This is a genomic window from Paenibacillus sp. HB172176 (assembly GCF_011947265.1).
Classification (GTDB): Bacteria; Bacillota; Bacilli; order Paenibacillales; family Paenibacillaceae; genus Pristimantibacillus.
Genome location: NZ_JAATHD010000004.1, coordinates 115,343 through 173,013, shown reverse-complemented (window position 1 = coordinate 173,013; position 57,671 = coordinate 115,343). Strand labels below are relative to the sequence as shown.

General features: G+C 52.6%; 42 protein-coding genes (1 of these 42 cut by a window edge). 11 read left to right on the top strand and 31 right to left on the bottom strand.

Features of this window, described 5'->3' with window-relative positions; genetic code table 11:
• Positions 1-2,545: the 5' portion of a glycoside hydrolase family 66 protein gene (locus tag HFP08_RS08010; protein WP_168120066.1), read on the bottom strand. 359 nt of this gene lie to the left of the window's left edge; the window shows 2,545 of its 2,904 coding nt (coding positions 1-2,545); it begins with the start codon at positions 2,543-2,545; its stop codon lies beyond the left edge, outside the window.
• 517 nt (positions 2,546-3,062) lie between these two features.
• On the opposite strand from HFP08_RS08010, the gene HFP08_RS08005 reads away from it, so the two are divergent.
• Positions 3,063-3,800 (top strand): GNAT family N-acetyltransferase, encoded by a 738-nt coding sequence (locus HFP08_RS08005; RefSeq protein ID WP_168120065.1) that lies wholly within the window; start codon positions 3,063-3,065, stop codon positions 3,798-3,800.
• Between the two features lie 53 nt (positions 3,801-3,853).
• Here the strand turns inward: HFP08_RS08005 and HFP08_RS08000 are convergent, their stop codons facing one another.
• The 7 genes from HFP08_RS08000 to HFP08_RS07970 all read right to left on the bottom strand — a co-directional run bounded on the left by HFP08_RS08000 (position 3,854) and on the right by HFP08_RS07970 (position 9,876).
• A complete protein-coding gene (locus tag HFP08_RS08000; RefSeq protein WP_168120064.1) occupies positions 3,854-4,762 on the bottom strand; it encodes a phosphoribosyltransferase in 909 nt (302 codons plus the stop codon).
• Between the two features lie 201 nt (positions 4,763-4,963).
• On the bottom strand, positions 4,964-6,088 hold the full coding sequence (locus tag HFP08_RS07995) for an iron-siderophore ABC transporter substrate-binding protein (RefSeq protein WP_168120063.1): 1,125 nt from the start codon (positions 6,086-6,088) through the stop codon (positions 4,964-4,966).
• Positions 6,089-6,213: 125 nt separating this feature from the next.
• Positions 6,214-7,053 (bottom strand): alpha/beta hydrolase, encoded by an 840-nt coding sequence (locus HFP08_RS07990; RefSeq protein ID WP_346768724.1) that lies wholly within the window; start codon positions 7,051-7,053, stop codon positions 6,214-6,216.
• A 143-nt stretch (positions 7,054-7,196) separates the two neighbouring features.
• The gene (locus HFP08_RS07985; protein WP_168120061.1) at positions 7,197-8,054 is read right to left on the bottom strand and encodes a DUF4362 domain-containing protein; all 858 of its coding nucleotides are present in this window, start codon (positions 8,052-8,054) and stop codon (positions 7,197-7,199) included.
• A 172-nt stretch (positions 8,055-8,226) separates the two neighbouring features.
• Positions 8,227-8,655 (bottom strand): universal stress protein, encoded by a 429-nt coding sequence (locus HFP08_RS07980; RefSeq protein WP_168120060.1) that lies wholly within the window; start codon positions 8,653-8,655, stop codon positions 8,227-8,229.
• 212 nt (positions 8,656-8,867) lie between these two features.
• The gene (locus HFP08_RS07975; RefSeq protein WP_168120059.1) at positions 8,868-9,398 is read right to left on the bottom strand and encodes a hypothetical protein; all 531 of its coding nucleotides are present in this window, start codon (positions 9,396-9,398) and stop codon (positions 8,868-8,870) included.
• A 1-nt stretch (position 9,399) separates the two neighbouring features.
• On the bottom strand, positions 9,400-9,876 hold the full coding sequence (locus HFP08_RS07970) for an RNA polymerase sigma factor (RefSeq protein ID WP_168120058.1): 477 nt from the start codon (positions 9,874-9,876) through the stop codon (positions 9,400-9,402).
• 217 nt (positions 9,877-10,093) lie between these two features.
• On the opposite strand from HFP08_RS07970, the gene HFP08_RS07965 reads away from it, so the two are divergent.
• Positions 10,094-10,810: a DUF4396 domain-containing protein gene (locus tag HFP08_RS07965; RefSeq protein ID WP_168120057.1), complete on the top strand. Its 717-nt coding sequence runs from the start codon at positions 10,094-10,096 to the stop codon at positions 10,808-10,810.
• A 32-nt stretch (positions 10,811-10,842) separates the two neighbouring features.
• On the opposite strand, the gene HFP08_RS07960 is transcribed toward HFP08_RS07965, so the two are convergent.
• The 6 genes from HFP08_RS07960 to HFP08_RS07935 all read right to left on the bottom strand — a co-directional run bounded on the left by HFP08_RS07960 (position 10,843) and on the right by HFP08_RS07935 (position 16,661).
• Positions 10,843-12,528: a helix-turn-helix domain-containing protein gene (locus HFP08_RS07960; protein WP_168120056.1), complete on the bottom strand. Its 1,686-nt coding sequence runs from the start codon at positions 12,526-12,528 to the stop codon at positions 10,843-10,845.
• A 111-nt stretch (positions 12,529-12,639) separates the two neighbouring features.
• Complete coding sequence (locus HFP08_RS07955) at positions 12,640-13,653, bottom strand: ABC transporter substrate-binding protein (RefSeq protein ID WP_168120055.1); 1,014 nt, start codon at positions 13,651-13,653, stop codon at positions 12,640-12,642.
• Positions 13,654-13,831: 178 nt separating this feature from the next.
• A complete protein-coding gene (locus HFP08_RS07950; protein WP_168120054.1) occupies positions 13,832-14,689 on the bottom strand; it encodes an AraC family transcriptional regulator in 858 nt (285 codons plus the stop codon).
• 97 nt (positions 14,690-14,786) lie between these two features.
• Complete coding sequence (locus HFP08_RS07945) at positions 14,787-15,740, bottom strand: NAD(P)/FAD-dependent oxidoreductase (protein ID WP_168120053.1); 954 nt, start codon at positions 15,738-15,740, stop codon at positions 14,787-14,789.
• 67 nt (positions 15,741-15,807) lie between these two features.
• Complete coding sequence (locus tag HFP08_RS07940; protein ID WP_168120052.1) at positions 15,808-16,317, bottom strand: RrF2 family transcriptional regulator; 510 nt, start codon at positions 16,315-16,317, stop codon at positions 15,808-15,810.
• 92 nt (positions 16,318-16,409) lie between these two features.
• Complete coding sequence (locus HFP08_RS07935; protein ID WP_168120051.1) at positions 16,410-16,661, bottom strand: DUF6953 family protein; 252 nt, start codon at positions 16,659-16,661, stop codon at positions 16,410-16,412.
• 174 nt (positions 16,662-16,835) lie between these two features.
• Here HFP08_RS07935 and HFP08_RS07930 point away from each other — a divergent pair, with 174 nt between their 5' ends.
• A complete protein-coding gene (locus HFP08_RS07930) occupies positions 16,836-18,353 on the top strand; it encodes a DHA2 family efflux MFS transporter permease subunit (RefSeq protein WP_168120050.1) in 1,518 nt (505 codons plus the stop codon).
• A gap of 329 nt (positions 18,354-18,682) precedes the next feature.
• A complete protein-coding gene (locus tag HFP08_RS07925) occupies positions 18,683-20,203 on the top strand; it encodes a DHA2 family efflux MFS transporter permease subunit (RefSeq protein WP_168120049.1) in 1,521 nt (506 codons plus the stop codon).
• A gap of 303 nt (positions 20,204-20,506) precedes the next feature.
• Here HFP08_RS07925 and HFP08_RS07920 read toward each other — a convergent pair whose 3' ends face one another.
• The 9 genes from HFP08_RS07920 to HFP08_RS07880 form a co-directional block, all read right to left on the bottom strand.
• Positions 20,507-21,532, bottom strand: coding sequence for a glycoside hydrolase family 88/105 protein (locus tag HFP08_RS07920; RefSeq protein WP_168120048.1), 1,026 nt, complete (start codon positions 21,530-21,532; stop codon positions 20,507-20,509).
• 125 nt (positions 21,533-21,657) lie between these two features.
• On the bottom strand, positions 21,658-23,310 hold the full coding sequence (locus HFP08_RS07915; RefSeq protein ID WP_168120047.1) for a type 2 periplasmic-binding domain-containing protein: 1,653 nt from the start codon (positions 23,308-23,310) through the stop codon (positions 21,658-21,660).
• A 35-nt stretch (positions 23,311-23,345) separates the two neighbouring features.
• Positions 23,346-24,245: a carbohydrate ABC transporter permease gene (locus HFP08_RS07910; protein ID WP_168120046.1), complete on the bottom strand. Its 900-nt coding sequence runs from the start codon at positions 24,243-24,245 to the stop codon at positions 23,346-23,348.
• A gap of 14 nt (positions 24,246-24,259) precedes the next feature.
• On the bottom strand, positions 24,260-25,222 hold the full coding sequence (locus tag HFP08_RS07905; RefSeq protein WP_168120045.1) for an ABC transporter permease: 963 nt from the start codon (positions 25,220-25,222) through the stop codon (positions 24,260-24,262).
• A gap of 228 nt (positions 25,223-25,450) precedes the next feature.
• Entirely contained in the window at positions 25,451-27,718 is a 2,268-nt protein-coding gene (locus HFP08_RS07900) for an AraC family transcriptional regulator (protein ID WP_168120044.1), read from the bottom strand.
• A gap of 180 nt (positions 27,719-27,898) precedes the next feature.
• Positions 27,899-28,918, bottom strand: a complete 1,020-nt coding sequence (locus tag HFP08_RS07895; protein WP_168120252.1) for a glycoside hydrolase family 88/105 protein — start codon at positions 28,916-28,918, stop codon at positions 27,899-27,901.
• A gap of 266 nt (positions 28,919-29,184) precedes the next feature.
• Positions 29,185-31,749, bottom strand: coding sequence for a glycosylhydrolase-like jelly roll fold domain-containing protein (locus HFP08_RS07890; RefSeq protein WP_206109207.1), 2,565 nt, complete (start codon positions 31,747-31,749; stop codon positions 29,185-29,187).
• A 116-nt stretch (positions 31,750-31,865) separates the two neighbouring features.
• The gene (locus tag HFP08_RS07885; RefSeq protein ID WP_168120043.1) at positions 31,866-32,651 is read right to left on the bottom strand and encodes a hydroxypyruvate isomerase family protein; all 786 of its coding nucleotides are present in this window, start codon (positions 32,649-32,651) and stop codon (positions 31,866-31,868) included.
• Positions 32,652-32,758: 107 nt separating this feature from the next.
• Positions 32,759-35,065, bottom strand: a complete 2,307-nt coding sequence (locus tag HFP08_RS07880) for a glycoside hydrolase family 2 TIM barrel-domain containing protein (RefSeq protein WP_168120042.1) — start codon at positions 35,063-35,065, stop codon at positions 32,759-32,761.
• A gap of 151 nt (positions 35,066-35,216) precedes the next feature.
• Between HFP08_RS07880 and HFP08_RS07875 the strand changes: the two genes are divergently transcribed.
• The gene (locus HFP08_RS07875) at positions 35,217-36,038 is read left to right on the top strand and encodes an AraC family transcriptional regulator (RefSeq protein WP_168120041.1); all 822 of its coding nucleotides are present in this window, start codon (positions 35,217-35,219) and stop codon (positions 36,036-36,038) included.
• A gap of 312 nt (positions 36,039-36,350) precedes the next feature.
• Here HFP08_RS07875 and HFP08_RS07870 read toward each other — a convergent pair whose 3' ends face one another.
• From HFP08_RS07870 to HFP08_RS07835, 8 genes are all read right to left on the bottom strand, one after another.
• Positions 36,351-38,483, bottom strand: a complete 2,133-nt coding sequence (locus tag HFP08_RS07870) for an FAD-dependent oxidoreductase (RefSeq protein ID WP_168120040.1) — start codon at positions 38,481-38,483, stop codon at positions 36,351-36,353.
• A 116-nt stretch (positions 38,484-38,599) separates the two neighbouring features.
• Positions 38,600-40,201 carry a response regulator transcription factor gene (locus tag HFP08_RS07865; protein WP_168120039.1) on the bottom strand — a complete coding sequence of 534 codons (1,602 nt, stop codon included), beginning with the start codon at positions 40,199-40,201 and terminating at the stop codon, positions 38,600-38,602.
• Positions 40,202-40,204: 3 nt separating this feature from the next.
• Entirely contained in the window at positions 40,205-42,040 is a 1,836-nt protein-coding gene (locus HFP08_RS07860) for a cache domain-containing sensor histidine kinase (protein WP_168120038.1), read from the bottom strand.
• An 89-nt stretch (positions 42,041-42,129) separates the two neighbouring features.
• Positions 42,130-43,668 carry an extracellular solute-binding protein gene (locus HFP08_RS07855; RefSeq protein ID WP_168120037.1) on the bottom strand — a complete coding sequence of 513 codons (1,539 nt, stop codon included), beginning with the start codon at positions 43,666-43,668 and terminating at the stop codon, positions 42,130-42,132.
• Between the two features lie 23 nt (positions 43,669-43,691).
• Positions 43,692-44,564 (bottom strand): carbohydrate ABC transporter permease, encoded by an 873-nt coding sequence (locus HFP08_RS07850; protein ID WP_168120036.1) that lies wholly within the window; start codon positions 44,562-44,564, stop codon positions 43,692-43,694.
• Between the two features lie 12 nt (positions 44,565-44,576).
• Positions 44,577-45,539, bottom strand: coding sequence for an ABC transporter permease (locus HFP08_RS07845; RefSeq protein ID WP_168120035.1), 963 nt, complete (start codon positions 45,537-45,539; stop codon positions 44,577-44,579).
• A gap of 282 nt (positions 45,540-45,821) precedes the next feature.
• Positions 45,822-47,441: a response regulator gene (locus tag HFP08_RS07840; protein ID WP_168120034.1), complete on the bottom strand. Its 1,620-nt coding sequence runs from the start codon at positions 47,439-47,441 to the stop codon at positions 45,822-45,824.
• Positions 47,416-49,191, bottom strand: coding sequence for a cache domain-containing sensor histidine kinase (locus tag HFP08_RS07835; protein WP_168120033.1), 1,776 nt, complete (start codon positions 49,189-49,191; stop codon positions 47,416-47,418). Before HFP08_RS07835 ends, HFP08_RS07840 begins: the two co-directional genes overlap by 26 nt.
• A 229-nt stretch (positions 49,192-49,420) precedes the next feature.
• On the opposite strand from HFP08_RS07835, the gene HFP08_RS07830 reads away from it, so the two are divergent.
• The 6 genes from HFP08_RS07830 (at position 49,421) to HFP08_RS07805 (ending at position 57,580) form a co-directional block, all read left to right on the top strand.
• A complete protein-coding gene (locus HFP08_RS07830) occupies positions 49,421-51,487 on the top strand; it encodes a discoidin domain-containing protein (protein ID WP_168120032.1) in 2,067 nt (688 codons plus the stop codon).
• 98 nt (positions 51,488-51,585) lie between these two features.
• The gene (locus HFP08_RS07825) at positions 51,586-52,488 is read left to right on the top strand and encodes an ABC transporter permease (RefSeq protein WP_168120031.1); all 903 of its coding nucleotides are present in this window, start codon (positions 51,586-51,588) and stop codon (positions 52,486-52,488) included.
• Positions 52,489-52,503: 15 nt separating this feature from the next.
• Positions 52,504-53,391 (top strand): carbohydrate ABC transporter permease, encoded by an 888-nt coding sequence (locus HFP08_RS07820; RefSeq protein ID WP_168120030.1) that lies wholly within the window; start codon positions 52,504-52,506, stop codon positions 53,389-53,391.
• 88 nt (positions 53,392-53,479) lie between these two features.
• Entirely contained in the window at positions 53,480-55,165 is a 1,686-nt protein-coding gene (locus HFP08_RS07815) for an extracellular solute-binding protein (RefSeq protein ID WP_168120029.1), read from the top strand.
• A gap of 13 nt (positions 55,166-55,178) precedes the next feature.
• Positions 55,179-56,174, top strand: a complete 996-nt coding sequence (locus HFP08_RS07810) for a glycoside hydrolase family 43 protein (protein WP_206109206.1) — start codon at positions 55,179-55,181, stop codon at positions 56,172-56,174.
• Entirely contained in the window at positions 56,171-57,580 is a 1,410-nt protein-coding gene (locus HFP08_RS07805; RefSeq protein WP_206109205.1) for a sulfatase family protein, read from the top strand. The genes HFP08_RS07810 and HFP08_RS07805 overlap by 4 nt, the downstream gene beginning before the upstream one ends.
• Positions 57,581-57,671: the final 91 nt, after the last annotated feature.

The window sequence follows — 57,671 nt, the reverse complement described above, 5'->3', positions numbered from 1 at the left end:
AGATCGTAATCGTATGAATGCCTTCCTTCAACGTGACAGTCAGCTCTGACGTTGACCAGCTGCTCCAGCTGCCGGTCGCGGGGAACGGGATTGTTCCGGCATAATTGCCGTCGACGAAAATATCCCTCGTGGCGTCGGAGCCTCCGTTCGCATAGCGGAAGAGAAGCGCCTGATCATCATCCTGAGCTGCGGATACCGTGAATGTCACGCCGTCGTTGCTTGCGAAGTTATCGACGAAGCCGCTGCCCGAATAGCCGCTATGATTGTTATTGACGCCGACATCCACCTTGGTGCCGTCCTCCGCTTCGTATTTGTCATCCGTCGGCGTTGTGAATGTGCGGTCCATATAGATCATGTCCCAATATTGCAGAGACGGCACTGTGAAGGAGACATACTTGCCTTTGCTGTCCGTGCCCGTCGTGAAGGACAACGATTGCGACGCGCCAAGCGCGATATCCGGTGAAGCGATATATACGCCGGAGACCGACTCCTGATTGCCAATATACACCTTGGTCGCCAGATTCGTGAGCGTCGTAGGCGCGGAATCCGAATTGCGCCAATCCGTATCCGTGCTGTTTTTCATATTTATAAGGTGAACGATGCTGTAATCGTCGCTCTGCTTCATGAAGCTCCAGATCGAGCCGTCCTCCCCGTTGCCGGCAACCGGTTGACCCGAAATATCGACGAATTGACTGCCGGAATCCGTATTGAACACATCCTTGTCGAACAGGAGATTCTCATAGGCCGTTATGAAATTATATTGATTCTTCATCGCTTCCTTCAGACTGTTCCGCATCTGCTTGGCCCGGTTCGGGAAATACGGATGTCCCAGCATCTGATCGCCCTCGCCCATCTCGATGCGAGAAGCGCCGGAAGCCGCAATCGCCGCGCTCGTCAATCTGACCGACGGTTCATTGAACGTGCCGAGCGTCAGGCTGTCGAGATTGATAAAGCCGGAATCCCCCGCATCCCTGGCCAGCTTCACCGTATGCGTTCCCGCCGTCAACCATACCGTCTCCGAAGCGTCGAACTTCCACGTTCCCCAGCTGTCCTGGTCGAGGAAATTGTCCATTTGGGTAACAAAGCTGCTGTCGACGTACAGACTGCGCGAATTATTCGTGCCAGTATCATTCGCATAGCGGAATACAAGCCCATACCAGCCGTCCTCGGGAGCGGTAATCGTGAATTCCACATAATCGCCGCTGTCGCCAAAGCCGTCTACGAAGCCGCTGCCCGTATAGCCCGCATGATCATTGTTCGTGGATACGCCGCTTAACGTTGCCGATTCCGCTTCATATTTCGTGCCCGTATTCTCCTCGTAGTTCATATAGGCGGCAAGCACGACGGCCTTCTGTCCATTATTCCGTTTCGCTTTGTCGATGAGCGCCTTCAGCTCGATATAATCATTCGCGTTGCCCCAAATTTCGGTATACGTGAAGTCATAATCCGCATTCTTCGTCACATCGTTGAACGCCCAGCCGTTCTCCGCGCCGTCCACATTATTGAACGTGATAACCTTGTCGGATAGACTATTGGCATCGAGATTATCCCGCAGATTATTAATGAAGCCGGAGAAGCTGTTGTCGAGATCGATCACATTGCCGTCATAGTCGTAAGGGTCGGACCGCTCTCCCATCTGATCGAGATGGATGCCGTCGAAGCCCGCCGTGTTCATAATATCCCTGTACTGTGCGAAAATATGGCTCTGCCAGCCGCTATCGGCCGGATTGAACAGCCACAGCCATGTGCTTGGATCATTGTCGACGAAGTCGAAGCCAAGCGGATTCATATGCGCGCTGTCCTCGTACATCGCCCATTCCGGGTCCACCCCGGAGATGCTTTCGTAATCGTTCAGCGCCGCATAGGTCATCGTATACGGCATGGCCGCCGCGTTATAATCATGCATGGACGAGATCAGGTTCTGAATCGTCTGCCAGTACATCGTGTTATCGCCGCTCCAATCCGTCCACGAGCTGTCGATCACGCCTCCCGTCCGTTTAATGTAATTCTCGTGACGCCACATCCAATCATAGAGCTGGAATGCATTCGTGTGATAATCCTCGATCGTCTGCTTCACTCTCGCATCCGAGACGGTCGATGATTCCGAAGGGAATTCCGACATATAGCCGTATCTCGGGAATCTTGTCCAATCGCTGGACACGTCGATAGCCGTCGCGCCCGTCGAGCTTCCTGCCGTTACGCTGACGAAATAGCCTTTGAAGTCTGTGCCAGGAGTCGTCCAAGTGAAGGTTACTGTTGTTGAATTGCCGTTTGCGAGGGATATAGCCTGGGAAGTGGTGTACACTTGCGTTTCCAGATGATGAATCGATAGATTGACATTGCCGCTGTAGAGCGCGCCGGAATCATTCGTAAGCTCCACCTTGATGGTGGCGACATCGCTGGGATCATACCTTGCTTTGTCCGTGTAGACCCTCTTGATGATTCCCGTTCCGGACGCATGCGCCTCGGGCAGCGGGACCGTTCCCGACATGACAACCATGACCATGGCCAAGACAAGACTAAGCAGCATACCGGCTTTTCTCACTATTAATCTCTCCCTTCAAGCTTGTAATAGCTTACAATTCATTATAGGGACAGATTTTTCCAGAATGATATACCGAAAATTTCATATTGAAGTGCGGTTTTCATAGATTCATATGGGAGTGCGGAGCTTTTCTCCCCGCATAGATTCACATGCGCTTGCTCGAACCCCTGTGTTGACGGGAACCTCAGTTTAGACGCAGCTTTTGGACCACTATCCCCTTTACTCAGGCTATTATGTAACTCACCACTTCTACTCGCTATCCCCTTTGCTCAGGCTTTTATGCAACTCACTGCTTCTACTCGCTATCCCCTTTACTCAGGGCTATTATGCAGCTCGCCGCTTCTGGGTACTATCCCTTTTGCTCAGAAGCGCATTTGCGGACTGCCGTTCTTTTATTCCTGCGCTGAGGGGATAGCTTATAAGACCTCCCTACAATTGTCCTTCAAATTTATATTGAATAAAAATTCATATTTATGTATTATTATTCATATTCATATTGGTCGAAAGGAGCTTACTCATGGATCACAAAAGCATTGAAGAACTTACTTTGAACCATTGGCAGGCGCTGTCCACTGTCCTATACGATGGTTGGCTGCTTCGATTCGCTGATGGTTATACGAAACGCGCTAATTCAATTAACCCTATTCATTATTCGACGCATCAATTACTTGAGAAGATTGAATTTTGCGAGAGCTTATATAGCGCAAACCAACTGCCGACGATTTTCAAAATCACGCCGTTTGTTCATCCAATCGATTTGGACAGCAAATTAACTGAGCGAGGTTATTCACAAGTTGATCTCACAAGTATGCAGGTGATGAAGCTAGATGCTCTTCGTGAGCCAACGACGTCTTCAATTGTTATTACCGACGGTGCAACAGATGAATGGATCAATCACTTCTGCAGGTTCAATTCCATGAAGGAAGCGCATCGATCCGTTATGGAACGAATGTTATCCGGCATCACTTTCAGGAGCAGATTTATCCTATTTTATATCGGGGATCAAGCAGTAGCTTGCGGCTTTGGAGTTATCGAGAGGGAATGTATCGGGTTATATGATATCGTGACGGAGAAGAGTTATCGCAACAAAGGGTATGGAGAGCAGATGATTCTGCATCTGTTGCAGTGGGGAAAACTTCATGGAGCGAAGAATAGCTGTCTGGCTGTAGTTGCGAATAATGCTCCTGCTCGGCGATTGTATGAGAAGATTGGCTTCAAAGAAATCTATACCTATTGGTATAGGGTGAACCAATGAAAGAAGAGCTCCCTCAATAATTCCTGAAGAGAAGCTCTTCAGTCCATTGCGAATTACTTCTTCGAAAAATAATACGGAAGCTCACGCTTCAATTGGTACGGATCATTCTCCTTAAACATGGCTTCGCGATCCGTTCTAACAGAGCCTGCCAAGGACTTATTCTTCTCAAGAATATTCTCTTCGGAAAGGAATGCCCGCGTCCATTCTCTTGGTGAATCATAAAACTGTCTGATTTCACGGTGCGCAAAGCTATTAATAAGCCCAAGAGAATACGCCTCATCGAAGAGCTCTACATTCACAATAAGAGGAGATAAAACGTTTACCTGCTGCTGCTTAATTCGGTTTGTTCCTGCTTGATCACGCACTGCTACCGATAGTGTCTCTGTAAAATCGGCACCTGCCTTGCGCAGCATTGGAATCCATCTGTCCGTGTAACTGCTGCCTTGATTAATAATATCAGCGACATGCAGCACCTTCTGGTTGTCCAAATTCAGTGAGAGGGCGTTCCCATCCGAATCGGTTATAATATAATCACCCGATTTGTACAGCATCACATGTGGGAGATTTAGTCTTTGTGCAATAGGTATGGAGAAAAACCAGTCCCTACGTTCGCCACCCGATATCATTTCCGGCCTCAGCACTTGTTGTGCCAGGTAGTATTCTGCAATGACATCCAAAGAACAAGCATAGGCGGGGTCCTTCGTAACCGTTTCGTTAATGATCTCGAATAAGGCTTTTGCTTGAAGTTCTCTTGAATCATTCCTCTTTAAGAGTTTGTTGATTTGATCTAAGACAAGACTCGCTTCTTTCTCTCCGGCTAGATTTTCTGTATTGGTGTAGAAAGGTCCTGGAATTCCGGAGGTGTACCAAAACGCATCATCCTTTTCGTTTCTTCTTACTGCGAATCCATTTGTCTCGAATAATCTTCCCAATAATACCTGTGTCGTACTTTTATCTGACAACAACAACGCCCCCTGCAGCCTTTTTAGGCCTGATTGAACTCATTAGATCTTCCATATTCTAACATGAAACAAACTGGAAAAGAATGATCCATTCGCTGGAACTCAAACGATTTAATATTAGATTCGATCCAACAGGTAGCCGAAAAAGCAGTCCTCTCACTAAGAGAAGACTGCTTCTTCCGTTCTATCGATATCTTTCGTCTATTCGTTGGCAACCTTCTTGGCGGCATCGCCAATCAATCCCAAATACTCGTCAAGCGTGTAAGCGATCGACAGCGGATTCGGATTGCCTGCGGCAGCGAGCGGCGTGTTATCTTCAATGAACACGACTGAGCCTCTTTGAATGGCCGGAACCTTGCCAAGCAGCGGATCCGCTTGAAGCGCTTTGAGCAGCTTCTCGTCGCCATAGGCAACAATGATGTCCGTATCGTTAAGCGCATCGGTGTTCTCGGCGCTAAGCTGCAGATAGAAGCTGTCCGTGACCAGATTCGCCAGGCCGTCCGGGAACGGCATGCCGAGCTCGTTCAGAAAGTCGCCGCGAGGATCCCCAGGAGCATAGATTGAGAGCGAGGACAGATCCGCCGGGCTAATGTAAGCGAAGGCGGCCGTCTTGCCTTTCAGCTCCGGATAAGCGGCAAGCTTCTCTTGGATAAGATTTTCGGTATCCTTAATAAGCTGCTCGCCTTCCGCCTGCATGCCCATGCCCATGGCATCATACAGAACCTGCTCACGCCAGCTGGCTACCCATGGAGCCGTCTGATAAGCGACAACCGGAGCAATTTGGGTCAATATATCGTATTCCTCCTGAGTAATGCCCGAGTAGGCTGCCAGAATGACATCGGGATTCGCATCCGAAATCGCCTCGAAATCCAGGCCGTCCGTATCATGGAACAAATTAGGCTCTGTCGTTCCAAGCTCATCAAGCTTCGCCTTCGTCCAAGGCAACAGCCTTGAACCGTCGATAACGCCGTAATTGGCCTCCGAGAACCCGACCGGCACGACGCCAAGAGCAAGAACAATATCTTGATTCGCCCATGATATCGTCACAACTCGTTCCGGCTTCGATTCAATTACCGTTTCGCCCAGCGCGTGTTTAATCGTTATGGGATATTGCACATCCCCTTGCTCCTTAGCCGATTCTTCGCTCGTCGCAGATGTTGTCTCGGGAGCAGCAGAGGAGGATGCACCTGTGCCAGCGTTCGTGTTGGTACCAGAATTGCTGTTGGCATTGCTGTTGCCGTTATTTCCGCCGCAGCCTGCCAGCACAATCATAAGCGCAAATGAGGATAGCAGTATGGGCATTGTTAATTTCTTTCTGATTTTCATCGTTCACGGACCCTTCTTTACTGTAGGATATAATTGATAATGATTATCATATTCAATTATTATATATCCAAGGTCCTTCGTTGTCAATAGAAAACGTTGTCGGTCCGCAACCTCCGCTTCGGAGCTCATTCCCCTGGAAGCAAATAGCGATAAGCGTCCGCGAAGAGCGAGCTCCACGTCGACTCGTGATGCGTTCCGTCCGGCACAAAATCGAATCGAACCTGATTTTCGGACATCCCTGCCTCGATTAGCGTCTGACGGACCAGCGCTACATGCTCTTTGGCTATCCGATTGAATTCCGGATTATCGGTCTCCTGCCCTCCGATGCTTAGGTAAATGCGCAGATCCCGGGAAATAATCGAGCTCCGAATCAACTCGATGATTGCGCCGTTGTCCTGCCACATTACGAAGGAAATTCCGGCCACTCGGCCGAACCGATCCGGATAGCGAATCGCAGTGTAGAGCGACATATACGCGCCGAACGAGCTTCCGCCAATCATTGTGAACCGCGATTCGCGTCGTGTCCGGAACCGGCCGTCGATATAAGGCTTGAGCGTTTCCGCGAGGAATGCGACATGCGCCTCTCCTTTGCCTCCGAAGCCATACTCCTCGTTAATGACGAAGTTATACTCATGATTGCGCTGATCGCCCCCATGATCAACAGCGACCACAATCGTCTCAAGCGAGGGATCTTCCAACCCCATTTGCTCCAGCGTTTCGTCAATGCCCCACTCGCTGCCCCAGGACGTTGCTTGATCGAACATATTTTGCCCGTCATGCATAAAGAGGACGGGATAATGACGATTGCCTTCGTTATAGCTTCGAGGCAAGTAAATCCACACTCTGCGCTCCGTCTGCAGCTCTGGAATCGGGAACGCTTCAATCACTCTGACATCGCCGCTTATCGTGTGCATGGCGTCTGCCTCCAAAACTTCCTTCCATGGCAAAGCCGTCCTGTTATTCACCAAATCTACACTCCCCGTACAAGGCTGCTTGTCTCAATCAATATTGATAATCAATATCAATAATAAGGTTGATTGAATCCTATTTCAATAAAAATATTGAAATACCTTCGCAACATCGTCTATCACTTCCCCATCACCCCCCGCTACTCTTCCGGAATGACCAGCCGGAAAGGCACTTCATCATCATGCACGTCGACGCAACCGCTCAACGTGTAGGCTATGCTTTGCTCGATTTCCTCCTGATCAATCGCCTTGCATTGGTACCTGCTTATTCGCGATGCCCCATATGCGTCATGCGATGTGTCATGCTGATGAACGATCCATTCGCCGTCGAAGCTCAAATTATTGAAGATTGGATCGCCTTCGACTGTATAATGGACAACCTGAACCTCGTCCTTCACCCCGGATTTCGCATGCTCGACGAAAGCGTCCCATTTATGAAGATTATGGTAACCGTCGAAGATGCTGTTCACGACATCGCCATTCGCCGCCGCGGTCTCCGCGTTATACTCGGCGTTCCAGATGAGTGCATAGAGCTCGCGGGTCGCCTCGAGCGTCAAGGTATAGCCGGTATGCGTGTCCGCCGTATCCATAATCATGCCTTGCTTATCGCTGTCGCCTCCGTCTCCCAGCCATAAGTTATAAGCTTTAACCTCACCGTCGACGCTCAGCTTGAAGATGTATTGCGGCGACATGACATTCAGGATCCCCTTTATTCGTTCGGCGCTTTGAATCGCTGACCGGAAGCTCTCCAAGGCTTCCTCTTCGGTGAAAACAACATAAGGTTTCCCGCCGGCCGGTCTGAAATCGACCGCTCTATACACTGTCACTCTCTCTTCCGCATCACCGGTTTCTTGCAATTGTATTCCCGGCTGCATCGTCCCTTCCGGCGTGCCCGTAGTCACCCGCGTCTCTCCGTAATTTGAAGAATTATTCGTTGCGCAGCCCATGACGCTTCCTAGCAGAACGGCACTTAATACTAATACAGCTAACTTTCTCATTCCATATCCCCTCCTTCAACTTAGACGGAATATGAGAGCAAAAAGGTGCAATGTCAACCCTATTTTCATAGCGAAAAAAAGGATAGCGCCGGGCGAAATGTCCAAGAAGCCGAGACCTAAAGGTATCGGCTTCTTGACGACTCTAACGAAATTCTCACCCTGCTGCGGATCATTACTTAACTAGAAAAACCGGACAAGATACCTCCTTCACCACCTGATGGCTGACGCTTCCGAGCAGCAGCTCCGACATGATCCCCATTCCGCGGGTGCCCATGATGATGAGATCGATATTCGCGTCATAGGCCGCGCGGATGATGCCGCTCGCCGGGTCGCCGAATTCAGTGAAAATCTCGAACGGAATTTTCGCTTCCTTCAGCCGCGACATCGCAGGCCCCAGGATGAGCTCGGCTTCGAGATCGACCGATTGATTATCCTCTACCTCGGTAATGGGCTCATTCACGATTGAGGCGTGGCTGACATGCATAATCGTCAATTGCACGGGATAATTAACGGTGCTAATAATGCCGATGGCGTGATTGAGCGCCTTCTCCCCGGGCTGCGAGCCGTCCATGGGGACGAGAATCCGGTTATAGGTATACAAGTTGATCGACCTCCGTATGTATCGGTTTTACGATGTATATACCCATGGTTCCTGAGGCCCAAACGCAACGACCAAAAACAAACAATAAGCTGTGAGTCTTTCTCCCCGTTGCCAACCTTTATCCGCCGGAAAAACTCCCGCTTATTAACCGCGCTAATGACAATTTAGCGCATTCAAGGTCAATAAGCGGGAGAAATTCGGATGCGATATTCTTAGAAATTGTTGTAGATCGCGTTCGCCGTCACCTTGCCGCTGGCTACATCCTCGGAAGTAAAGCCCGACACGGTATTGCCCACTTTGAATTCTTTGCTCACAAGCTGCTCGGACGGATCTGGAGCCGTCGGCCCGGAGATGCCGTATGTGGTGTTCTCGTTCACGCTCACCCACAGGTCCCCGATACGGAAGCTCTTTCCATCCGCGCCTACTTCCTCAATAACGCCGTCGATATTGACCTGTTGCTTGGCTCCGATCGTTGGCGGCGACGTGACTTGCTCAGGCGTGCTGTTCTGATTGGAAGCATAGATGCCGAACGTAATAGCCGCGCATGCGGCAAGGCTGATAGCCCATACCGTAATTTTTTTCCCTTTTGTTGCTGTTGCTGTACTCATATATTGTGTTCCTCCTCTAATATAGGTATACGAAGTTCGATTCTGTTCCAGCTTCAATCGCAAAATCATTCGTTCTTGAAAATCCTCGCTGATTCTCAATTTGGAGAGAGCCGATTTGTATTGTTTTTCTTCCAACTCAAGCACCTCCTATCGCTTCTTTTAACTGTTTTCGGCCGCGCGCTAGCCAGGTGCCCACCGTGGCCGGCTTGGCCTGAAGGATATGGGCAATTTCCTCGATGGAATAGCCTTCGTAATAATGAAGATGAATCGGAAGCCGGTACTTCTTGTCGAGCGACAGTACCTCTTGCATAATCGACTGTTCCTCCCGCGGCAGATACGACAGATCGTCCGGGATCGGGCTGCGCTTCTTCAGCCATGCATTCTTCAGCATGTTCTTGCTTCTATTAATAACAGCCCGGATGAGCCATGCCTTCTGATGCTCCCTGCTCGCGAATACAGGGGATTTCTGCAGATAGGTCAAGAACACATCCTGCACGGCTTCTTCCGCGTCGGCAACCGATTTCAGATAAGTGAACGCAATTTTGATCAGACTGTCTGAATAATGGATTACGGCTTGTTGAATGGATTCATTGAGCTCAGATGAATCATGCACCTTGCGTCCCCCTTTCACTATGAATACAACTCAGAGGAGCGATATTTTTCAGTGTAGTCTATTATTTTTTAAAAAAAACGATGCGGCTGCTTCGAGCGCTTTAGCGCCGATTTCCAATATTGCTTGCCCTGATTGACGATTCATATACCGTGGTAACGTATATGAAGAGCTTGCCAGACTATGAGAATAGACGACAAATCTTCAAGGAGGGTTACATTTGCTCAATAATATCGCATATATCTGTGTCGGAATCGGCATTCTGTCTGCCATCTTCATCTTGATCGATATCATCCGTCATCCACAGCCCATGGCGATTATGAATATCGTGTGGCCGATCAATGGATTGTATCTGGGTCCGTTCGCAATCTGGTTGTATTCGATAATGGGGAGAGCGGGAAAAGAAGGGGGAGGCGGCCATGAGAGCCATAATCAGCATAAGCATCGCCAAGGGGAGAATCATGGACAACATAAAGACGCCTCCGCCAATCCGTCTTGGCAAAGCGTCTTCGTCTCCACCAGCCACTGCTCCAGCGGCTGCACGCTGGGCGATGTCATCGGCGCCCCGGCCGTGTTCGCGCTGGGACTCACCGTTGCGGGTTCCGTCCTGCTGGCCGATTACGCCGCGGAGTTTATACTGGCGTATCTGTTCGGGGTCTTCTTTCAGGTATTCGCGATTAAGCCTATGAATCCCGACATGAGCTGGGGCAAAGCCGTCTACGAAGCAGTAAAGGCCGACACCCTGTCGCTCGTCTCCTTCGAAATCGGCATGTTCGGCTGGATGGCCATTGTTCATTATGTGTTATTCGCATCCGCGCCAGAGCCCATTCAAATGGAATTCTGGTTTATGATGCAAATCGCGATGATACTTGGAGCCGCCACCAGCCTGCCCGCCAACTGGTATTTATTGAAGAAGGGCATCAAGCATGCGATGTAAGAACGGAACAGCCGGGCGACGGGCGGTTGCTCTCACAGCGGATTGCCTAGAATATCGGGGAGCTTCAGCAGAAGCCGATCCATCGTAATCGGATCATCGTAGTTCCACTGCGCACTGGTTCTATAGGCTCGTTTGCGGCGAACCGCTTCCAGACCGGTCCAGATCGGACCGCTTGTCAGCTCGAATGCCTTGCGCCTCGACGGCTCCTCCTCGTTCACAAGCAGGAACAGACGATCCCCGGCAAAGTCCGGTAACGCTTCCTCGGTAATAAGCTGGAAGGAAATCTGCTCGTTAATCAATCTCCGGATGCCGGGCGCAGGCAGAAAAGCCTGGGGCTGATACAAGGTCTGCGCCATTCCGCGGGCGCCCATTGCATATAATCTGCCGTCCACAACCGCAATAACGGCGGCCGTTTCACCTTGTCCGGCCATTCTATTCAACCGTTTCCATAGCATCTCCGAGCGCCGCATATGACTCGCAATCCATTTCTCCGCAGCCTTCTTCTTATTAAATAATGCCGCAACCTGCCGCAATCGCTCATAGGTCGGCTGATTTCTCTTTACGAAGAAGGTAGGCGCGATTTGAGACAATGCGCGCAGCGATTCATCCTCGAAGCTGCAATAGAGAATCGATTGCGGCTGCAAGGCCGCAATCATGACCGGGTCTCCCAGCAGCCCGACATCCTCAATGCCTTCCAGTTCGTTGCGGAAGACAACCTGCTTCCCGATAACGCTAAGATCGGCCCCGATAGGACGCAGGCCGAGAGCAAGCAAATCGCCCAGCGCATAGCCGATCGCGACGACCCGGCTGTCCGCGAGCGGAATCGCTTGCTCTCTGCCCAGGCAATCGACCGCTCCGCCGCTACGCTGATGCAGTCTGCCGAACTGCTTGGGCGAGATGCCCGTTACCTGACGAAAACGCCTGTTGAAGTAATATTCATCCTTGAAGCCGATGCTTCGCGCGATTTCGCGAAGCGGATCATTGGAGAGGGCAAGAAGCTCCTTCGCGCGGCGAATACGCACCTCCGTCAAGTAATCCAGAGGCTTGCGTCCCGTTGCGGCTTGGAAGAGCGCGCTGAATTGCGAGCGGCTCACCCCGGAAAGCTTCCACAGCTGTTCTACTGTAATCGGTTCGCGATAATTGCTTTCCAGATATACGACTGCCCGCTCTATCGCGGTTGACGCATTGGTTGCCGTCTCCTCTGAAGCCGCATTCTCGAGATAGAAAATGATCAGCTCCTGGAATCTGGTCCTCTTTCGCAACGCATTCAATTGAGCCGCAGCTCCGAAGGCCGTATCCGTTGTTTCCAGAGCCTTAAGCAAGCCGGCAAGCCGGGAGAGCGAAGCGATCTGAATAAACTCAGCGAACAGTCCATTCGCTGCCGCCTCTTCCCATGCCCCTTCCTTCCCCCTCTTATATAAGTCAAAACAAATAGAAGCCCCGATCACAGCTTCGTTGGAGTAACCTTCATATTCGAATTCTTCTCCGGGGGGGATGATTAAGCAGGCGCCGGAACGGAACCATCTGTCCGTTCCCCGCGAGCGGAGCCAGCCGCTTCCCTCCAGAAATGCAACGAAGGTATAATGATTCGTTTGCGAGCCGGCTCGCAAACCAGACTGCGTGTTCATTCTCCGAATATGCTTGAAATCGAACCAGAATTCGCCCATATCCATTCCCGGAGCAGCTTCAATTGCCGTCGTTTTCTCTTTTTCATTCATCGTATTTCATTCCGATCATCCTCTTAATTGAGAATCAATATCATTTACTATTCTTATTCTACACAAATAAGAAGGAACCATCAACCTGTCGTTGACGGCTCCCGTTCTTCCTTATTTTTGAAAAATCGTTTGAAGCATATCGAGCAGTCTTTCCTTCGTAATCGGATCGTCGAAGTTCCACATCGTAGCCACATAATGCACATGCCCTGCTTGAACGGCAGGTATGGCATTCCAGGTTCCCGTGGAGAAGATGGAATCGGAGGCCGCGCGGCCCGCTTCATCCTGATCGGTAAGCACGAACACCTCATCCCCGGCAAATTCGGCCAGCAGCTCCTTCGATACGTTAATAAATGCCTCGCCCTTGTCAATCAGCTCCTTCTTCACTTGGGGAGCAGGCTCGTAGCCCAGCGTTTCGTAGAGCAGCGTGCCGAAGCCCTTGTTCCCCATCACATAGAGATCTGTACCCAATTGAAGAAACACCGTCGCAGTGTCTCCTCCCTGCAGCCCCATCTTCTCTATGGTCTCGGCCGCTTCCCCTTCAAAATCGCTTATCCATTGCTCCGCTTCCTGCCTTTTGCCGATAATGTCCGCCAGACCCAGAAGCCTCTCGCTTGTCGCAAGCCGCTCGTAGGTAACGGTCGGCGCGATCTTGTTCAACGTTTCATAAGCGCTCTCTTCGTAATACGTGCCGCCGCCATCAAGCAGAATAAGATCGGGATTCAGCGAAAGCACCTTCTCGGCGTCGCCGAGCAAGTCCCCGACATCCTCGATGCCGTCAATCAGATCCGAATAAGCAATTTGGTCGCCGATGACGCCAAGGGCGGCGCCCACCGGTTTCACGCCTAGTGCCAGCATATCGCCCAAGTCGCTGCCCGTGTATACGATTCGCTGCGGATTCGTTGGAATCTCTACCGTATGACCCTTCGAATCCGTATAGGAACGGGTAGCCGATTCCTCAGACGGCGTCGGCGTTTCCTCTTGTCCGCTCGGATTGACGGTCGCTCCGGCCGTCTCCGAGGGCGCGCTCTCCGAATTATTCGAATTGCCGCATGCGGCAAGGCATATTGCCGAGAACAAGACCATTACGCAAATCCACACAACCACCCGCAAATTTCTGTTCTTCATGTTGAAAATCGATCCCTCCATCTAATATAGATAATGATTATCATTATTAATATTATCTATAGTAAGGGCAATCCATTTACCCCGCAATGGAGAAATCGATGATTTTTCTTTGTATAAAATGCATGCCGGAGGACCACAATATTCGACTTTTTAAGCTTTTGTCGCCCTCCCGCTCCTTTTATCTCGCCACTCTCTTCCGATAAGCCGTAGGCGCTTCGCCTGTCCATGCGTGAAAGTTCTTCGAGAAGTAGAGAGAATCGCTGAAGCCGACGGAAGCCGCAATCTGATCGACGGACAGTGCCGTTGATCGAAGCAGCAGCATCGCTTGCTCCATGCGAATGTGCTGCAGATATTGCTTCGGCGACTTACCCGTGTGCTGCTTGAACAGGCTGGAAAAATAAGTACGGTGATAGCCCAGCCTCCCCGCCAGTCCTTCAATCGAAATCGACTGGCCAAACTGCGTATTCATGTAGCTCTCGGCGTACCGGATTCGTTGCTCCGTATCCGAGATTTGCGAATCCTCATGTTGCACGTACTCCTTATTGCAAACGCCAAGATGATAGAGCAGCAACCGCAGATGGCCCGTGCAAGACACATCCGTCAGCGCCGGAATCTCCTTATTCTCCAGATCCTTCAGAATCTGCCGATAAGCGGCATACACCTTCCTGCTTGCGCCAGGTATAATCGGACGCTCCGGGGACACGCCAATCAGATGCAACAGATCCTCAGCCATGCTGCCCGCGCCCAATGCAACCCAAGTATATACCCACGGCTCCTTGGCGTCGGCCGTATAACTGAACATCTCGCCGGGGAAAATGAAGAACGTATCGCCCGCCTTGCATGTATAGCGGACATCATTTATTCGATATTCGCCAACTCCGGAAATAACCGTGTGAATCAAATAATAATCGTATACCGTAGGACCAATCTGATGATTCTCCATCGGCTTGCCGAAACCGCTGAACAAGAGCGACAGCTCGCTCGGACGACGGTTCATATTGAATCGGAAATCATGCTCGTAATGCTCGGAAGCCATGCTCGCACCGCCTTTCACCAAGAGCATAGCGCAGATGGAATCGCTATGTCCACTGCAATAAGAAGCTATTCAGAGATAGCTTCTTGGGATATTCGCGTTACGCGCGTTCCCATGCTTCCATACATAGCTCGTTATTGATTGCCGCCGCCGTGAAGCTTCCCGACGCCGCTGCCGCAACTGCTTGATACAGCCTCGACGACGCGTCGCCGCTGCTGTACACGCCAGGCACATTGGTTTTGCCGAAGTCGTCGATAACGACAGCTCCCGTTTCGGTCATTTCACAGCCGAGAGACTGCGGCAGCGATGATCCGGGCGCCAGCTTCGGAGCAAAGAAAATTCCCGTGCACATAATCTGCGTCTCATTCTCCAGAACAATTCGTTCCACCATTCCAGCATTGGATTCGATCATGCGGATCGGCGTCTCGTATACGGAAACGTCATGGCGCTCAAGCTCCTCACGCTGTTCGGAGGTCATAGGTCCGTCTTCGCCCGTTCCGTCCGTGCAGACGACGATGCGGGAAGTCCAGCCCTTGAGCAGCTTGGCAAGATGCAAAGCGCCTTCGCCCTTCGCAATAATGGCGAGCTTCTGATCCCTGTGCTCCCAGCCGTCGCAATAAGGACAGACGAACGCGCTGCGACCATACACCTCGGACAAACCGCGAGTCTCGATCGGCAAATCCTTCATCCCTGTGGCGAACAGCAGCTTCTTGCTGAGGAATGTCTCTCCTCGGCCTGTCGTAATCCGGAACGCTCCGTCTTCACCCTCGACCGATTCCGCGGTGTCCGTTACAAATTGGACGGTCGGATAAACGCCAATCTCTTCTTTGGCTATGCGTCGAAACTCGCTTGGCGTGATGCGATCTCTCGTCAAATAACCATGCACCTCATGCGTAACCCGATTTCGAGGCGCCGCCGCATCGATAACAATGACCTTCTTCCTCGCTCTCCCCAGCACCAGAGCCGCGCTCAAGCCGGACGGCCCTCCGCCGATAATGGCAACATCAACTTTCTTATTCGCTTCTAATTCCGATTCATGATGTTCATGATTCATCTTCATCACTCACCTCTCATTATAGTAGATCTTTAATATCCATAATATAAGCGCAAAAAGCAGCCATTTATTCGACTGCCTGCCTGGGCACGCCACACGCCGCGTCCACGACCGATTGTATCGTATGCTCGCGCAAATAGTCATTCATTCGTTGTTCGGCCCCGTCCATCACTTTCTTCACCAGACAATCCTTGCCGAAAGGATCATGCTTCCCTTCTTCGGAGCATTCATTCTCGCCAACGCTGCCGCAATCCTGCGAAGCTTCGAAGAACAATCGATGCTGCTCTTCATTCAAATTCGCGCATTCATACAACTGCTGTCGCCCTTCAATAACTTGAATGACATCCAGGAATGTAATCTGATCAGCCCGGCGGGCAAGCTCATAGCCTCCGTTCAGCCCCGTAACCGCCCGCACAATGCCGTCCTGACGCAGCTTGGACATCACCTTGCTAAGATAGCTCTCCGACACGCCGAGCTTTGCCGCAAGCTCCTTGATTCCGATATTATGCCCGCGATCGGACAGCGCCATGTGCATCAAAGCATGCAAGGCATAGCCGGTGCTCTTGGCGAATTGCATGCGATACCTCCTCCTTTCGTCATAATATTAATTATAGATACACATCATCCATTATAGATGGATAGAGTCTATAATACAACTTCTTTTTCAAATTAACCTTTAATCGCAGAGGTCCAGCCCCAGAAAAATGCATCCCGATCCCATGCGGCTTTGCCGCCATGAAGCTTCTTGAACGCTTTCTTCACCTCCTTGTCGATCGAGATCTTCCCGTTCTCGTTCTCATATAGATACTCATTGCCATATTCGGCTCTGATATGCGCAACCGCCGCTTCCTGATACAGCATGCCGGCGCTTCGCAGCTCGTTGAACATCCAATCGGCTATTTCATTCGTCTTTTCCTTCATTATTATTTTCCTCCTCCACATTTGCAGCTTCAAGTTGCAAACGATGCTCTTGCTTACTTCGCTTCATCAAGCTTATCACAACCTGCTCCGAACTACGATTAATGGAATGTGATTCAAACGGACAAACTAGCCTAAACCTGTAAAATTCGAATAGAAAGAAGGAATTTGTCCGCCATGAGTGAACAATCCAAAGTGATGCACAGGGGGCAGATTGTCGCTTCCTTAATCCTTGGCGCGTTCGTCGCGCTTCTCGCCCAAACCTTGCTGAATGTGGCATTGCCTCATATGATGCTCGATCTCAACGTCAGCACGAATACGATTCAATGGCTCGCGAACGGCTATCTGCTGACCAACGGCATCCTGATTCCGCTAAGCGCTTTTCTCGTCGAACGATTCTCCACCCGCAAGCTTTTCCTGTCTGCGGTGGGCTTATTCGCCATCGGAACAATCGTGTGCGCGGTTGCGCCGCATTTCAACATACTGCTAACAGGTCGCATTATTCAAGCGATCGGTGCAGGAATCCTGATGCCGCTAATGATGGTCGTATTCCTAACCATCTTTCCTGTGGAGGAACGCGGGAAAGCGATGGGCATGATGGGCCTTGCGATGATTTTCGCTCCTGCAATCGGCCCGACCTTGTCCGGTTGGGTTATCGAGCATTATACATGGCGCGTTCTGTTCTACATTGTGCTTCCGTTGTCTATCATCAGCTTCATCTTCGGCTTCTTCTCCATGAAGAATGTGACGGAAACCGGCAAGCCGAAGCTCGATTTGTTCGGCGTGATTCTGTCTACGCTCGGCTTCGGGGGTCTGCTTTACGGCTTCAGCGACGCCGGCAACGACGGCTGGGGGAGCAAAGCCGTCATCGCCACGCTGGTCATCGGAGGCATTGCGCTGATTGGCTTCGTTTGGCGAGAAATCGTCGTCGACAAGCCGATTCTGGATATGCGCGTATTTCAGTTCAGCATGTTTTCCTTAACCTCGTTTATAAACGCCATCATCACGATGGCTTTGTATTCAGGGATGATTCTGCTCCCGATCTATCTGCAGACCCTGCGCGGCTTCACGCCGCTCGAATCAGGCCTGCTCCTGCTGCCCGGCGCGATTCTGATGGGCATTATGTCTCCGATAACAGGCATTATATTCGATAAGGTAGGAGCAAGATGGCTTGCCGTCGTCGGTTTGCTTATTACCGTCCTTACCACCTTCGAGTTTAGCAGACTTACGCTTGAGACAACCTATTTCCATATCATTCTCATGTATACCGCCCGCATGTTCGGAATGTCGATGCTCATGATGCCGATTCAGACCGCCGGCATTAATCAGCTTCCGCGCAGGTTGAATTCACACGGCTCGGCCATGTCGCAGACGATTCGAAATGTAGCGGGAGCGCTTGGCACGGCCTTGCTCGTCACCGTTATGACCCAACAGGCCAGAGCAAGGGGCGCCGATCTTGTACGCGCGGCGAAGATCGATCCGTCCGATGCAGCTAATGCGGCGCAGATGCAGGACATCACCTCGCTTGCGACAGTTCACGGCATTAATTACTCCTTCGAGGTGGCTACCTGGATGACCGTCGCGGCGCTCATTCTCGCCTTTTTCATCCGAAGAGTCGCTCCGGCGGACGAGGCACGGATCGAGTCGGCGAACCGCTCCTCCCGGGACCGGAATCAGCCGGCGTTCAGCAAATAAGCCTATAAGAGGTTCCCTCGGAAATCGCAAAATCCTCCCTTCCGCTGCCGTCGCAAATCCGCGTCGGCAGCATTTCATTTTCGGACCCGTATTAGTTTCATGATGAAAGCATCTTCTTGTAACAGAGCCCTTTTCCAGACATTTTTTACTAATTGTATCATGCAACTTGTAACAAAAAGTTCTAAATTTCCATAGATATTTGCCTCTAATTTTAGTACAATTAAGAATACGACCATTCTTACCTTGCCCATTGGGCAAAATGGAACATGCAGCGGACGATCTAACTATGACATCTGCATAATTTTAAGACAAAGTGAGGAAAAAGGATCATGAGTGAAGCCACACAAAATCTGCGGAGGGTCCCCATCGTTGCTGCTTTGATTATGGGCGCGTTCGTTGCCCTTCTCGCGCAAACCCTGCTCAATGTCGCTCTGCCTAAAATGATGGAGGATCTTGAGGTCTCCACGAATACGATTCAATGGTTAACCAACGGCTATCTGTTAACGAACGGAATTTTAATTCCGCTAAGCGCGTTTCTTATTTCACGATTTTCGACCCGGAAGCTGTTCCTGACGGCGGTAGGATTATTCGCGATTGGCACAATTGTCTGCGCCTTCGCGCCCGAATTCAGCTTCCTGCTGACCGGACGCATCATTCAGGCAGCCGGCGCCGGCATACTGATGCCGCTTATGATGGTCGTGTTCCTGACGATCTTCCCTGTCGAGGAACGGGGAAAGGCGATGGGCATGATGGGGCTTGCGATGATCTTCGCCCCGGCAATCGGACCTACCTTGTCCGGCTGGGTGGTTGAGCATTATTCCTGGCGCGTCCTCTTCTACATCGTGCTGCCGCTATCCATTATCAGCTTTATCTTCGGCTTCTTCTCCATGAAGAACGTAACGCAGACCGGCAAGTCGAAGCTCGATTTGCTTGGGGTTATCTTGTCCACGCTCGGATTCGGCGGCTTGCTGTACGGCTTCAGCGATGCGGGCAACGACGGCTGGGACAGCGCCACCGTTATTGTATCCTTGGCAGTCGGAGCCGTTTCGCTCATTCTGTTCGTATGGCGCGAGGCTGTTGTCGAGAAGCCTATTCTTGATGTGCGCGTATTCAAATACAGTATGTTTTCGCTAACCGCATTCATTAACTCCATCATTACAATGGCGATGTTCTCCGGCATGATTTTGCTGCCGATCTACCTGCAAACGTTGCGCGGCTTCACGCCGCTCGAATCCGGCTTGCTGCTGTTGCCAGGCGCGATTCTCATGGGAATTATGTCGCCGATTACGGGCATTATATTCGATAAGATCGGGGCTAGATGGCTGGCTGTTGTCGGATTGCTTATCACAACGATAACAACGTACGAGTTCAGCACGCTTACCATGGAAACTTCCTATTCGCATATTATCATTATGTATACGGCGCGGATGTTCGGCATGTCCATGCTCATGATGCCGATTCAAACAGCGGGGATTAATCAATTACCGAGGCGTCTGAATTCACATGGCTCCGCCATGTCGCAGACGATTCGGAACGTAGCCGGAGCTCTCGGTACGGCACTGCTTGTCACGATCATGACGCAAGCGGCCGAATCCCGCGGCGCCGAGCTCGTGAAAGCGGCGAAGATCGATCCGAAGGATGCGGCGAACGCTGCGCAAATGCAAGAAATCACAACGCTTGCTACTGTTCACGGCATTAACTTTTCCTTCGTCGTCGCAACCTGGATGACGTTGGCCGCCCTCGTGCTTGCTTTCTTCATCCGCAGAGTGGCTCCGGCGGAGGACGCGAAGGTTGTCGCTTCGTCAGGCGCTGGCTCGGCCGATTCGAAGAGCCCGGCTTTCAGCAAGTAGAACCTATTATTCGCAGAAAAGGATGAAGCTACCGAGGCTTCATCCTTTTCTGCTTAGTTAATGTCTATTCGGGATGGCTGATTGCTCTAACGGACATGACAGACCTTATTGGGTGGGATACACTCTTTTTTTCCTCGATTTGTTACAAATAAGAGCGCTGGTGTCCGTTAAAACGACTAATGATGATTTTTGATGTAGATAAGCGCATCTGTGTCCGTCAGCATGTCAAGCGGCGCTTAGCCTCGAAAATGTCCGTTACAGTTGCAAGCGGTCATTGATTCCTTCATGAAGCTAGGCCGACTCCTATCCTTCATTCTCGATGACCGACGCGAGCAAAGCGAGCGCCAGCCCCTGCCCCCAACCCTGCGCCCACTTACGGTCAATGCCGAGATACCCTTCGATATCGTTCATGACGGCGGTGCCGCCGGACACGTTCAATACTCGTCCGTTCTCCGCAATATTCGCCAGCACGCCGTCCAGCGCTCTCTGCGTATACTTGCTGTGCAGCGGATTGTTCTGCGTCATCATCGCCGCGGCGATGCCCGCCGTCGCCGACACCTCGCCGTAGGCTTCCCCGTAATCGAGCACCGTGCCCCAGAGGCCGTCAGCCTTCTGCAGCTTCTTCAGCGCTGCGAGTTGATCGCGCAGCGAGCTCCAGATATGCATCATCGGAGGATAGAGATATGCCTCCGGCAATATCTTCGCAGCGCGAGACATCGTATACGCCGCCCAAGCATTGGCGCGCGCCCAGTACATGCCGGACATATGATCTTTGCCGAGATGATTATAGCCGTGATACCACAGGCCGCTGTTCTCGTCCTGCAAGTAGTTGATATGCCAGAAGAATTGATGCAGCGCGTCATCGACGAGCCGCTTCTCCTTCAGCATCACGCCAACGCGAAGCAGGAAGTAAGCCGCCATGAACAGCGTATCCGCCCAGCATTGCTCGGGAAAATCATTGTTGGCCGACACCGTATGCTGCAGCACCCGATCGCCGAACCGCAGCGCCTTATGCTCCAGATAGTCCACCTTGCTCAGGATGAGATCGAGATACTTCTGCTCGCCCGTCTGCTCGTACAACGTAATCAGCATATGCCCCATTGCGCAGGCATTGACCGTCCAGCCCGGAAGGCCAACCTCCATATATTCCTCGCAAAATGCTGCCATGCGATCCAGATAGCTCTGCTCGCCAGTCACCTCGAAGGCGCGGCTGACGCCGTAATAAGCGACCCCGCAGGGCCAGTCCCAGGTGAGATCCATCTCCAGCGTATAGTCAGCCACTTGCTTCATTACAGGCAACAATTCCTCAGAGGTCGTCCGCAACTTCATTTGTCTCCGCCCTTTCACGACCAAAGCCCCAGCTTGCTGGAAGCGGGGGCTTTGATCGATTCCTATTTTACCCTGCTGAATACATCCATCTTATACTTGCCGTCAGCGCGTTCCCTTGGAGCGCGTTAGCTATATTGACCGGCGTCGATCGCCTTCTGCTTCTCGTCCAGAATCTCTTGATAGCCTGCGTCGAGGTATTCCTTCTTCGCCGCTTCATACGTTTTATCGAAATCCGCTTCGGGAGCCAGCACGCATTTCACGTACAGCTCCTGGAACAAGGAGTTCAGATCCGCCTTGTATTCATTCACCTTATCCAGCACTACGGAGTAGAGAGCATCCGGCGTGCGGTATTCCGCGTATTTGTCATAGTAGCTGAGCAGATCCTCCGCCAAATATTCATAACCGGCCGGAGCCCAGTTGCGGATATAGGCCTTGCGCGTTACCGCCGGATCCGGGTACTGCGCCATCTCGGTCACAAGACCCCAGTAGTCCTTGTTATTGTTCGCCGACAGAACGGATTCGCCGCTGAAGCCTTCCTTCTTCACCGCAATGCCGTCCGCATCGAGGGTATAGTTGTCGCCTTCGACGCCGTTCTGGAACTTGAACAGATTATCCGGCTGGCTCATCCACTCGAGATACATCCACACCGCCGCTCGTTCCATGTCCGTCGATTCGTAGTTGATGCCCATGATCAAGCCGAACGGCCAGTAAGCTCTTGCCTGCGGCTTGTAGCCTTCCGGAACGCCCGCCATATTGTCAAGCACGGCGAATTCGGCTCCGGGGTTGTTCTTAAGCGTAGCTTCCAGAACATCGGTATTGCTCGACAGGTAGAACGCATAGGTTCCGGTCTTGCCGGATACGAACTCTGACTTAATTTTGTTGTCATCCTCGCGAAGATAGAATTCCTTGTCAATCAGCCCGTTATTGTATTGGAAATTCAGGTTGCGGAGATAGCGCTCCGTGTCTTCCGTCGTAAGGTCCGCGACGCTCAGATCGGAATACAATGCGCGATACTCGGGATCAACCGGCCATTCCCGGAAAACGTAGTTGTAGGTATAATTGTTCTTTCTCAAGTTTTCGCTGCCGACGCCAAGGCCCGCGTCCTTCCATTTCTGCAGCATCTCGTTATACTTCTCCAGAGAAGTGAGATCCTCCATCTTCATGCCGACCTTCTCTACCCAGTCTTTGCGAATGAGCGTCGTGAAGTTGTCGGCTGCCGGACGGGCGGCGAAGAAGAAGGTGTTCTTGTCGTCAACCTTGCCGTATTGCTCGATCGTATCGCCCATGTTCTTCCAATAGGTCGGCGCATAGTTCGCGATTTCATCGTAATCCAGCTCTTGCATCACATCCTCGCCATAATAGGCAAGCGCTTGCGGCATATCGTAATGGAAGATGATGTCCGGCGCTTTATGCGCCGCGAGCAGTTGCTCGTAATCCGTAACCTCGTTGCTGCGCGTAATGGGGATGAACTTGACATCCACATTGTATTTGTCCCCGAATTCCTTCTGGACCCACTTGGTATAATAATTATCCGATACATTCCAGCCTTCGAAAGCGCGTTCATAAACCGGAATTTCAAGCGTTACCTTCTCCGGGAAGCCTTGCGAATAATCCGGATATCCGCCTTCGGAGGCTGCGCTCGTCGCAGTCGGATTGTCGGTTGCCTTGCCATTGTTCGATGTCGCTGCAGGCTCGTTGTTGTTGTTCGTGCAGGCTGTCATCATGCTTGCGACAAGAGCGATCGAGAATACGGTGGTCATGGTTTTCTTCATACGCATTGTTTTTCCCCCAATTTCGAATTTTTATGGATACATTATCCTTTGACGCCGCCGAGCATGACGCCTTGGACAAAGTATTTCTGAATGAACGGGTAAACCAGAAGAATCGGAATCGTGGCGAACACCACGCATGACGCCTTCAGTACTTCGGGATTCGTAAGCGATACCTGGGTTGCCTCGAGCTGAAAGCTTTCGCTCGACTGAATGATGAGATAATACAATTTCAACTGCAGCGGTCTTAGATCGACATTTTGCTTAATATAGAACAGGGCGTCCTGATAAGCATTCCAACGTCCTACCGCATAGAAGAGCGACAAGGTCGCGATAATCGGCTTCGACAGCGGCAGCACGACACTCCAGAGAATTCGGAAATGTCCCGCTCCGTCAATTCTCGCCGCCTCCTCCAGACTGTCCGGAATGCTGCCCGTGATCGACGTCTTCATAATGAGCAGATTGAACGCGCTGAACGCGGGAGGCAGAATGAGCGCCCATAACGTATCCAGCATGCCCAGATTATTAACGAGCATATAATCGGGAATAATGCCGCCGCTGAAGAACAGCGTGAACATGAACAGGAACGTAAGGATGCCCCGGCCTTTCAAGTTTTTGCGCGACAGCGGATAGGCGGCGCAGATCGTAATGATCATCCCGAGAATCGTGAAGGATACCGTCATGACGATCGATACGTACAAGGAACGCAGAATGCTTGCATCCGCAAAAATCTTCTTATACGCCTCGAAGGTCAGCCCCTCCGGCCATAGAATAACCTTGTTCGCGATGACAAACGCGTCTTCGCTGAGCGACTTCGCAACCACATGCACGAATGGCAGGAAGCATGCGAGCGAGACGAGGATCAGAGAAAGGTGGATCAGCACATCCCATGTGTCGAAACGCTTTTTCCGAAGCCTGGATTGAATGGTACTGGTTGATTTCATCGTCATCCTCCTTTCTAGAACAAGCCCTCTTCGCCTAGTCGCTTCGCAATGCGGTCAGCCATGATGACCAGCAGCAGGCCGATGAGCGACTGGAACAGCCCAAGCGCGGTCGCTTCGCTGAAATCGCCCTTCTCGATGCCCCATCGATAGACAAGAACGGGAATCGTCGTAGTGAATTCCGTCGTCGCCTTGTTCTGCAACGCGAATATTCGCTCGAACGAGCCCTCCATCACCCTGCCCAGATTCAGAATCAACAAGGTAATGATCGTCATGCGAATCGAAGGCAGCGTCACATTCCACATCTTGCGCAGGCGGCCGGAGCCGTCCATCGTCGCAGCCTCGTACAATTCAGGGTTAATGCCGCTTATCGCCGCCAGATAGATGATCGTTCCCCAGCCCATGCTCTGCCAGACGCCAATGGCGAGATAACTGACAAGCCAGTGATTATCCTCCTGCAGGAACGGAATCCGCGTCCCTCCCAGCATTTCAATCATGTTGTTGATTACGCCGTTGCCTTCGCTGAGCAGCTGATAAGCGAGAGCGCCGATAATGATCCATGAGAGGAAATGCGGCAGATAAAGCAGCGTTTGATTCACGCGTTTGAAGAATACGTTCTTCACTTCATTGAGCAACAGCGCGAGAAGGATCGGCGCCGTGAAGCTGAAGAGCAGATCGAGCACATTCAGCAGCACGGTGTTGCGCAGCGCCTTGGCAAAATTCCGATTCGTGAAAATATCCTGGAATACCTGGAAGCCGACCCAGTCGCTGCCCCAGAAGCCTCTTGCGATCTTATAGTCCTTGAAGGCCAGAATCAAACCCGACATGGGAGCGAATTTGAATAGGAGCACAAAGGCCAGCGGAATGAGCAGCAGAACGTATAACGGCCAATTATGCCTGTAATAATGCAGGAGTCTCTTGCCCGCTCCTCCCTTCACCATAAGATTGTTCTCCGGAATGGTTGCGCTTTCAACTTTCATATTCTCACCCCCGTTCATGATGTTCCCCCATCGATTGCTTCTGTCAATGTCGAGGTCGTGGCTCTATCATAGCCGTGAGTTTCTCTCGGAGTAAATCGTGAATATTGATTAACGCAGTCACTTTTGACCCCATAATCAAATCTGATGCACCGTATCAAATATGCGTCATGAAGGCTGAGAAGCCTTGTGTTTACGCCATTTCTCCGCTACCCCGCTGCAAGGCAAGTCCTAAGCTCCTGCCCGCGAAGCCTTGTAGCTGCTTGGCGGCATGCCTTCGTATTTGCGGAAAAAACGGTTGAAGCTTTGCACGTTGAAGTATCCCACCTGGGATGCGATTTGCGTCATATTCAGCTTCGTCTCGAGCAGGAGCTGCTTCGCCCGTTCGATTCGCAGCGAATTCGTATAATCGATCAGGCTCTTTCCGGTCGCTTCGCATACAATCTTGCGCATATAGGAATAACTGATTCCGATTTCCTTCGCCATCTCCTCGAATACGATATCCTCGCGGTAATGCTCTTCGAGATAGGCAATAATTCGTTCGACATAATTGGTTTCGCCCGAGTCGCGAGTCAGGTACTCCACAATCTCCCCGTAAAATTCATGCAGATATTCATTCAACTCGTCAAGCGTGTCGAGCGAAGCAATGGCGGAATACATATTGCCCCATCCCGCGAAGATGCGCGCTGTGCTGATCTTATTTTCCCGGAGATGCTTGATGGTCACGCCTGCAAGTTGATTGTAGATGAAGAGAATGTTGTCGTACGTAATATGCCGGGCGGCATGAATGTCTTCGCGGATCGCCTCCAGCTCTTGAATTATGCTCTCGAGATCTCCGCTGTCCAGGAAATTCAGAATGCGCCGCTCGCTGTTCGCGGGATACAGGTATTTCTCATTGCGATCCTCTTCCTTGCGCCAGAACATAATGCCTCCGCCGCCTTCAATCATGCGATACTTGATCATCTCCGCAGCTTCCGCCGCTTGCCCGGATACCTCAGCCGCCCGATCTCCGCAGCTGCTGATGCCGATTGTGACGGAATGGCCGAACAACTCGGCGGCTTGCGCGCTAATCACTCCGATTGCTTCCTTCACCGCCGCAAGCTCATCTTCATGCTCCTCTTGTCCATAATTGATAACGATGGCGAAGCAGCCCCCGCCTTGATAGACGATTCTGGCATAAATATTCCCGGAGAACATCCCTTCGCAATACGAGATGAAATGATAACGGTGATAGCTGCGCGTCTCCGGGTTAGTCTGGCTCACATATCTTCTATATTGGTCGATGGAAACCACGGCTGTCGCAAAATAAGACTCGGGAAACAGCTCGTCGACCTGCTTATCCAGCTCGCCTCGCAGCAGATTGTGAACCGCCAGGCTCCGGGTATCCTGCTCGCGCTCCTGCAGCATTTTGTAGAGCCCCTCTTCCTCTTCTTGCATGCGCTTAAATGCCGAATCGAGGAAAGCGAATTCGTTCCGTTTATGAGTCATGCCCAGATTGCGCTCGGATCGAATGCTCCGAACCAGCTTGCGAACCGGTCTCGACAACCATGTAGCGAGGAGTACAGTCAGAACGGTTCCCGCGAACAGGATAATGACGGTAAGGAGGATCATGCTGCGCTGCACCTGGTTCGTCTTCGTCATCAGCTCATCCATGGAATAGATGTTGACATTGACCCAATCGTAGATCTCCGAGCGCGACCATGTATACAGCCGCCTCTCCCCATCGACTTCATGGAAAGCGTATCCCTCCTCCCCCTCTTGGTTCAGAATGTCTCGCATAAAGGGTAATTCGGCTCCGTCTGAAAGCAGCAAGCTCTTGTCGTTGTTCGAAATAATGGTTCCGTTCGCATTCATCAACATATAGCCTTGCTCGCCCGGCTCCGAGGAACGCAAATATTCGCCGATTTGACTCTCTCGCATATTGACGATGATGGTTCCCCTTGTCGTAGTGGAGAGATAATTAAGAGGCAGCACGTAGGATACCACGTTGATTCCGGAATCCAGCTTGCGGGGATACCAGACGCCCGCGATTCCTCGACGTCCGGCTACCGCCTCCTTCATCCAATTCAAAGATTCATATCGTTCCAGCGGCGTAATGCCTTCATCCGTCGAGATGACATAATTCGAATCCGCCAGATAGAAGGCGGAGGAATATACGCCGTCTACCCGTTTGCTCAGATTCCGCAATTCCCTCAGCACCGCCTGTGCGTCGCTGACGTTATTGTAATTGGAGTTCACTTCATCATAGGTTTCGAAGTAACGGATGCGATCGAAAATATTGGTCGCGGTCAGCCGCACGGCGTCTTGCGCGAGGTTGTTCAGCGCGTTCTCATTGAGTCTGCGGCTCGCATTCAGTCCCGATAAAGAGGATTCCGCGATCGCGTCCTCCGAATTGCCCAATATTTGATTGCCGCTGTACCAGGTCAAGAGCGCGGTCGGCGCCGCCATGACGATGAACAGTATAAATGCCCATTGCAGCATAATCGGAATTCGTTTCATCCTAACCCCTCCATTGTCGGAACTTGGCTCGATCCTCTTCGTAACGAGAAAGAAGAGACACTGGACGTGAAATCGTCAGTGCCTCTTCTTAAATTATCGCAATATGCCTGTGAATCCCATTCAAAAAACAGACATTCTTGTATAGAATTCCGACTTGTTTGGGGCAAAGGCGACAGGAAATCATTCTGGCTGTTGATTCTCCAGCACCGACGCGAGCAAGGCGAGCGCCAAGCCCTGTCCCCAGCCCTGAGCCCACTTGCGATCGATGCCGAGATAACCTTCGATATCGTTCATCACGGCAGTGCCGCCGGACACGTTCAACACGCGCCCGTTATCCGCGATATTCGCCAGCACGCCGTCCAGCGCTCTCTGCGCATACTTGCTGTGCAGCGGATTGTTCTGAGTCATCATCGCTGCGGCAATGCCCGCCGTCGCCGACACCTCGCCATAGGCTTCACCGTAATCCAGCACCGTGCCCCAGAGGCCGTCCGCTTTCTGCAGCTTCTTCAGCGCTGCGAGTTGATCGCGCAGCGAGCTCCAGATATGCATCATCGGAGGATAGAGATAAGCCTCCGGCAATATCTTCGCGGCGCGGGACATCGTATACGCTCCCCATGCATTGGCGCGCGCCCAATAGATGCCCGACATATGGTCTTTGCCGAGATGATTGTAGCCGTGGAACCACAGACTGCTGTCCTCGTCCTGCAAGTAGTTGATATGCCAGAAGTATTGGTGCAGCGCGTCGTCGACGAGCCGCTTCTCCTTCAGCATGATGCCTGCCCGCAATAGGAAATAAGCCGCCATGAAGAGCGTGTCCGCCCAGCATTGCTCGGGAAAATCATTGTTGGCCGACACCGTATGCTGAAGAACCCGATCGCCGAACCGCAGCGCCTTATGCTCCAGATAGTCCACCTTGCTCAGGATGAGATCGAGATATTTCTGCTCGCCCGTCTGCTCGTACAACGTAATCAGCATATGCCCCATCGCGCAGGCATTGACCGTCCAGCCCGGGAGACCAACCTCGATGTATTCGTCGCAGAATGCCGCCATTCGGTCGAGATAGCTCTGCTCGCCGGTCACCTCGAAGGCGCGGCTGACGCCGTAATACGCAACCCCGCAGGGCCAGTCCCAGGTGAGATCCATCTCCAGCGTATAATCCGCAACTTGCGCGATTATCTGCCTTAGTTCCGTTTCATTCATATTCAACTTCAAGTTGTCAGCTCCTTTGCTTTATTGAATAATAGAGCGCTCAAGTTAGCTCCGGGTACAATCTAACGAAGACTCCTAACGTTAATCTCCTCCTGTCACCCGCTGCATGTTTTTAACGAAGATTCATACCGCTATTGCAACAAGAGATGGCCTTTTTCCACTGAAAACCAATAAATAAGCATATAGATATTCGTTAGATTTCTAATCATACAGAAAAGTAGCTTTTAACGTTATAAAGATTCGTTAGAGTTCCACTCCTATATAATTGACTCCGATACCGTTTCATGCCGCATCCCAAGCAAGCGTACCGGGCCGATCAACCCGGACGGCCAAGATTTGCCGTCATACTGATTCGTCAAGCTGTTCGTGACCGCAACCCGCAGAACGTTCATGCCTTGCTGCAGCTCCTGCCCAATCGCAAACATATAAGGACTCCACATCTGAACGCCAACTTCTCTGCCGTTCACCCATACGCGGGCAAGCTCATGCACAATTCCGAGATCGAGCTTGATGCTTGTCCATTCCGCAGCGGGACTCCACTCAAAGGATGTCTCATATACAACCGTGCCCGAAAAATGCTCCAAGCCCGCCCATTCGGTCCACGAGGCAAGCGCCTTGAGTTCTCCTGTCCAAGGCCCCTCCACGACGCGCCAGCCTGCCGACAAATCTTTAAACTCGATTGCCGCCTCAAACGCACCAGTCGAGCCCTCTTCTAGCTCATGCCCGCGCTCAATTCGCTTCCAATCATCGTGCTCTTGCTCAGACCAGTCATTCGGCTGAACCGCAATCACAAGGCTCGCTCTGCGCTCCAGACTTAGAATTACGTTCTGACCGTCAATGGTGCCGATTGCGCTTGCCGCATCGCAGCTTCCCGTCCAAGGATTCCAAACCTCCGTCAGCCCGGTATGCTTCATGCGCAGAGCTCCTGAGTAGCCTTCCTCGCCCTCATTCACAATAACGTAGAACAGCATCCCGTTCTTCTCCACGCGGCTAATACGGATATCCGCACATGAGGGATTGAGCGAATAATCCCGATCCAGCCTGCGTTCCAACTCCTCGGCAGCTTGCTGCTCCTGTTGAACACAGATCTGGCCAATGTCACGAATCTGCCCAATGCTATTGGCTGACCCGTCTTCGTCTCTCCCATTCCACTCAATGATCAAGCCTCCCTGCCGGACGAACGCTTCAAGCGTTTCCCAACTGCCCGGAGCAAAGCGACTTCCTTCCTGGATCAGAACGGCGCTGTAACGGTAGCCGGCAATTTCGATCAACCCATCCTTCACTTGGCAGGCATGCTGCAACAGTGACTCCTCAAGATAATTGAATTCGATCTGCCGCTCGTACAGCGGCTTGACGATTCTCCAAGGCAGATAGTCTCCCCCCGCCAAAACAGCAACTTTGGCGCTGTTCACGCTGCCAGTCATCAGCCAGCTCATTCGCTTGATATATCTCGAGATCGTCTTGTACTCCGGCCACCAAATATTGTTCGGACCGACATCCGGCGGCCGCTCATCTCTGCGCTCTCCCCGAATAGAGTAATAGAAGGCATGCGGGCTAATGAGATTGACGCCTCGGACGAACAGCCAGTCGAGATACCACTTCATATTGTCCGCCGTCAGCGTCCAGCCGCCCTCGATGCCGCATACGCCGAAAGCCTCGTTCAGATTTCTGCGTTTTCCCCGGTGGCGGGCGGAATCGGACGAGCACTTGCCCATCGTGCTGTGCGCGCCCGTCAGCCCTTTGCCGTCCTCCGGCGCAATATAGCGCCACACCACGTCCTGTCCGGGAATATGGAACGGGGTGAGAAGACCAATGTCGTCGCTGGCGGCCGGATGCCCTGTCAAGCCGATGCCATGCGCCTCGCACCAATCGGCAAGCGGCTGATAGTAGGTGCGCGCCAGACGTTGCCGTACGACGGCGGCAAAGCGCTCGCGAACCTCCGCTTCCGCTTGTCCCTCCTCGAACCAGAGCAACGCCAGATCTTGCTCGCGTCCGCCCGCCGCAACGAATTCATCCAGCAGTCCGCTCGTCCAAGGCTTCAATCCCTTGACATGACCGCGGCCGAGCAGATCCGGCTCGTCCGTGAACATTGCGAACACCGTCTTGCCGAAGTAGCGGCTCAGCTTGGCGTAGTACCGTTCATGCGTTAACGCGATGAACGCTTGTACCGCCGCCGGATTCAGCAGATCCGCCGCCGCGGGAACATCGGGCTCGCCGTCATCCTGGCCGGGATGAACGCCGCGGATCGTTCCCTTCGAGTACGTGTCGACGAAGAGGAGCAGAGACCAGTCGCCCTCCTTCGGCGGGGCGAACGAGATCGCTCCGTCCGCGACATCGAGCAGGATCGCTCCGCCTGCGTCTACCTCCCGCTCCGACCGCTTGCGGACGGCTTGCGCCGATACGAGCGTCTCGCCGGGCTGCAGCGACAATGCGATAGAGCCGCCCCCCGGCGGACAAGCGATTTCTCGAAGCTGGAGCCCCCGGCTAGCGTAGTCTGGATTCCGCTTTACGACCATGCCGTTGGCCGATCCGGACGGATACATCCCCTCATCGTAGAGAATAACCCTCATGCCTAAGCGTTCGGCTTCGGCAACCGCCGCCTCGACCAGCTCCATATAGCCATCGGACAGATAAGGCATCGAGCGGGGCAAGCCCATGCGCGGATGCAGCACGAAGCCGTCGACTTCCTTCTCATGGAATTCGTTTATTTGTCTTATAATCTCCTCTTCGGTCAACTCATCGTTCCAGAACCAGAACGGAATCGGGCTGAATTCGGCAGGGGGATTCAGGAATTGCTTCTTCAATGCTTCCATGTGACTCATACCTACACCTCATTCATTTATTCCTAACGTTACCTTAACGGTTCATGCGATGGCCTGCAATCCTACTTTTTTGTTTGACGCCAATAGAGCGGTAGCACTTTTTTGGAGAAGTAGAACTATTTTGCCCGAGCGCACTCGTCGATCCCCGTCTCGAACAGCTTCTTCGCGCTTTTCAATCCTTCAAGAGCATGAAGAGTCGGCACGTATTCCAGTCCAAAATAGTGCTGGTACCCCGCCTCGCTCAAAGCACTGATCAGATTCCCATAATGAATTTCTCCGAATTGCAGCTCATGCCGCCCCGGGCAGCCCGCAGCGTGTATATGACCAATGCTCGCAATATGCTCGGTCATGGCGGAGATCAGATTTCCTTCCGTCACCTGTTGATGATACGCATCGAACAAGACCTTCACATAACGGTTCCCGACTTGATCGATAATATCGAAGGCCTCGCTCGAACGAGACAAAAGTTGTCCAGGATGATCGACAGCCGTGTTCAGAGGTTCTAATAGAAGGGTAATCCCCGCCTCCTCGACAATCCCAGCGGCGGACCGCAGCCCACTTGCCACATCCTCAAGTTGTTTTGCCCGCGGCATATCCTCGCTTTCATTGCCTGCCGTCGTGATCAGCCTCTTGCAGCCAAGACGCTTGGCCACAGCGACCGCATCCCGGAGACCTTCCAAATATTCGCCATGCGAATCCCGGTTAGCGAGCGCGCCGCCCACCGTGCAGAAGGCCGACAGCGTCAAACCCAGCCTGTCCATCTCGCGCTCCATTCGGTCCAAGTCCTTGTTCTTCCAGTTCCAAAATTCAAAGGCGCCTATTCCGCTCTTCTTGACCAGCTCCAGCGCCTCTGTCAAATCCCAGCCCCGACAAATCGAATCTATACATACAGACAGCTTCACAGATTATTCCTCCTTGAAATCTCCTATTCGGCAAAAGAGCGCTGCAACGCTAAAAACCAGCGTTGCAGCGCAGCATCATGTGGATTTCACCACCTAATCCAACGTTCTTATTCAACGACGTTAACGCTTACCCTTGCAGGATACATGCCCTCCGCATAGGCCGTCAACACCACGCGCCCCTGCTCTCCGGTCAATCGAATGACCGTACTGACGCTTCCCCGGTACATATGCATCCAGTTCCGATCATACGGCTCGCTGGAGCTGAGATCGCCATTATCGACGCGTACAATCTCCGCAGGTCCTTCCACCTGGAATGTGACCTTGGCGCTTTCGCGGAATACGGAAGTTCCTTCCGCATCCTCCGCTCTCACCGTAAACAATTGATGATAGCCTTCCCTGACAGCAAGCCTGACCTCCTCCTCGTCGAACCGAAGCTTCACCGCAGCTCCTGCCGTTTTCAGCGTATAGCTGCAAGCTTCTTCCCCGTCCTTGAAGCCCCTCACGGTTACAGTGCCGGGCAAATAAGGAAGAAAACCTGTAATCATGCGGTTAGGGAAGGAAGCAGGCTGCTTCACATAGAACTGCTTGCCGTTCACGTCCAGCGTTACTTCCTCGCAATTCGTCGCGATCATGTAGGGAATGACGGTTTTGTTAAACTGCGGGAAATCCCAGTGGCTGGCGTATCTTGGCGCATCCCAATGCTCCTTGACGACCTCGTCCTGCAAGGAATAATCCATCACAGCCATATAGACCATCGGCTTCTCTGACCAATAGCTCTCATATAGATAGGAGAGCGGCTTGCGTTCCATCGTGGTCCAGAACAGCGAGCCGGCCCAGCCTTTGGCCGGATAGCCCATTGATTCGCCAAGATAGTCGATGCCCGTCCACAGCATGCCGCCGATCACATAATCATGCTTTTCCACATCCAGCCAAGGGCATTCCTCGCTAAAATTCTGCATTTGATCCGGATGCCCGCGGAAATATTGATACGTCTCCGTTCCGAGAATCAGCTTGTCCGGCATCGCCTTGTGAATATCCGGATACCATTGCTCCTGATAATTGCAGGAGATGACATCCACGATATCGGCGATTCGGCGGATACGCTCGATTCTCTCGTCCCTGTCGTAGATCTCCGTATCGCTCACCGTATCGACGAATTGCTGAATATCCTCCACTTTGGACAGATCCACGTTGCTCTCGTATTTGAAATGGGGATTCATCGCATAGGAGACAGGTCTCGTATCGTCGAGCGTACGCAGATGATCTCTCAGCATCCTAAGAATGCCAAGCATCGACTCCTGCGCCTGATTCTCCACTTCGTTCCCGACGCCCCACATGAAGATGCATGGATGATTGCGGTCTCTTCGCACCATGCACTCCAGATCGCGCTGCCACTCCGTCTCGAAATATCTCCTGTACGAACCGCCGACCCACTTGTCGAACGGCTCCTCGTAGACCAAGAGGCCAAACTCGTCGCATAGATCCAGCAGCTCCGAGGCCGGAATATGATGCGAGACGCGAATCGCGTTGCAGCCGATTTCCTTCAGCTTCAAGAATCTCTCTCTCCAGATCTCCGGCGTGACCGCTGTCCCAAGCGAACCCCCATCCTGATGCACGCATATGCCTTTGATCTTGACCCTTTGACCGTTCAGGAACATGCCTTGGCCTGGAATCATCTCAATCGATCGAACGCCGATGCGCATATCGTACACATCCGAAACTTCATCGCCGTCATAGAGCGACAATTCCAGCTTATAGAGATTCGGTTCCTCGGGACTCCACAGCTTTGCATTCGCTATGTCAATATGGATCACTCCATTGTCCGATTCTCCAACGAACTCAGCATCACTATTCGTCAAGCGCGCCTTCACCAAGGAAGCGGACCCGGTCCGGATCGTTACGTTCGCCGTGCTGCCATTCATCTCCGAAGTAACCTGAATATTCCCTGGATCAAGATGCTTCTCCTTTAATTCCAACAGCTTGACCGTGCGGTAGATGCCCGCTCCCGAATACCATCTGTCGGCGGGGAAAGCCGTATTGTCCACCTTGACCTGAATCAGATTGTCTCCCTCTTGGATGCTGTGCGTAATATCCAGCGTAAAGCGGGAATAACCATATTTTCTTCCTCCAACTTCCATGCCGTTCACCCATACCGTGCTGTTCTCGTATACGCCGTCGAACTGCAATTGATACACATAACCGTCCTTCTTTTCGGCCAAAACCAGCTTTTTGCGATACCAGCCGATCCCCCATCTCTCGCGAAAACCCTGGGCTGTTCCTTGCTTCATATCCCGATTGACCGGGGCGGTTATCGCCCAGTCATGCGGCAAATGCACAGGTTTGAAGTTCTGATCCTGAGGTTCTCCCAGCGCAAACTCCCAATTATTCATTATCGGCGTCTCGATTCTGCACATGCTGATCAACATCCTTTCGAGGTTCATTTCATTGACGTTGCAACGCAACATTCTTTGTTATATTGTTAATTGTAAACCGCTGCATGATAGCCAACAATCTAATCATATTAAGAATAATAGCAATATATTAAACATATTGAGGGTGATTGCCATGAGAAGATATATCCCTGTTATAACGGAGTCCGACAAGGAGCTCCCCTACTATCTGGTTAACGCAGGACAGCAGTGGGATCAGGAGCATGTCATTCGTCCGAACGGCTATCTCTATCAATGGATTCAGTGTGTGGAGGGAGAAGGAGAGCTAAGACTTGACGGGAAAACCTATCGTGTGAAGCCCGGCATGGGCATGCTGCTCTTCAAAGGAGCCGAGCATGAATACTATGCCCTGGCTTCATCCTGGATCGTAGATTGGGTGGTCTTCGACGGTCATCAAGTCGATGCGTTCTTGAAGCGGAACGCCGGTATTGCATCATCCGGCGTCTATTACGTGTCTAGGCCCGATATCCTCCTGGACACCATTCGCCAGGTTCTGGATATCGGGCAAACGGATACCGCGCTCAAGGGAATTCAGTGCTCGGGCGTCATGTATACCTTACTCACACAGATCGTGCAATACACATCCCTGCTTCCGAACAACAGTGCCACCAGCCTGAACTTCAAGCTTAAGCCGTTATTCGATTATATTGAGCAGAACTACAATCGTCCGCTCACGCTCGAAGGCATGGCGGACGTGATTGGGGTAACGCCCCAGCATCTGTGCAACGTATTCAAGAAGACGACCCATCTTCGCCTCTTCCAGTATATTCAATCCGTGAGAATCAAGAAAAGCAAGGAACTCCTGCTGCTGCATCCCCACCTGCAAGTGCAGGAGATCGCCGCTCTAACCGGCTTTGAAGATCCCAACTACTTCTGCTCCGTCTTCAAGAAACACGAGCAGCTTAGTCCGAATCAGTACAGGAAGATTTATAATTGAATCTTATTTCCGGCTCAGCTCTCTAAACTCGCTAGGCGCAATTCCCTCTTCCTTCTTGAAGATCCGATTGAAATAACTATGCTGATCCATGAGATTCTTGAAGCCCGATAACCGGACAAATACCATGACATACTTCTTGTCATAACACTCTTTTAAATGGGCAAAAAGCAGCCTTGCACTTTCTTTATGAAGTAGTATTATTTTGAAAAACCGTTGCGGCGCTTGAAGTTATATCCATAAAAAGGAAGAAACCGACAAAGCGAATGCTTCGTCGGTGTCTCTTATTTCTTTGATTATGCGGCTGTCATACCTTTATCCACAGAGGTTATCAAAGGCGCGATACAGCATATCGCAGAACTGCTCGCGCGTCACATAGGACAACGGCTCGAGACAGCCGGTCTCGTTCCAGGCCTTGGGCAGAATCCCATGCCGCTTCAACAGGCTGAAGCAGACGAAATTCGGATCCTCGAGCGGCAGATCGCTCCATGGAGAGAATGCGTTCCCCTCCTGCTCCCGATCCGCAGGGAATCCACACAGGCGGACCAACCAGCGGGCCGCGTCGGCCCACGACAAAGCCGCCGTCGGATAAAAGCCGTTCGTACCCAGCCAGCCGTCGACAATCGTCTTCAGCCGCGCCACATAAGGATAATCCGGATGCTCGGGGCCGACATCGACGTAATCGCGGACGGCTTCCGTTGCGCCCGCGCCGTCCATTCCTTCCTTGATGCGGCCTCCCGCCAAATCCCCGAAAGAGCATAGCCAACGAACGGCTTCCGTTCGCGTCAACGCATCGTGCGGGCGGGCATAGTAGCTGGGGAAGAAGCCCTTGGTTCCGAAGAACTGGATGCCTTTCCCTTCCCCGAAGAGGGGCGCCGTCTCAATCGTGGCATCCTGCCTCGTGCGCTCTCCCGGCACGTTCAGCAGCTCCCAGACATGATCCTGTCCGCCGGTGTCGTAGAAGAACGTAATCACTTGGCCGGCGTCGAGCAGCATTCGCTGCAGCTCGGCAACATCGATCCGGGAAGGCGACTTCTCCCGAGTCAGGGCAAGATGCGCCGCGGTGCCCGCCGCCTGGCCGAGCGCGCTCCATGGCGGCTCCATGCGGAGCACGCTGAAGCCGAGATGCGTGGCCGACATCGCGCCGGGCACGAGCAGATTGTCAAGGTCGCGCGGCAGCATGACGCCATAGGGAATCTGCGCAGGCTTGGAAATTGCCCGCAGGTAGACATGCCCTTCCATCTGCGGCCACTCCTCCTTCTTGCGCTGGACGATATGCGAATCGACATGATAATCGCCGACCGCGACGGAGTCGGCGTGAATCGGCGCACGCTCGCCGCCGGGCGCCAGGAAGGCGTCATGCGAAGTGAAGGTCGCTCGGCCCGCGATCCGCCTCGCCTCACGGACATAGAACTCATAGGGAATATGTCCGTTATCCGCGAATTCATCCTTCGGGAAGCCCCATGTGCCGCATTCCTCTCTGAACGCAAGCGGCAGCTCTTCGTCATGCTGGACGAACCAGAGCAGCCCCGTCATATAAGACCGGTACGTCGCGATAATCTCTCTTCTCTCTTCTTCGCTTCCCTCCGGATACCCGGTGTTCGCTTCCGGCAGATCGAGACTGACGCCTATCGGACGGTTATTCCCGTTGAACTTGCCGTTCGGAATCGGCGCAAGCCGTATCACGTCGTTCAAGCCTTTGATCCGGCCCTCCTTCGCCAGCTCGACAAGCGGCGCGTACAAATCGCGATTATAATCGGCGGGACGCTCGATCCTCACCCGCAGCTCGGCCCGGTTCGTCAGACAAAGGCGGTAATTATACGCTTGAATGCGCTCGTCTCCTTCGCCTGTGCTGCCTTCGAGCACCTGGAGTCCCGGATTGCGCAGAAAGATGAAGCCGGCATACGGCTCATCGTATTCCTCGCGCCCTTCCCTGCCGACGCGATAGGCCGCCCCGGCCAAGGCGGCCAGATCGCCTTCATAGGAGCCGTCGATCCATAGCTCGGCTGCATGCTCGACTCTGTTGCCGCTCACGCGGTCCTCGCAGACGATACCAGAAATCCTCCCCTCCGCCGCGCGCGCTTCGATTAATCGAACATTCCTGACCAGAGTAAGCTCGGGCAGCTCCGCGACCATCTCCTCGAAGACGGCCTCCGCGACATGCGGCTCGAACCAGATGCCGCCGTTGCAAAGCTTCGCTTCCTCCGAGTCGGAGCCATAGGTTTCCGTATAATAGCGAAGCACTCTATCCGTGAACTGCTTGAAGATGCCTCCGAATGCCCACGGAAATCGCAGATCGGTAATGCTCAGCCCGCTCGACATCATGCCTCCAATATGCTGTCCATGCGCAAGCAGCGTCACCTGCCGGCCGTACCGCGCTGCGGCGATCGCCGCAGACAAGCCGCATGGCGTGGCTCCGTAGACTACGATTTGAGATTGCTTGTTCAATGTTTTCACCCTCCATCCCGTGACTATCCCCATCATAGAGGCTGCAAGGCACGGGCTGTTAGGGAAAAGCATGACTTCCATCCTGAAACATTTGATGAATTGCAGCGTCTCTCCAATCAGCCCTTCTTGATCTCGCCCGGCGTAACGCCCCAATGCTTGTGAAAGACGCGGATGAAATAGCTGATGTCGGCGTAGCCGAGCAGATTCGCCACATCGTATACCTTCATGCCTTCGGACAAATTGCGGCGGGCGTACTCCATCTTCTTGTCGAAGATATAGACGGAGAACGAGATTCCCATCTCCTTCTTGAACACGCGGCTGAGATAGGAAGCGTTGATAAAAAACTTCTGGGCGATTCCATGCAGGCTAATATCGCTCGTTATTTCCCGCTCCACATAGGCAACGATGTCCCGAATCAGCTTCTGGGTGCCGGATAGCCGCGTTTGATTGGCATAATGAATAATCTTCGCGACCATGCGCTCGAACAGCTCTCCGACCTGCTCCTTCGTCTGCAAGCTCTCCAGCCGGTGAAATCGCTCGTAATCGCTGCCGGCGACCTCCTGAACCGACCAGCCTCGAAGATGAATCATTCGTATGAACACGCCCGCGAGATACAGGATCTGCTCCTTGACCGCCTCCGCGCTCCCCATCTTGTGCAGCCCCTCTTCCAGCAGCTCCCGGCATGTCGCGAGCGCCTTCTCTTCGTCTCCGACATCGATTGCCGACTTCATCGTCCGAATGAGGCTGTTGTCGGCCTGCACCTCGTTGCGAGCCTGGTCCTGATCGCGGTGGGGAATGACGAGGTCGTTGCCGTATAGAATTCTTTTGTTCAGAGCCTGCACGGCCTGAAGCCAGGATTGCGACACATTCACCGGCTGAGCGACCGCCCCTCCGACGCCGGCGCTGGCCGTCAGCTTCAGGCATTCTTTGATTGCTTCCAGCAGCTTGGACGCCCAAATGTTGACCCGATTGTACAGCTGCTCCTCCTGCTCGCCTTCCTCGCCGTAGAACAGCAGAACGGCTCTCTCCCCCGCATCCTGGAATACCCACAGCGACTGATCCTGCAGCAATTCGACGGCGATGCCGTGAAGGGAGAAGCGAATCAGCGACTGATCGCGCTCGGTGAAGCGCGTTTCGCCGCTCTGCAAGGGGTCCATATCAAGAACGGCGGCAATGTACGTCCCATTCGCAGGAAGACGAATATGCAGCTCCTCGCTCTTGCTCTCCAGCTCCCAATTCGCATAGCGGCCCATGATCCAATTCTGGAAAAACATCAATTGCAGCCGGGGGAGATGCTCCTGCCAACGCTTCAGCGCCTCTTCCTGCGTCTGCAGCACCTCCAGCTCCTTGCGAAGCTCGCTGGCGGCTCCGGTTACGATGCTTACGATCTGCTTGTCGCCCGCGGGCTTCAGCAAATAGTGGTACACGCCCAGCTCAATCGCTTTCTGGGCGTAATCGAAGCTGTCGTAGCCGCTCAATATAATGATTTTCGTCGCTGGCTGCATCTGCAGCAGCTTGGGTGCAAGCGTCAGCCCGTCCATGCCCGGCATGCGGATATCCATCAGCACAATCTCCGGCTTTACCTGCTCGAACAGCTCCAGCGCCTCATTCCCGTTGGCGGCAAGCGCGGCGACAGTAATATCATGCTCATGCCACGGAATATTCCTCGCGATGCTGTTTCTTAACTGCATTTCGTCCTCTGCGATCATCAGATTCATGGCTCAGGCTCCTTCCTTCTCCGGCTGCGGAATCAACAAACTGACCGTTGTGCCGTCCTCTCCGCTCTCCAGCAGCAAGCGGGCTTCCGGCCCGTAATACATCGATAGACGAGCTTTCACGTTGCGCAATCCGAACAAGTCGCTCGGCATATCCCCATCTTGGAAAAAAGCTTTCTCCGCTTCGTCAAGCCTGCTCCGGATATAGGCATGGCGTTCGGGCGTCATGCCGGCTCCGTTGTCATGCACGCGAAGCAGCAAGCTCCCCCCGACCATCGAAGCCGACAAGGTGAGCTCCATGCGGCTGATCGTCTCCTCGAGGCCGTGCACGATCGCGTTCTCGACAAGAGGCTGTATGATCAGCTTCAGAATCGGGATAGAGCCGCAGGCCTCGTCGATTTGGAATCGCACATTCAGCCTGCCGGCAAATCTCGACTGCTGAATCAGCAAATAATAGTTGAGATGCTCGAGGGTCTCGTCCAGCGTGAAGGTCTCCCTGCCTTTGCTTAAGTTAAGCCGCAGGAAACGGGACAGGTTCAGCACCATCTCGCTCAGATCCTCCGCCCCGTGATCCTTGGCCGACCAATAGATCGAATCGAGCGTATTGTACAAGAAATGAGGGTTAATCTGCGATTGCAGCAGCTTCAGCTCCGTCTTAGATCGCCGCAGCTGCTGCTCGTAATTATCGTGAATGAGATGCCGCTGCTCGGTCACGAGCTGATTGAAGCTTTCGATCAAATAGCCCAGCTCGTCATGCCGCACGACATCGAGTTTGGTATCGAGCATGCCTCGGCGCAATCGCTTCATCCCCGAAGCCAGATAATTGACCGGCGCGGATATGCCGCGATAGACGACCCAGGCGATCCATACCGCCAGCACGAAGCTCAGAAGGATGATCATCGCCATATACAGCTGCTGCTTATGCAATTCGACGAAGAGATCCCGCTCCGGCTGCACGAGCACAAGCGAGAAGCTCGTAAGCGGCGAGCTTACCCGCATCCCCAGCAATCGCTCGCCGGAGCTCTCCGACAACACCGTGAAGGCGTCCGACGCGGGCAGGCTGGCCAAAGTCTCATCCGACTCATCAGGCTCATCCGACTCACCCGGCTCCCCTGTTCCAACGACCACCCGTCCTTGCTCATCCAGCAAATACACATCGCCGCGCGGCGAAGGCGCCAGGTCGCCAATCAGCTTCAGAAGCGCCTCCCTGTCTACTGTCAGCATCAGCACATCGCCTTGTCTCTGAGGGTTGCCGAGGTCCATCAGGCGCATAAGCGTAATCCCGTTCAGCGATACGGCCTGCTGCAGCTCGGGAACGATGGGAGGATCCGCTTCGTCCGGTATGACCCACATCGGTCTTCCCCCGGAGCTCTGCGCTTGATCGTACCACAGAACTCCGGCAAGCTCCGGCACATGCTTCGGTCCGTACCTCGACGAGACCATCAGACCGGAACGAACATGCAGGATCGAAGCCTGGGCAATCGCCGGGCTGGTGGTCGTGACCGCCAGCAGATGCTGGCTCATCCGCTGGAACTCCAATATGAGAGCGGGATCGATCCCTTCATTCGCCTGCTGCAGTGTATCGTTCAAGTTGATGTCGGATGATATTAATGCCGATATTTCCTGAATGCCGCTGAGCGTCATTTCGATATAGGCCATCGTCGATTCCATCGCATTGCCGGTCCGCTCGCCAATCTGCCTCTTCAATATTTGCTGCGATTGATAGAGTCCGTAGAGACTGGCGGCAACAAGCGGCAGCAGGATAAGCAGGATCGAGAACGTTAATCGAAATTGTATGGAGCTCTGCAGCCTACGCTTGATCCAATGTGCCGGATTTCTCATAGCCGTATTCTCCTCCCGCATGCAATCGCTTCAAGATAGAAGAAATGGTATCCCCGGAGAGCGAGAATACCATTTCTTTTGATTGTACTTTATTTGTTCTTGTTTTTATACCACTCGTTCACCTCTTGCGTAATTTCGTCGCCGCCGTCCTTCTTCCATTGCGCGACGAACTTATCGAAGTCGTCCAGCGGAATGACGCCCATGATCATCTTCGTGAACGTTTCGTTCTCCAGGCTGGACAGCTTGGCGCCGTACTCGCCCATCCCGTCCGTCGGAAGTCCCGTGTAGAGATCCGGGATGCCGTTCTTCAAGATCGTATTAATATTTTCCACCAATTTGAACTGAGGATCTCCGTCGTCGATCGCTTGCAGTCTGCCAAGCTTCAGATTCGGATCGCCCGGCTGGGCGAACGCAAGCCCCAGACGGTACAGATGGAGATTGTTTTGCTCCTCGTCAATGACGACCTTGCCGTCCTTCTTCGTCCATACTTCATTCTCGAAGCCGTTCTTGATACTGCTGAAGCCTTCGCCAACGATGAAATTAAGCATTTTCACTACGGCCTCCGCCTCCGCCTCCGAGGAAGTGGCCGGCACGACCATGTATTGCGATATTTTATTGCCGAGCGCTATGCCGGATTTGCCTTCGGGACCTGTCGGATAGCCGATCGGAATCCAATCCGCCTTCGGATCGCTCTTCTTGTTGGCCAGAATCGGCGTGCGGGTATCCTGCCATCTTGCGGAGAATAATCCCGCCTTGCCGCCGCCTATCTTCTCGTTGATCGTGGTTTGTTTGTTGAGCGCCCATTCCTGATCCAGCACTTTATCCTTGTAGAGTCCGTTCAGATACGTCAACGCCTGCTTCATTTCGGGCAAAATACTGCCATTGACGAGCTCGCCGTTCCGTTCCATCCATATGCCTTGCTGTACGCCGAACGCGCCGAGGAACGGGCCCAGACGGTCCAGATTTTCGCCTGCCAGCAAGCCGACCGTGTCGGCTTTGCCGTTTCCGTCGGGATCCGCTTCGGCGAACGCCTTCGCGACAGCCGCATAGTCCTCCAGCGTCTTCGGCGCCTGGAGACCCAGATTGTCCAGCCAGTCCTTGCGCACGTACATCAGCTGCGTCGCCTCGGTATCCCCCAGTCTTGGCACCGCATAGATTTTGCCGTCAATCGTGACGCCGTCCCAAGCTTCTTGCGGAATTTGCTTCATTAGATCTGAGCCGTACTTGTCGATCGCTTCATTCAGCGGCTTCAACGCCTTCTGGTTCAAGAAGGAGATGAATTGCTCCGCTTTCGGCACCACCATCATATCCGGCAGATCGCTTGAGGCAAGCAGCACGTTCAGCTTGTCTACATATGCGCTGCCTTCCGACGGATAAGCGGTAATCTCTATATCCAGACCGGTGCTGCTGCGAATATAATCGGAATACGGATTAGTGTTGTCGTCCATCCCGTCCGGATATTTCACCGAGCTGGCTTGAGCCGGCTTGACCACCTGAATCTTTACATTGGCAGCGCTGCCGTCATTGCCGTCCTTCTTGCCCCCGGAGCATCCTGTCGCCGCCGCAGCGGTCAGAATGAGCGCCGCTGAAGCGATCAGAATCCTTTTTCCCTTGCGTTGTTTCCACATGCAGACCATCTCCCTTTTTTAGTTTAGCCCTTCACTGACCCGATCAGCATCCCCTTCACAAAATATTTCTGCAAGAACGGATATACGATTAAGATCGGAATCATCGAGGTGAACAAGGCCGCCGCCTTCAGCGATTCGTTGGCGATTAATTCTTCGTCCATTCGAATATCGCCCGTGTTGATCATGGAGGCGTTCATCATGATCAGATTGCGCAGATAGACTTGGAGCGGCATCAAATCCTGATTGTTGATATACAATACCGCATCGAAGAACGCGTTCCAGTGAACGACCGCTTTGAACAGCGCAATCGTCGCGATCACCGGCATCGACAGCGGAAATACGATTCGAAACAGAATGCCTAGATTGCCGCAGCCGTCGATGCGGGCCGATTCCTCCAGCTCGCCCGGCACATTCTGAAAGAAGCTTCTGACAATAATGACATGGAAGCCGGCGATCAACGTCGGGATAACCATTACCCAGAACGTATCGAGCAGCCCCAGACTCTTATTGAGCAGATAGTTCGGAATCATGCCGCTGCCGAACAGCATCGAGAATACCAGTAGAAACATGATCACGCTGCGCCCCTTAATATAAGGCTTGGAGAGCGGATACGCCATCAGCACTGTGAGCAGCACCGACAACGCCACGCCAACCCCCGTCCTCATGATGCTGATTCCCATCGACATCAGAAATGTTTTGTCCTGAAACACCTTGTCATAAGCCTGCAGGGTCGGATCGACCGGCAGCATGCCGACCTGCCCGGAGACAATGGCATAATGCCCGCTCAGCGACTGGGCGAAGATATTAATGAACGGCGCGATGCATAGAAGTCCGAGCAACGTTAGAGCCGCATAATTGAATCCGACGAACAATCGCTCGCCGCGACTGATTCGCATTTGTCTCACCTCCTACCATATTCCGTCTTGTCCCGCCTTCTTGGAAGCCTGATTCGCAAGAACGACCAGAAGAAGCCCCACGACATTCTGAAACAAGCCGATTGCCGTCGTATAGCTGAAATTGCCCCTCGTTATTCCTTCCCGGTAAATATACGTTTCGAACACATCGGCTACATCGTAGACAAGCGGATTGTACAACACGAAAATTTGTTCGAAGCCGACCTCCAGAATATTGCCGAGTCGGAGAAGAAACAAAATGACGATCGTGCCCATAATCGACGGCAGCGTAATGTAGATCGTCTGCTTCCATTTGTTCGCGCCATCCATAATCGCCGCCTCGTACAGCTGCGGATCGACGCTCGACAAGGCCGCCAGATAGATGATCGTGCCCCAGCCGATTTCCTTCCACAGGTCGCTGGCGACGAGAATCGTTCGAAACCATTCGGGACTGGCCAGGAACAGGATCGGCTCCATGCCGAACGCCTTCAGCACATCGTTGATCACACCGGTTGACGGCGACAGCAGATTAAACAATATGCCTCCGATAATGATCCAGGACAAGAAATGGGGCAGGTAGACGAGCGTCTGGAACCAGCGCTTGAACAAGGTCCGGCGCACCTCGTTGAGCATGAGCGCCAGCAGAATCGGGCCCGGGAATCCCCATACAATCTTGTAGATGCTGATCAGAAATGTATTCTTAAGCAGCTTGGCAAACTCGGCGTCATGGAACATCGCATTGAAATGCTTCAGCCCGACCCAGTCGCTCCCTTTCATGCCGGCGAATGGAGAATAATCCTGAAAGGCGATAAGAATCCCCCACAACGGCACATAACGAAACAATATCAGGTGCAGAAGGCCGGGCAGCAGAATCAGATACAGATCCCAATACCTGCGGAAATGCTTGAGGGTTCCGCCTTCCCGCCTCTCGGTTGGTATCACCCGGATCTCGGCGGACAACGCCCGGTTATCCGACATTAATCTTCACATCCTCTCCCAATGCTCCATATAGCAAATTTCGTTGATAGCCTCATTATAATTGCAACCGCTTCCGGCCATAAGATAACTTCCGTTACTCTAATGGCGACTTTATTGACGATTGCGGAGGCGAATCAGATGAAGAAAGCAGACAGGGGCGCAACCGCGACACTGGCCGCCGGCGAAGACCAAGCGGGCCTATGCGCATTCGCATAGGCCCGCTTCCTCCAAGCATTTCATTTATCGGCATCGCAACCCTTGAACGACGCTCCGCCTGTTTTGTTATCGGCTTTCCCGATATTCCTGCGGCGTCAGACCGAAATACTGCTTGAATACCCTAATAAAATAAGAGGTATTCTGGTAGCCGATCGACCGCGAAATATCCTGGACTTTATCCTTCCCTTCTTTCAGCATAAAGACGGATTTCTCCATGCGGCATCTCAGAAGGAAATCGCTGATTCCCTCTCCTGTCTCCGCTTTGTACAGCTGGGACAAATAGACCGGATGCATGAACACCTGGTCTGCCAGGTTTTGCAGCGATACATCCTGATCCAGATGGGTCTCGATATATTGACGAACTTGCGAGACGACTCGGCTGCGCGTTCCTTTCTTCTCGAGATTCACGGCATCGCGGATTCTCCCCAGTACTGTGATCAGAATGTTCTTCATGCCCTGCAATTGACTTGCCCGGCCGGATGAGAGAAGAGCTTCGTAATCCTCCTCTGCCATCTCGGCAAACCGGACGCCATGCAGATGGCAGGCGGCGATCAAAGCCGCAACGATTGAAAAGTGAATTTCGGTTGCATGCTCCGGGAGCAGGCTGCCGTCGGCCTCGTATTGGACGAACAAGGTTTCCAGCTTTTCTTCCGCCTCTTGCCATCTTCCGCTTTGAAGCAGATGGGCAAACTGCGGAGGCTCGTACAGCGAAGTAAGACTGAGAGCCTCGGTCAGCGTTGCATTCGAGCCGGAGGCATGGAGTACATATCCGGTTTCACGAAGCACGGTTTGGCGAATAGCGGTTTGGCAATTTTTATAAAGACGCAGCAAGCCATCAGGGAACGTTCCGATTCCGCCCAGCACGACGGAAACCGATTGCTTCAAATACCGCGTGACGCAATCCTGCAGCTTGAGCACCAGCTCCTCCGCATAGCGAACGGAGGCGTCGCTGGACCAGTTGATGAGATCGGGATCCTTGGCCCGGAGCACGAAGACCAGCTCATCCCTCAGATTTCGCCCGTATATCGGCTCGAAAGCCGGTTCAAGCACCTCCCCCGCGATGTTGCCCACGGCGTAATCGAACAACGAAGAGCTGTTCCAATGCTCGGAGGGAGCGTCTTTGCACAGCATGAAAAAGTAAAACGATTCTCCTTCGCGGAAGCTCAATCCGTACTCCTCCGCTTTGCCGACAAATTCGCCCGTTGAGATTCGCTCCAGGAGAAGCTCCCCAAGCAGCATCTGGCGCAACGCGGGAAGATGCTCCCGCATAACCTGCTCGGCTTTGGCCAAGGAGCTTGCTTCTTGCCACTGCCGACGCACAATACCGGCTGCCTCGCTGACAGCCGCCAGCAACTCCTCGTCGCTAACGGGCTTGAGCAAATAACGGATCGGCTGGAAGGTCATCGCTTGCTGCGCATATTCGAATTCCGCATGACCTGACAAGAGGATAGCCTTCGTTCGCGGCCATCTCCGCCTGACCCGCTCGAGCAGCTCGATCCCGGATAGCTCCGGCATTCTGATGTCCGTAATCAGGACATCCACCGCATGCTGCTCCATATAGGAGAGCGCCTCTGCTCCGGATGATGCCGTCTGTACATGCCCGAAGCCCAGCTCCTCCCAGGGATACGATTGCGCCAACGTCTCGACAACGGACACCTCGTCATCTACGATCAACATGTGAAGCATTGTCCAACCCTCCCGGAAGCGCGGCAGCACTTCGCCGCCAAGATAGAATAACGGTTAACCCCCCAAGCTCGGACGAAGCAAAGTCAAGACCGGAGCCTGAACCAAAACGGTGTTGCAGCCTCTGATGGACATTCCATAATCCATAGCCCCGCTCCGGGCTTTCCGCCGAAGCGAGCCGTCTTCGCATGTCGCTCATGCTCTCTTCGGTCATGCCATAGCCGTCATCTTCAACCTGGATACGGAAGAAATCCCCTTCGACAGAACCGCTTATTCGAATAACGCCGCCGGCTGCTTTCCGCTCCAGGCCATGCTTGACGGCATTCTCCACGAGAGGCTGTATAACAAGCCGGGGCATGACGACCGGCAGCATGTCATCCGGAATATCCAGCCTATAGTGCAAGCGCGGCATGCGAAGCTGCTGAATCGTCAAATAGTTATGAAGAAGCTCGATCTCGTCCCGCAGAGGCGCCGATTGATCGACGCGTGTCGTATAGCGGAAATATTCGCCCAAATTGAGGGCCATGGCTTCGACCGCGTCCGATTTTCGCATTTTGGCCATGTTCTTCATGAAGAACAAGCAATTATACAGGAAATGCGGATTGATCTGGGATTGCAATTGCTTCAGCAGCGCTTCGCGGGCTTGAATCTGCTCGGCGAACACTCGTTCAATGAGCTGTTGAATCTGTTCCGTCATTTCGTTGAAGCGCGAGTTCAGCAATCGAAACTCATTGGCGGGCTTCGACCGGATACGTTTGCCGTACTCGCCTCTCTTGATGCTTTGCACCCCTCTCAGCAGCTCGCCGATCGGAACTTGAATTTGTCGGTACAGGACGTACGCGGCGATCGTACAGATGACAAGCATCACCACAACGGTGAGAAAGAAGATATGTTGATTGCGAACAATTGACGCGAACGTCTCATTCAAGGGCAAGCTGTCTACAACATACCAGCCAAGCTGCTCGGACTTGACGTAGTTGACAAGAAAATCCTTCCCGGCAACGTTCAAATTATAAGTTCCTTTCGCACCCAGGGACAGCTTATGCAGCTGCTCGGTCAAGGACGCGACGAATAAGGGATCGGACGAGCGGGGCGTAAGCGGAGCGAAATCGGGATGATACAACACAGCTTCCCCCTTGCCCCCCGATTTATACTGCTCCAGCATCGCAATCAAGTCTTTATCGGATAACCGAATCTGCACGGCGATTTTGCTGGCGTCCGCTTCTCCGGATCGGGTGTACGTATCGCCGACGTAGCTGACGAAATCATTGCCGGAAATTTGGTTTCGGTCTTCGGGCATAACATAGCTCCAGCTTGTCCCGGCTTGCTGAGACAAGAAACGATTCGCATCGAACGGATAGGCGAACGGCTCTCCCGCCGATACGGCCGTCCTGTTTTCCGTCGAGAAGACCACCATTTCGTGATCCCAATTACTGGCGGAAACATAGAGCGTCAGCTTGTCCCGGATGCTGTTAACCAGTTGCATCCGGTCGAACGGCGTTTCCAGAAGATGCAGATAATTAAGCCTCCGGACATCGGGATCCCGTGTCATGGTAATGGCGGACAGCTGCAGCTGCTCGAGCGTCGTCTCCATCTGTTGCTTGAAGAACGATACGTTCTGCAGCTTGGAAGCCGTAATCTCCTTCTCGATCACCCGTTCATTGTTCCACGTCGAATACGAGTAGATGGAGAAGAGCGGTACGAGTATGAACAATACCATCAGAACTATTTTCGTGAAAATCGTAATGCGCATGGGTCCCTCCTTGAATGAAGCTGGCGGCCAGCTCTGCCTGCACGTATAGACCTGTCCTATTCATTGTAATGAAAGGATGATCAATCTCCTATACAAACATTTTAGAATCGATGCAACAATGTTAGGAAACTAATAGACGGGCATCGTTCCTAATAGATTGCTATAGACAGTATCTTGAATGCCGATGTTAAAATGAACCTGTGTTAAATACATAGAAACGAGGGTGAATATGATGAACGGAAGACAAGAAAAATCGATTTGGAAATTATGTGTTGCAAGCGTTTTCTTAACTGTGTTGATTATCGCTTCCTCGCTTCAGCTGCATGTCCTTCATGCAGCAGCCGCCACGGCAACGGTTGTAAACGGCGAGGCACAGGATCCGAACGACCCCAAGACCGTCTACGGCTTCAAAACGGTGAAGCAGGAAGGCGCCGACTGGTACGGATTGAAGTATAATACCGATTCGACGACTGGCGCTTTTACTTCGTTCGACATTTGGAAATCGACGGACGGCGGCAGCACGTACGCTTTCGACAATACTATCCTGTCCACGGCTGACGGTGTCCCGTCGGACTCCCGCTTCGAAGCGATCAAATGGTTCAAGTCGCCCGTCACGGGCATGTGGAACCTCTGGATGAAGCGCCAGAGCACATCCGGTCCGCTTCGAGAGCTGGCCCATGTGCAAAGTACCGCGATCAACGGAAATTATGACCATTATACAAGCTCTCAGCCTTACGGCCATCCTTCCGGCGATCTTGGCGTATTTACCGATTCTCCGACACCCGTTACGTACCTCGTCTCCTCGGATACGGTCAACCATATCATCTATATCTATCAATTGAACGACGATTGCACCGAAATTGTCGGAGAGGTCAACAGCGGACTTCAATGGGCCGACCCTGCAACGGCCGACGGACTCGATCACCGCGAGGCTCCGAGTATCCGGAAGCAAGGCTCCTACTACTATCTGTTCACCTCCGGGCAGACAGGCTGGTTTCCAAACCAGATGAAATATGCCTATACGACCAGCTTGAGCAATGAAGTGTCCGACTGGTCGCCTCAATTGACTATTGGGGATTCTACAGGCTATCATTCTCAACTGTTCAGCACGGGAATCGCTTCCGAATCCTTTCCGAAAAGTCTTATTTTCACCGGAACCCGAAACGCTCAGGTGTGGGGCGGCACAAGCGCCGACAGCCGGAAGGTGTGGCTTCCGATCTACTTTAACTCGGATACGGATCTGACAACGAATTATTATGATTATGTCACAATCGACGATACGACGGGCGACGTAATCGGGTACGACTACGACATTGGGCATAAGCTGGCGATTGCCGGAGCGACCGCGCCGACAGGAACGGCGGGCAACTCGTATGACGGCAACATGACGACAAAATGGATGAACGACAATCAACTTGGAACAGCAACCATCATCTATGATCTTGGCTCGTCGCAAAACGTCAAAGCAGTAAAGCTTATGCTCGATGTTGCCAATAACAAGCGCAGCCATTCCCTGAGAATCGATGTCAGCGACGACCCGGGCTTCACTTCTTATACGACGGCTTATGAGGACCATACGCCCATCATCAAGTGGCTTCAGACGCTGCATTTCGACGCTCCCGCAACGGGCCGTTATATCCGATTGATTAATACAGCGGCGAACTCCCAGGGCAACAATAACTTCGGCATCTTCGAGTTTCAAGCCTGGGGAGGCGACTCGAATACGGTCCCGCTGGCAGATGAAAGATTCGACGGCCAAACAACGGGCAGCCAGCCGGATGGCTGGACGCTCTCCACGCCGGCTGATACAGCCGTGGAAGTGCTCGAAGTTCCGTCAGCCGCGGACAAGAGCATGCGAATCTCCGATCAGAGTTCAGTGAACGGAGCATGGGCCGTTAAACCGTTTGCGCCTCAATCGGGCTCGTCCGTGACCGTGCAACTGAATTTCAAATTCAACCAAATCGGCAAAGACGATTATATTCGCCTCAAGGCCGGACAGACGGTCGCGATCGACATCGTAAACTCAAGTGTCCTGAACGCGCTTGCCATGCGCGATCCAGACGGAAACGACATCAAGCTGTTCGACTTCACCGGCGGCTGGTGGTATACCCTGCGTCTGGAGATCAACACCGACGCCGGCACATACGATGTATTCGTGAATAACAATCTCGTGTATGGCGGCGCCAGCTTCAAAAACAAGGTGATGTACCTGGACAAGCTCGGAGTCGGCACAACGGCATCCAGTGTCGATAACATTTTCTTTGACGATATTACGATAACGGGTCCGAACGATTAATTAACTAATTTAGTTTTACTTTTCTTAATGATTTATCATATCCCGTCAGACCGGAGAAATTTACAATAAGCTTAACATACAGAAAGGAGAGCAGACCGATGCAAGGTTGGAATTTAAAACGCAACTGGCCGCTTCACTTCATGCTGGCGCCGTCTTTGGTCATTCTGCTCATTTACCAATACGGTCCAATGGCGGGATTGGTCATGGCTTTCCAGGATTACAAGCCTTGGCTGGGAATAAGGGGATCGGTTTGGGTAGGCTTGGACCATTTCAGAATGTTCTTTGACTATCCGGAAATCATGAGGGTTTTTTGGAACACGCTGATTATCGCTTCTTTGAAAATCGCCGTTAATTTTATAACCCCCTTCGTTTTCGCCATCCTGTTGAATGAAGTAAGACACACCTTCTTTAAAAGAAGCGTGCAGACACTCGTTTATTTGCCCCACTTCTTATCGTGGGTTATTCTGGGGGGCATTATGGTCGATATGCTGTCGCCTGAAGGCGGCTTATTGAACCAGGTTCTTGAATCGACTTTCGGAATCCGCCCGATATTCTTTTTAGGCGATCCGGATTGGTTTCGTTTCGTTGTCGTCATATCGGATACGTGGAAGGATTTCGGCTTCGCGGCCATCATCTTTTTGGCGGCGCTGGCCGGCATAGATCCGGGCCTTTACGAAGCGTCCGTCATGGACGGGGCGAACCGTTGGAAACAGACGTTGTATGTGACCGTACCGTCGATGCTGCCCATCGCGGTCGTCGTCCTTACCTTGTCGCTCGGACAAGTTCTGGATGCGGGATTCGATCAAATTTTCAATTTGTATAACCCGCTTGTGTATGAAACCGGCGATATTATCGATACCTTCGTGTACCGGACAGGCTTATTGAGCGGACAATTCAGCTTCGCAACCGCTGTCGGATTGTTCAAATCGGCGGTAAGCTTCATAATGGTCGTCATTTCTTATCTTTTGGCATACAAGCTCGCGAATTACAGAATTTTTTAAAGACAGGTGATACAGATGAGCAGCAGATACGACTCCTTCTCTTACAAGGTTTTTACGCTACTGAACTATGCATTGCTGGGGGCCCTTGCGATCATTTGCGTTTTGCCGTTGCTTCATATTCTTGCCGTTTCCTTTAGCGACAAAGCTCCGGCGGATGCCCGCTTAGTCGGATTGTGGCCGGTTGATTTTACGACAGACGCCTACGAGAAAACCTTCGGCAATCAAAATTTCATTCGATCGTTCTTTACATCGATCACAAGAACCGCTCTGGGGACAATTACCACCATGGCGCTGATTACGATGGCCGCGTATGCGTTGTCCAAAGAAAAGCATGAGTTCAAGGGCCGAAATGTTTATGCCTGGCTCTTCGTGTTCACGATGCTGTTTCATGGGGGACTTATCCCTTCGTATATCATCGTCCAAAAAACGGGATTAATGAATTCGGTCTGGGCTTTGATCATTCCGGGAGCGGTCAAAATATTCAATATGATTCTATTATTGAATTTCTTTCGAACCTCCGTTCCCAAAGCGTTGGAGGAGGCGGCTTATATAGATGGAGCGGGCCATTTGCGAACGCTGTTCAGCGTATACATCCCGCTCGCTGTTCCTTCCATTGCGACAGTATCTCTGTTCAATATCGTCGGACATTGGAACGAATGGTTTCACGGGCTGATCTATATGACGAAGCCGGAGAATTATCCGCTCTCAACCTTGCTTCAGACCATCGTCGTCCAAGCCGATCTTAGTCAGATGTCGCTTGATGCCAGCGATCTCGAGGAGCTCTCCAACCGAACGGTCAAAGCGTCCCAAATTTTCATCGCAACCCTTCCCATTCTGGCGATTTACCCGTTACTGCAACGCTACTTCGTGAAAGGGATTGTACTGGGCTCCGTGAAGCAATAAGAGATAGAACTCTATGATATCCATCATAGTTCTAATAGTTCTAATATTTTTAAGATCATTTTAAGATCATTGAGAGGGGAACAGAAACATGAAAAGAAAGTTGGCTGCCATTATCGCGATCGTTCTGGGCATGACCTCGGTCGCGGCCTGCTCGTCTTCCGGGGAGAAAGAAAAAGAGGCGGAGCCGGAAAAATCCTCCGTGGAGAGCAAGTATTCGGCGCCGTTCGAGGACGGGAAATACGATCCGCCCGTCAGCATTTCAGCGGTATACGCGGTAGGTCCCGCCGTTACATTCAAAAACGGAGAGAGCATCGAAAACAACGTCCATACCCGTTGGGCGAAGGAAAATCTGGGAATCGACATCAACTACTTGTGGACAGCGTCTACGCAAAATCAAGCTTATATTACAAAGCTCAGACTGATGCTTTCGGCCAACCAGGAGTTTCCGGATGTCATTCCCGTACGGGGCGGCGATGTCGCTCAGGAATTGATCGACTCCGGCAAGGTAATGGAAGTCGGAGAGCTGTTCGACAAGTTTGCGGGTAAAGCATGGAAGGATGCGATGGCTGAGGATCCTACCGTCTGGTATCCGTATATGCGGGATGGTAAAAAATACGGCCTGCCGGTGCTGGACTATTCGCAAAATCAGGATGCCGTCCTGTGGATTCGCGAGGATTGGCTGAAAAAGCTGAATCTTGAAGCGCCGACAACGATTGACGAGCTGGAAAAAGTCATGGATGCCTTTACCAATCAAGATCCTGACGGCAATGGAAAAAAAGACACCTACGGGCTTGCCTATGCCGGCAAGAACGGGTTTGTCGGCGGCATGGCTTCCGCCGCCTGGATTTTCGGCGCCTACGGAGCTATTCCGCAGCAATGGAATTTGAAGGACGGCCAATTGGAATACGGCTCCATTGATCCGGGCGTGAAACAGGGCTTGGCGAAAATGAAGGAATGGGTGGATAAAGGGTATATGCCGCAGGATGTCGGTCTTTATACGCCGGCTCAGGCCAATGAACAATATAACAAAGGCTCTGTCGGAATCATCGCCGGCCCGCTCTGGTACGACGGTCCCGCGGGAATTGCGAGCGTGGCGAAGAACGTGCCCGGCGCAGAAGTGAAGGCCTATCCCGTACCTGCCGGACCCGACGGAAAAAGAGGCACGAACAGCACGCCCGGAGTTAATGGCGTTGTTCTTCTCAACAAGGATATGAAAAATCCGGACGCCTTCTTCGTCTATTGGAACTATTTGTTCGAGAACTATGCCAATCCCGCGCCGGGAGGCGAGTTCGAGTACGGTTTTGCCCAAGGCTACGATTGGGATATGGTGGATGGAACGCCGACCTCGGCCAGAGACAAGGTGCCTGGAGGATGGGTCCCGGCGGACAAGTACACCTTGACGTTCGAGGGAGCGCGAATTCCGTCCTTGCAATCCCAAACCTACCTGAAGCTTGCTTCCGGCAAAGCTCCGGAAACGCCTTTCGAGAAAAAGATCAGCGAATCTGTTGCAAAAAGCTGGATTGAGGCAGGCGCGATCGTAGAGGAGCAGAAGAGCATCGCAAAACCCAACGTCTTCACCGGACCGAAAACGAAAACCATGCTTTCCAAGCAGGAATTATTAAATACGATGGAGCTTGAAGCCTTCACCAAAATTATTTACGGGAAGGTTCCGCTCGACGACTTCGACAAATTCGTTACTCAGTGGAAATCCACCGGCGGCGACCAGATTACGAAAGAGGTCAATGACTGGTATCAATCGGTATCGGGCAAGTAACGGAGGGAAATCGATGGAAATCAAGACGAACAGCAAGTTTCTGCCGGGCTTGGTCTGGAAAGACAATTCCGGAGAGCCCATTCAGGCTCATGGCGGCGGCATATTGTTTCATGACGGAATGTATTATTGGTATGGGGAAAATAAAGCCGTGGAAACGACCGCAACCCCGGCTGTACGAAAAAACGGCGAAAGATTTATCCGCTATCAGACGGAGCTCGCAGGCATATCCTGCTATTCTTCGAGAGATTTGCTCCATTGGACAAATGAGGGGTTGGCTCTTCCGGCGGTTGCAGACGATCCCGACCATGATCTTCACACGAGCAAGGTTCTGGAAAGACCGAAGGTCGTTTATCATGATGCGACCCGAAAGTTTGTCATGTGGATGCATGCGGAAACACGGGACTATCAATACGCGCGGGCCGGCGTTGCCGTATCGGACAGCCCTTCCGGCCCGTTTGAATACCTTGGCAGCTGCAGGCCAAACGATGCCATGAGCAGGGATATGACGCTTTTCAAGGATGACGACGGAAAAGCCTATCTCCTCTTTTCTTCCGAGAACAACAGCACGCTGCATGTCTGCCTGCTTTCGGACGATTATCTCCGTCCGACTGCAATCTATACGAGAAATTTTGTCAATCAATATCGCGAAGCGCCCGCCATGTTCAAGCACGAGAGCAAGTATTATCTGATTACCTCGGGCTGCACCGGCTGGGATCCGAATCAAGCGCAATATGCCGTTGCAGCCTCGCCGCTGGGCCCATGGGAAACGGCAGGCAACCCCTGCTCTGGGGAAAACGCGGAGCTTACCTTCAATTCCCAAAGCACGCATGTTCTTCGTTTGGAAGGCCGCGAGCATGCCTTTATCTTTCTGGCGGACAGATGGAAGAAGGACGACCTTGGAGATTCAAGATACGTATGGCTTCCTCTTCATATGGAAGATGGCAAGCCAGTTATCCAGTGGCTTGAGGAATGGGATCTGAATTGGTTTTCCGGAGGGGATTCGGCATGATGACCGATTCCCGGCTGCCGAACGTTCTGATTATTCAAACAGATCAACAAAGCAGTTGGACGTTGGGCTGCTACGGAGGCACTTTGATTCCGACGCCCCATATCGATTCCATTGCAGATGAAGGCGCGCGATTTACGAATTTCTTCGCCAACAGCGCGGTTTGCACGCCTGCGCGGGGCAGCTTTCTCACGGGTCGATATCCCCATCATCACAAGGCGTACCGCAATGGAGAAGCGATAGGCGAGGATGAAATTACGTTCGCCCATCTTTTAGGCGCTCATGGATACGAGACGGGCTACGCCGGCAAATGGCATCTGGACGGACAAGACTGCAAGGTCGTGCCGAAGAACATGGCCATGGGCTTCGAGGACAGCCGTTTCATGATTAACGGCCATTTGAAGGAGGTGCTGGAGCGGCCGGACGGCTCTCTCGAGATGTCGGCGCGAATCGGGGACGAGCATACGTATATGACCGATTGGCTCACCCGGAAGACGATGGAATTCATTGAACGTCCGCGGAGCAAGCCGTTCTTGTTCATGGTCAGCATTCCCGATCCGCATCAGCCCTTCCATGTCCGTTCGCCATACGACACGATGTTTGAGCCGGATGACATGCCCGTGCCGGATTCCTTCTACCAGGAGGAGCTCCCCGACTGGGCCGATCAGGACGAATGGGGACGAAACCGCTATTTTCCGATAGAGGATCCGGAACGGGAAGCGCAGTTGAAGCGCATAAAAGCCAGCTATTGCGGAGAAGTGAAGTGCATCGACGACAATGTGGGCAAAATAGTGGACACCTTGAAGAAAAGGGGAATCTACAACAGAACGTTGATTATCTTCACGACCGACCACGGCGAGTATATGGGAGAGCACGGTTTGCTGGAAAAAAACAATTTGTACGAATCGGCTTATCGAATTCCGCTGATCATGCGATGGCCGGAACAATTGAAGGCGGGATCGGTCGTTGACCGGATCGTCAGCATCGTGGATTTCCAGCAAACGCTTCTCGGCTTGCTTGGCCTCCCTCCTTGCGGAAGAGAGCAAGGCCGGGACGCTTCCCCTCTCTTACGGGGGGATTCGCCCGAATGGACGGACGAGGCCTTCATTCATCCCAACGATGTGCCGCGCGCCGGCATATTTACGCCGGATTTTGAATTGGCCTATGTTGGCCGGGGATGGAAGCGGGAAGAGAATCATGCCTTCCGGGATCATATTCTGTTTGACCGCAGGAAGGATCCGAATCAATTGCATAATTTGTTCGGCTTGCCGGAATATACATCCGTTATCCACGAACTGACGGATAGAATCATCGCACACCACCAACAGCTGGGAACGGCCCCGGCTTTGCTCCCGGAAATGCTGCAATCGAAATTTGTTGTTGCGGATGCTGATGGACCGAACGATTAATCAGTGAAAGCCCCTCTGATTCGAGGCTTGCCGTTGGCAAGCCTCGTTTTTCAGAAAAGCAGTCTCGTATGCGGAAAGCAAATGACCAACC

Coding starts and splice junctions, on each gene's coding strand:
- HFP08_RS07940 (WP_168120052.1), bottom strand. CDS start 16,317: ATGCAATTCGCCAAGAGCACCGGCTATGCCTTGCATGCTTTGATGCAC.
- HFP08_RS07875 (WP_168120041.1), top strand. CDS start 35,217: ATGAGAAGATATATCCCTGTTATAACGGAGTCCGACAAGGAGCTCCCC.
- HFP08_RS07935 (WP_168120051.1), bottom strand. CDS start 16,661: ATGAAGGAAAAGACGAATGAAATAGCCGATTGGATGTTCAACGAGCTG.
- HFP08_RS07920 (WP_168120048.1), bottom strand. CDS start 21,532: ATGAAGTTGCGGACGACCTCTGAGGAATTGTTGCCTGTAATGAAGCAA.
- HFP08_RS07945 (WP_168120053.1), bottom strand. CDS start 15,740: ATGAATCATGAACATCATGAATCGGAATTAGAAGCGAATAAGAAAGTT.
- HFP08_RS07900 (WP_168120044.1), bottom strand. CDS start 27,718: ATGAAACGAATTCCGATTATGCTGCAATGGGCATTTATACTGTTCATC.
- HFP08_RS07835 (WP_168120033.1), bottom strand. CDS start 49,191: ATGCGCATTACGATTTTCACGAAAATAGTTCTGATGGTATTGTTCATA.
- HFP08_RS07995 (WP_168120063.1), bottom strand. CDS start 6,088: ATGAAAATCAGAAAGAAATTAACAATGCCCATACTGCTATCCTCATTT.
- HFP08_RS07815 (WP_168120029.1), top strand. CDS start 53,480: ATGAAAAGAAAGTTGGCTGCCATTATCGCGATCGTTCTGGGCATGACC.
- HFP08_RS07950 (WP_168120054.1), bottom strand. CDS start 14,689: ATGGCTTCCGAGCATTACGAGCATGATTTCCGATTCAATATGAACCGT.
- HFP08_RS07825 (WP_168120031.1), top strand. CDS start 51,586: ATGCAAGGTTGGAATTTAAAACGCAACTGGCCGCTTCACTTCATGCTG.
- HFP08_RS07850 (WP_168120036.1), bottom strand. CDS start 44,564: ATGCGAATCAGTCGCGGCGAGCGATTGTTCGTCGGATTCAATTATGCG.
- HFP08_RS07880 (WP_168120042.1), bottom strand. CDS start 35,065: ATGTGCAGAATCGAGACGCCGATAATGAATAATTGGGAGTTTGCGCTG.
- HFP08_RS07925 (WP_168120049.1), top strand. CDS start 18,683: ATGAGTGAAGCCACACAAAATCTGCGGAGGGTCCCCATCGTTGCTGCT.
- HFP08_RS07820 (WP_168120030.1), top strand. CDS start 52,504: ATGAGCAGCAGATACGACTCCTTCTCTTACAAGGTTTTTACGCTACTG.
- HFP08_RS07905 (WP_168120045.1), bottom strand. CDS start 25,222: ATGAAAGTTGAAAGCGCAACCATTCCGGAGAACAATCTTATGGTGAAG.
- HFP08_RS07895 (WP_168120252.1), bottom strand. CDS start 28,918: ATGAATGAAACGGAACTAAGGCAGATAATCGCGCAAGTTGCGGATTAT.
- HFP08_RS07960 (WP_168120056.1), bottom strand. CDS start 12,528: ATGAATGAAAAAGAGAAAACGACGGCAATTGAAGCTGCTCCGGGAATG.
- HFP08_RS07930 (WP_168120050.1), top strand. CDS start 16,836: ATGAGTGAACAATCCAAAGTGATGCACAGGGGGCAGATTGTCGCTTCC.
- HFP08_RS07910 (WP_168120046.1), bottom strand. CDS start 24,245: ATGAAATCAACCAGTACCATTCAATCCAGGCTTCGGAAAAAGCGTTTC.
- HFP08_RS07955 (WP_168120055.1), bottom strand. CDS start 13,653: ATGAAGAACAGAAATTTGCGGGTGGTTGTGTGGATTTGCGTAATGGTC.
- HFP08_RS07865 (WP_168120039.1), bottom strand. CDS start 40,201: ATGAATCTGATGATCGCAGAGGACGAAATGCAGTTAAGAAACAGCATC.
- HFP08_RS07830 (WP_168120032.1), top strand. CDS start 49,421: ATGATGAACGGAAGACAAGAAAAATCGATTTGGAAATTATGTGTTGCA.
- HFP08_RS07855 (WP_168120037.1), bottom strand. CDS start 43,668: ATGTGGAAACAACGCAAGGGAAAAAGGATTCTGATCGCTTCAGCGGCG.
- HFP08_RS08005 (WP_168120065.1), top strand. CDS start 3,063: ATGGATCACAAAAGCATTGAAGAACTTACTTTGAACCATTGGCAGGCG.
- HFP08_RS07985 (WP_168120061.1), bottom strand. CDS start 8,054: ATGAGAAAGTTAGCTGTATTAGTATTAAGTGCCGTTCTGCTAGGAAGC.
- HFP08_RS07805 (WP_206109205.1), top strand. CDS start 56,171: ATGATGACCGATTCCCGGCTGCCGAACGTTCTGATTATTCAAACAGAT.
- HFP08_RS07860 (WP_168120038.1), bottom strand. CDS start 42,040: ATGAGAAATCCGGCACATTGGATCAAGCGTAGGCTGCAGAGCTCCATA.
- HFP08_RS07915 (WP_168120047.1), bottom strand. CDS start 23,310: ATGCGTATGAAGAAAACCATGACCACCGTATTCTCGATCGCTCTTGTC.
- HFP08_RS07810 (WP_206109206.1), top strand. CDS start 55,179: ATGGAAATCAAGACGAACAGCAAGTTTCTGCCGGGCTTGGTCTGGAAA.
- HFP08_RS07890 (WP_206109207.1), bottom strand. CDS start 31,749: ATGAGTCACATGGAAGCATTGAAGAAGCAATTCCTGAATCCCCCTGCC.
- HFP08_RS07840 (WP_168120034.1), bottom strand. CDS start 47,441: ATGCTTCACATGTTGATCGTAGATGACGAGGTGTCCGTTGTCGAGACG.
- HFP08_RS07845 (WP_168120035.1), bottom strand. CDS start 45,539: ATGTCGGATAACCGGGCGTTGTCCGCCGAGATCCGGGTGATACCAACC.